The 57,671-nt window shown below is 62.7% G+C and carries 46 protein-coding genes (1 of these 46 only partly in view); 22 read left to right on the plus strand and 24 right to left on the minus strand.

The window, feature by feature from the left end; translation table 11 throughout:
- The first annotated feature begins 160 nt into the window (after nucleotides 1-160).
- Together ACX80Z_RS05920 and ACX80Z_RS05925 are read left to right on the plus strand one after the other, a co-directional pair.
- A complete protein-coding gene (locus ACX80Z_RS05920) occupies nucleotides 161-2,470 on the plus strand; it encodes an AAA family ATPase (protein ID WP_459315238.1) in 2,310 nt (769 codons plus the stop codon).
- Entirely contained in the window at nucleotides 2,460-4,346 is a 1,887-nt protein-coding gene (locus ACX80Z_RS05925) for a UvrD-helicase domain-containing protein (protein ID WP_459315239.1), read from the plus strand. The genes ACX80Z_RS05920 and ACX80Z_RS05925 overlap by 11 nt, the downstream gene beginning before the upstream one ends.
- Nucleotides 4,347-4,845: 499 nt before the next feature.
- Here ACX80Z_RS05925 and ACX80Z_RS05930 read toward each other — a convergent pair whose 3' ends face one another.
- Genes ACX80Z_RS05930 through ACX80Z_RS05955 form a run of 6 tightly spaced genes read right to left on the minus strand, consistent with a single transcriptional unit; the run spans nucleotide 4,846 to nucleotide 11,166 of the window.
- Nucleotides 4,846-5,928: an NADH:flavin oxidoreductase/NADH oxidase gene (locus tag ACX80Z_RS05930; RefSeq protein ID WP_459315240.1), complete on the minus strand. Its 1,083-nt coding sequence runs from the start codon at nucleotides 5,926-5,928 to the stop codon at nucleotides 4,846-4,848.
- Nucleotides 5,928-7,124: a M20 family metallopeptidase gene (locus ACX80Z_RS05935; protein WP_459315241.1), complete on the minus strand. Its 1,197-nt coding sequence runs from the start codon at nucleotides 7,122-7,124 to the stop codon at nucleotides 5,928-5,930. Before ACX80Z_RS05935 ends, ACX80Z_RS05930 begins: the two co-directional genes overlap by 1 nt.
- A complete protein-coding gene (locus tag ACX80Z_RS05940; protein ID WP_459315242.1) occupies nucleotides 7,121-8,146 on the minus strand; it encodes a ketopantoate reductase family protein in 1,026 nt (341 codons plus the stop codon). Before ACX80Z_RS05940 ends, ACX80Z_RS05935 begins: the two co-directional genes overlap by 4 nt.
- A complete protein-coding gene (locus ACX80Z_RS05945; RefSeq protein WP_459315243.1) occupies nucleotides 8,139-8,939 on the minus strand; it encodes an SDR family NAD(P)-dependent oxidoreductase in 801 nt (266 codons plus the stop codon). Before ACX80Z_RS05945 ends, ACX80Z_RS05940 begins: the two co-directional genes overlap by 8 nt.
- Nucleotides 8,936-10,249 (minus strand): MFS transporter, encoded by a 1,314-nt coding sequence (locus ACX80Z_RS05950; protein WP_459315244.1) that lies wholly within the window; start codon nucleotides 10,247-10,249, stop codon nucleotides 8,936-8,938. Before ACX80Z_RS05950 ends, ACX80Z_RS05945 begins: the two co-directional genes overlap by 4 nt.
- On the minus strand, nucleotides 10,246-11,166 hold the full coding sequence (locus ACX80Z_RS05955; RefSeq protein WP_459315245.1) for a polysaccharide deacetylase family protein: 921 nt from the start codon (nucleotides 11,164-11,166) through the stop codon (nucleotides 10,246-10,248). Before ACX80Z_RS05955 ends, ACX80Z_RS05950 begins: the two co-directional genes overlap by 4 nt.
- Before the next feature lie 106 nt (nucleotides 11,167-11,272).
- Between ACX80Z_RS05955 and ACX80Z_RS05960 the strand changes: the two genes are divergently transcribed.
- Nucleotides 11,273-12,448 carry an Lrp/AsnC family transcriptional regulator gene (locus tag ACX80Z_RS05960; RefSeq protein WP_459315246.1) on the plus strand — a complete coding sequence of 392 codons (1,176 nt, stop codon included), beginning with the start codon at nucleotides 11,273-11,275 and terminating at the stop codon, nucleotides 12,446-12,448.
- 2 nt (nucleotides 12,449-12,450) lie between these two features.
- Here ACX80Z_RS05960 and ACX80Z_RS05965 read toward each other — a convergent pair whose 3' ends face one another.
- Together ACX80Z_RS05965 and ACX80Z_RS05970 are read right to left on the minus strand one after the other, a co-directional pair.
- Nucleotides 12,451-12,885, minus strand: a complete 435-nt coding sequence (locus ACX80Z_RS05965) for a DoxX family protein (RefSeq protein WP_459315247.1) — start codon at nucleotides 12,883-12,885, stop codon at nucleotides 12,451-12,453.
- A 63-nt stretch (nucleotides 12,886-12,948) separates the two neighbouring features.
- Nucleotides 12,949-14,478: an S-layer homology domain-containing protein gene (locus ACX80Z_RS05970; protein WP_459315249.1), complete on the minus strand. Its 1,530-nt coding sequence runs from the start codon at nucleotides 14,476-14,478 to the stop codon at nucleotides 12,949-12,951.
- Between the two features lie 498 nt (nucleotides 14,479-14,976).
- On the opposite strand from ACX80Z_RS05970, the gene ACX80Z_RS05975 reads away from it, so the two are divergent.
- The 6 genes from ACX80Z_RS05975 to ACX80Z_RS06000 all read left to right on the plus strand — a co-directional run bounded on the left by ACX80Z_RS05975 (nucleotide 14,977) and on the right by ACX80Z_RS06000 (nucleotide 22,718).
- Nucleotides 14,977-15,531, plus strand: coding sequence for a matrixin family metalloprotease (locus ACX80Z_RS05975; RefSeq protein ID WP_459315250.1), 555 nt, complete (start codon nucleotides 14,977-14,979; stop codon nucleotides 15,529-15,531).
- Nucleotides 15,532-16,069: 538 nt separating this feature from the next.
- Entirely contained in the window at nucleotides 16,070-17,350 is a 1,281-nt protein-coding gene (locus ACX80Z_RS05980) for a nucleotide sugar dehydrogenase (protein ID WP_459315251.1), read from the plus strand.
- A gap of 26 nt (nucleotides 17,351-17,376) precedes the next feature.
- On the plus strand, nucleotides 17,377-18,384 hold the full coding sequence (locus ACX80Z_RS05985) for an NAD-dependent epimerase/dehydratase family protein (RefSeq protein WP_459315252.1): 1,008 nt from the start codon (nucleotides 17,377-17,379) through the stop codon (nucleotides 18,382-18,384).
- Nucleotides 18,381-20,456: an S-layer homology domain-containing protein gene (locus ACX80Z_RS05990; protein WP_459315253.1), complete on the plus strand. Its 2,076-nt coding sequence runs from the start codon at nucleotides 18,381-18,383 to the stop codon at nucleotides 20,454-20,456. The genes ACX80Z_RS05985 and ACX80Z_RS05990 overlap by 4 nt, the downstream gene beginning before the upstream one ends.
- Before the next feature lie 105 nt (nucleotides 20,457-20,561).
- Complete coding sequence (locus ACX80Z_RS05995; RefSeq protein ID WP_459315254.1) at nucleotides 20,562-21,323, plus strand: hypothetical protein; 762 nt, start codon at nucleotides 20,562-20,564, stop codon at nucleotides 21,321-21,323.
- A 48-nt stretch (nucleotides 21,324-21,371) separates the two neighbouring features.
- Nucleotides 21,372-22,718: a glycosyltransferase family 2 protein gene (locus tag ACX80Z_RS06000; RefSeq protein ID WP_459315255.1), complete on the plus strand. Its 1,347-nt coding sequence runs from the start codon at nucleotides 21,372-21,374 to the stop codon at nucleotides 22,716-22,718.
- Here the strand turns inward: ACX80Z_RS06000 and ACX80Z_RS06005 are convergent.
- A complete protein-coding gene (locus ACX80Z_RS06005; RefSeq protein ID WP_459315256.1) occupies nucleotides 22,696-25,380 on the minus strand; it encodes a LuxR C-terminal-related transcriptional regulator in 2,685 nt (894 codons plus the stop codon). The genes ACX80Z_RS06000 and ACX80Z_RS06005 overlap by 23 nt on opposite strands.
- Nucleotides 25,373-28,108 carry a LuxR C-terminal-related transcriptional regulator gene (locus tag ACX80Z_RS06010; protein ID WP_459315257.1) on the minus strand — a complete coding sequence of 912 codons (2,736 nt, stop codon included), beginning with the start codon at nucleotides 28,106-28,108 and terminating at the stop codon, nucleotides 25,373-25,375. Before ACX80Z_RS06010 ends, ACX80Z_RS06005 begins: the two co-directional genes overlap by 8 nt.
- 267 nt (nucleotides 28,109-28,375) lie before the next feature.
- Between ACX80Z_RS06010 and ACX80Z_RS06015 the strand changes: the two genes are divergently transcribed.
- Entirely contained in the window at nucleotides 28,376-29,740 is a 1,365-nt protein-coding gene (locus ACX80Z_RS06015; protein ID WP_019481866.1) for an FAD-binding oxidoreductase, read from the plus strand.
- Between the two features lie 297 nt (nucleotides 29,741-30,037).
- On the opposite strand, the gene ACX80Z_RS06020 is transcribed toward ACX80Z_RS06015, so the two are convergent.
- Entirely contained in the window at nucleotides 30,038-31,969 is a 1,932-nt protein-coding gene (locus ACX80Z_RS06020) for an L-lactate permease (protein ID WP_459315258.1), read from the minus strand.
- A 153-nt stretch (nucleotides 31,970-32,122) separates the two neighbouring features.
- Here ACX80Z_RS06020 and ACX80Z_RS06025 point away from each other — a divergent pair, with 153 nt between their 5' ends.
- The 4 genes from ACX80Z_RS06025 to ACX80Z_RS06040 all read left to right on the plus strand — a co-directional run bounded on the left by ACX80Z_RS06025 (nucleotide 32,123) and on the right by ACX80Z_RS06040 (nucleotide 34,578).
- The gene (locus tag ACX80Z_RS06025) at nucleotides 32,123-32,344 is read left to right on the plus strand and encodes a hypothetical protein (RefSeq protein ID WP_459315259.1); all 222 of its coding nucleotides are present in this window, start codon (nucleotides 32,123-32,125) and stop codon (nucleotides 32,342-32,344) included.
- Nucleotides 32,341-32,997 (plus strand): class I SAM-dependent methyltransferase, encoded by a 657-nt coding sequence (locus ACX80Z_RS06030; RefSeq protein ID WP_459315260.1) that lies wholly within the window; start codon nucleotides 32,341-32,343, stop codon nucleotides 32,995-32,997. Before ACX80Z_RS06025 ends, ACX80Z_RS06030 begins: the two co-directional genes overlap by 4 nt.
- A 92-nt stretch (nucleotides 32,998-33,089) precedes the next feature.
- Nucleotides 33,090-33,668, plus strand: a complete 579-nt coding sequence (locus tag ACX80Z_RS06035; RefSeq protein WP_019481870.1) for a DoxX family protein — start codon at nucleotides 33,090-33,092, stop codon at nucleotides 33,666-33,668.
- A gap of 82 nt (nucleotides 33,669-33,750) precedes the next feature.
- Complete coding sequence (locus ACX80Z_RS06040; protein WP_459315261.1) at nucleotides 33,751-34,578, plus strand: HNH endonuclease; 828 nt, start codon at nucleotides 33,751-33,753, stop codon at nucleotides 34,576-34,578.
- 223 nt (nucleotides 34,579-34,801) lie between these two features.
- Here ACX80Z_RS06040 and ACX80Z_RS06045 read toward each other — a convergent pair whose 3' ends face one another.
- Nucleotides 34,802-35,707 (minus strand): nuclease-related domain-containing protein, encoded by a 906-nt coding sequence (locus ACX80Z_RS06045; protein WP_459315262.1) that lies wholly within the window; start codon nucleotides 35,705-35,707, stop codon nucleotides 34,802-34,804.
- Nucleotides 35,708-35,805: 98 nt separating this feature from the next.
- Nucleotides 35,806-36,861: a phosphatase PAP2 family protein gene (locus ACX80Z_RS06050; protein ID WP_459315263.1), complete on the minus strand. Its 1,056-nt coding sequence runs from the start codon at nucleotides 36,859-36,861 to the stop codon at nucleotides 35,806-35,808.
- 147 nt (nucleotides 36,862-37,008) lie between these two features.
- On the opposite strand from ACX80Z_RS06050, the gene ACX80Z_RS06055 reads away from it, so the two are divergent.
- Nucleotides 37,009-37,563: a GNAT family N-acetyltransferase gene (locus tag ACX80Z_RS06055; RefSeq protein ID WP_459315264.1), complete on the plus strand. Its 555-nt coding sequence runs from the start codon at nucleotides 37,009-37,011 to the stop codon at nucleotides 37,561-37,563.
- On the opposite strand, the gene ACX80Z_RS06060 is transcribed toward ACX80Z_RS06055, so the two are convergent.
- The 5 genes from ACX80Z_RS06060 to ACX80Z_RS06080 form a co-directional block, all read right to left on the minus strand.
- Nucleotides 37,560-37,886 (minus strand): CDGSH iron-sulfur domain-containing protein, encoded by a 327-nt coding sequence (locus ACX80Z_RS06060; protein WP_459315265.1) that lies wholly within the window; start codon nucleotides 37,884-37,886, stop codon nucleotides 37,560-37,562. The genes ACX80Z_RS06055 and ACX80Z_RS06060 overlap by 4 nt on opposite strands.
- On the minus strand, nucleotides 37,835-38,878 hold the full coding sequence (locus ACX80Z_RS06065; RefSeq protein WP_459315266.1) for an iron-containing redox enzyme family protein: 1,044 nt from the start codon (nucleotides 38,876-38,878) through the stop codon (nucleotides 37,835-37,837). Before ACX80Z_RS06065 ends, ACX80Z_RS06060 begins: the two co-directional genes overlap by 52 nt.
- Before the next feature lie 91 nt (nucleotides 38,879-38,969).
- Nucleotides 38,970-39,965, minus strand: a complete 996-nt coding sequence (locus ACX80Z_RS06070; RefSeq protein WP_459315267.1) for an acetamidase/formamidase family protein — start codon at nucleotides 39,963-39,965, stop codon at nucleotides 38,970-38,972.
- A 121-nt stretch (nucleotides 39,966-40,086) separates the two neighbouring features.
- Nucleotides 40,087-41,157 carry an asparaginase gene (locus ACX80Z_RS06075; RefSeq protein ID WP_459315268.1) on the minus strand — a complete coding sequence of 357 codons (1,071 nt, stop codon included), beginning with the start codon at nucleotides 41,155-41,157 and terminating at the stop codon, nucleotides 40,087-40,089.
- A 754-nt stretch (nucleotides 41,158-41,911) separates the two neighbouring features.
- A complete protein-coding gene (locus ACX80Z_RS06080; RefSeq protein ID WP_459315269.1) occupies nucleotides 41,912-42,646 on the minus strand; it encodes a glutamine amidotransferase in 735 nt (244 codons plus the stop codon).
- Between the two features lie 127 nt (nucleotides 42,647-42,773).
- On the opposite strand from ACX80Z_RS06080, the gene ACX80Z_RS06085 reads away from it, so the two are divergent.
- Entirely contained in the window at nucleotides 42,774-45,113 is a 2,340-nt protein-coding gene (locus tag ACX80Z_RS06085; protein ID WP_459315270.1) for an FdhF/YdeP family oxidoreductase, read from the plus strand.
- 189 nt (nucleotides 45,114-45,302) lie between these two features.
- Here ACX80Z_RS06085 and ACX80Z_RS06090 read toward each other — a convergent pair whose 3' ends face one another.
- Complete coding sequence (locus ACX80Z_RS06090; protein WP_024476788.1) at nucleotides 45,303-45,617, minus strand: DUF6457 domain-containing protein; 315 nt, start codon at nucleotides 45,615-45,617, stop codon at nucleotides 45,303-45,305.
- Nucleotides 45,618-45,724: 107 nt separating this feature from the next.
- On the opposite strand from ACX80Z_RS06090, the gene ACX80Z_RS06095 reads away from it, so the two are divergent.
- Nucleotides 45,725-47,230 carry a flavin-containing monooxygenase gene (locus ACX80Z_RS06095; RefSeq protein ID WP_459315271.1) on the plus strand — a complete coding sequence of 502 codons (1,506 nt, stop codon included), beginning with the start codon at nucleotides 45,725-45,727 and terminating at the stop codon, nucleotides 47,228-47,230.
- A 141-nt stretch (nucleotides 47,231-47,371) separates the two neighbouring features.
- Here the strand turns inward: ACX80Z_RS06095 and ACX80Z_RS06100 are convergent, their stop codons facing one another.
- Nucleotides 47,372-48,040, minus strand: a complete 669-nt coding sequence (locus ACX80Z_RS06100) for a GntR family transcriptional regulator (RefSeq protein WP_019482010.1) — start codon at nucleotides 48,038-48,040, stop codon at nucleotides 47,372-47,374.
- Between the two features lie 135 nt (nucleotides 48,041-48,175).
- Nucleotides 48,176-51,007, minus strand: a complete 2,832-nt coding sequence (locus ACX80Z_RS06105; protein ID WP_459315272.1) for an aconitate hydratase — start codon at nucleotides 51,005-51,007, stop codon at nucleotides 48,176-48,178.
- Between the two features lie 344 nt (nucleotides 51,008-51,351).
- On the opposite strand from ACX80Z_RS06105, the gene ACX80Z_RS06110 reads away from it, so the two are divergent.
- Genes ACX80Z_RS06110 through ACX80Z_RS06120 form a run of 3 tightly spaced genes read left to right on the plus strand, consistent with a single transcriptional unit; the run spans nucleotide 51,352 to nucleotide 54,592 of the window.
- Nucleotides 51,352-52,392, plus strand: coding sequence for an NAD(P)-dependent alcohol dehydrogenase (locus ACX80Z_RS06110; RefSeq protein WP_459315273.1), 1,041 nt, complete (start codon nucleotides 51,352-51,354; stop codon nucleotides 52,390-52,392).
- 2 nt (nucleotides 52,393-52,394) lie between these two features.
- Complete coding sequence (locus ACX80Z_RS06115; protein WP_459315274.1) at nucleotides 52,395-52,997, plus strand: gluconate 2-dehydrogenase subunit 3 family protein; 603 nt, start codon at nucleotides 52,395-52,397, stop codon at nucleotides 52,995-52,997.
- A complete protein-coding gene (locus ACX80Z_RS06120; protein ID WP_459315275.1) occupies nucleotides 52,994-54,592 on the plus strand; it encodes a GMC family oxidoreductase in 1,599 nt (532 codons plus the stop codon). Before ACX80Z_RS06115 ends, ACX80Z_RS06120 begins: the two co-directional genes overlap by 4 nt.
- 68 nt (nucleotides 54,593-54,660) lie before the next feature.
- Here the strand turns inward: ACX80Z_RS06120 and ACX80Z_RS06125 are convergent, their stop codons facing one another.
- The 3 genes from ACX80Z_RS06125 to ACX80Z_RS06135 are packed head-to-tail and all read right to left on the minus strand — an operon-like array spanning nucleotide 54,661 to nucleotide 56,232.
- Entirely contained in the window at nucleotides 54,661-55,059 is a 399-nt protein-coding gene (locus ACX80Z_RS06125) for a hypothetical protein (RefSeq protein ID WP_459304646.1), read from the minus strand.
- 20 nt (nucleotides 55,060-55,079) lie between these two features.
- Entirely contained in the window at nucleotides 55,080-55,874 is a 795-nt protein-coding gene (locus ACX80Z_RS06130) for an IclR family transcriptional regulator (protein ID WP_019483894.1), read from the minus strand.
- Nucleotides 55,875-55,911: 37 nt separating this feature from the next.
- Nucleotides 55,912-56,232, minus strand: coding sequence for a putative quinol monooxygenase (locus ACX80Z_RS06135; RefSeq protein WP_019483893.1), 321 nt, complete (start codon nucleotides 56,230-56,232; stop codon nucleotides 55,912-55,914).
- A gap of 167 nt (nucleotides 56,233-56,399) precedes the next feature.
- Between ACX80Z_RS06135 and ACX80Z_RS06140 the strand changes: the two genes are divergently transcribed.
- Together ACX80Z_RS06140 and ACX80Z_RS06145 are read left to right on the plus strand one after the other, a co-directional pair.
- Nucleotides 56,400-57,551, plus strand: a complete 1,152-nt coding sequence (locus ACX80Z_RS06140; protein WP_026041211.1) for a glycerol dehydrogenase — start codon at nucleotides 56,400-56,402, stop codon at nucleotides 57,549-57,551.
- Between the two features lie 20 nt (nucleotides 57,552-57,571).
- Nucleotides 57,572-57,671: the 5' end (the start) of an FAD-binding and (Fe-S)-binding domain-containing protein gene (locus tag ACX80Z_RS06145; RefSeq protein WP_459315276.1), read on the plus strand. It continues 2,723 nt past the right edge of the window; the window shows 100 of its 2,823 coding nt (coding positions 1-100); the start codon lies at nucleotides 57,572-57,574; its stop codon lies beyond the right edge, outside the window.

The following is a 57,671-nucleotide window of genomic DNA, read 5'->3' on the forward strand; positions in this document are numbered from 1 at the left end:
CGAAAACGGCGCCGCTTAGCGGTGCGACTTACAGATGAAGTGTCCGACCGTGGGTCTCGCGGTAGCGCTAGAGCTAGGGTTATGACAGTTGTCGCGCTCCTCGACAAAATGAATGGTGAGTTCCACCCATCAATTAGAGCTTTGCATGACAAGATGAGGCGTGCGCATTGAATCTGTCGAAATCCGGAACTTCCGCAAGCTATATTCAGTCCGACTGGATTTTTCGGGAGAAACTACTCTCCTCGTAGGGGCTAATAACAGCGGGAAGACGTCAGCACTCATTGCGCTTCGTTCCTTCCTCAAGGATGGAATTAGGGCATTTGGGAAAAACGACCTTACGCTCTCTCGCTGGCGCGATATTAACGACATCGGCACGGCATGGTTACTCGATGATTGTTCGCCCTGTGCCAAACCTGGCATCTGGGATGAGTATCTCCCCAGCCTCGATGTATGGCTCCGTGTCAGCGACGTGGAAGTTCATCGGGTCAGCGCCCTCATCCCGACCTTGGACTGGGCTGGCGGCCTGGTCGGTGTTCGCTTCGCAGTAGAACCCGTTGATGAAGACGAACTCGCTCGTTCCTTTCGGGAAGTTTCGCTAAAGAGCCGGACGCTAAGAAACCAGTGGCGTGACACTAAAGCCACTAGCTTTGACGACGCGTCCAGGTCCGAAGACGCAGGCGCAGCAGCGTCATCAGAGGCGGAGGGGCTGTCGATATGGCCCGAAAACTTGATCGACTTCCTCTCCCGGGACTTCCAGAAACACTTGAAGATTCGTTACTACGTGCTCGACCCGGCAAAGCTCCGTGGGCCCAGCGAGGACGCCGCGGTGGTCCAGGCTTTGCCGGAAATGGCGGAACCCCTGGCATCGAATCCGCTGGAGCATATCGTACGAATCGACGAGATCAACGCGCAACGCGGACTCGGCGACGTTACCGACCAGGCGCGCGACGGCGCCAGTGGGCGAGTCTCGGATACCGCGCGTCTATCCCGCCAACTCGGCGACTACTACACACACCACCTCGACCCCTCCGAAAGTCCGGGGCTCGAGGACCTTGAGGCTCTCCTGACTATCTCCATCGCGCAAAAGCAGTTCGACGCGCGCCTGGAGGAAGCATTCAAAGTTTCCTTTGACGAAATGGCGACGCTGAGCTACCCGGGGATCACAGACCCTAAAATTCGGGTCGCGTCCAAACTCAGTGCTTCCGAAAGTCTGAACCACGAGTCCGCGGTGTCCTTCGCTCTCGACATCGCTGGGAGGCCCGCCACTCAGGACATGCACCTGCCAGAAGGGCAAAATGGGCTCGGTTACCAGAACCTGATCTCCATGGTCTTCCGTCTTATGAGGTTTCGGGACCGGTGGATGCGAGTCGGAAAGGCGCTCACAGCCAATCCGGATCAACGTATCGAACCAATCCACTTGGTGCTCGTGGAGGAGCCTGAGGCCCACCTGCACGTGCAAGTCCAGCAGGTGTTCGCAAAAAAGGCATTCGAGGTACTCCGACAACACCCCAACTTGGGCGGTAAAACTGACCTCACCACGCAGCTTGTCATCAGCACCCACTCCAGCCATATCGCCCACGAGTTGCCCTTCGAGAGTCTTCGCTACTTCCGTCGACTTCAGGCCGGTGCTCAGACTGCTGTTCCAACGTCGACAGTCATCAACGTAGGAAACGCATTCGGGTGCACGGCTGTGACGCAGCAGTTTGTGACCCGCTACCTTCGCGTACAGCATGCGGATGTTTTCTTCGCTGATGCTTTGATTCTGGTTGAAGGCGCTGCGGAAAGGATGCTGATTCCGCACTTCATCAAAAATGGGCACCCGGCTGTGCACCACGCGTATGTCACCATGCTGGAAATCGGCGGAAGCCATGCACACCGCCTCCGCCCTCTAATTGACGCGTTGAAAATTCCCACCCTCGTCGTTACGGACCTGGATCCTCAACTGGATAGCCACAGCACACCAACGGCCCGCGACGCCAAGCAGAAAACCGGCAACCCGACACTTAAGAAATGGTTGGCCTACGGAGACGACATCGATGTGCTGCTGGACGCTCCGGCAGACAGCAAGGAGCTCCCCGGGGATACGCAATTCGCGGTTCGGTTCGCGTATCAAATACCTGTTACGGCACCTCTGCCCAACGGCGCCTCTGGCGAGGCACTCCCGACGACGTTCGAGGACGCCCTTGCATTTGAGAACGCCACCTTCTTCAGGGCACTCACGGGTATCGGGTTGACGAAAAAATTCGCTGAGACCATGGCCACGGCGTCGGGTGTTACTTCGGCTGCCTTAGATCTTCACAAACACTTAAGATCAGGAAGCAAAGCGGAACTAGCCCTTGATGTGCTTGCACATCCCAACTTTGACGCGATGCGCCCGCCGCGATATATCCAGGAGGGCCTCGACTGGCTTGAAGCGAGACTAACTAAGCCCATAGCACTCGACCTTGAGAGTGCCGAACATGCCGAGTGACCCGTCAGTCGACGACCACGTCGAGGTTGAGATCGCGGAGTGCCTTAACCTGCGGTCGACCCGATCTTTTTTCCTCTACGCCGGCGCCGGGTCTGGGAAGACACGTTCTCTTGTCAACGCAGTGCGACACGGCAAGGCCGAATGGGGACGCGAGCTGGCGATCCGCGGACAGCAGGTAGCGGTCATCACATACACAAACGCCGCCGCCGCCGAAATCTCTAGCCGGCTTGACTTCGATCCGCTTGTCCGGGTTTCCACCATCCATGCCTTCTCTTGGGACCTCATACGCGAGTTCCAAGAGGATATCCGCAATTGGATGAAGGCCGACCTGACCGCGAAGATCACCGAGTTGGGATCGACGTCAAGCAAAGCGGGCTCTAAAAAGGAAACGGATCGCGTCCGAAGGCTGCAACAAGCACAAGACCGGTTGGGGAAAATCGACGAGATTCGCCGCTTCACCTACAGTTCCGCCAGCGAAATCCGGGGCCGGGAGACGCTCAGCCATTCACAAGTAATTACGCTTACTGCGCACCTGCTGACCAGCAAGCCGATGCTCGGGCGGATTCTGACCGCCAGACACCCGATTCTGTTCATCGATGAAAGTCAAGACACCAACAGTGTGCTGCTTGAAGCGTTCATGCAAGTGGCGGTGGAGCGAGAGGGCGAGATCGTTCTAGGGCTCTTCGGCGACACTATGCAGCGTATCTACAACGACGGCAAAACCGACATAGCCGAGTCGATCCCTTCGAGCTGGGCGACCCCCGCGAAGGTCATGAACCACCGCAGCCCCGAGCGGATCGTGCGCCTGAGCAACCGCATCAGATCCGATGTTGACGGCCATCCACAAGAATCCCGCGCCGACCGTGGCGATGGATTCGTTCGCTTGTTCATCGCAAGAACCGGCTCCGATACGAACGCCGTCGAAAGCTATGTCGCTGAACAAATGGCATCAACGACGCAAGACAGGGGCTGGGTAGATCCTTTCACCCCGGATGCTGAGCCAAATGAAGGCCCTGCCGTCAAACGGCTCATCCTTGAGCACAGCATGGCCGCTCAACGCCTCGGCTTCGCACACTTGTTCAAGGCGTTGTCGAAGCTCCAGACTGAGCGAACCAGTCTTCTGGATGGATCAATCGCTGGCCTTCAAGTGTTCTTGAATCAGGTTGATCCCCTCGTGGACGCGCATAGGAGCCAAGACATGTTCCGCCTGGCTCGCATTGTTCGAGAGAACTCGCCCCTCTTAGCCAAGAATGCTCTGGCCGACGCTTCGAAGCACGAGGGCGCATTGAGACAGATTCTCGATCAGAGCCAGGCCGCCGTCGACCGACTCACTGGGCTTTGGGATGCGAATGTCCCTCCGACGCTGGGTGAGGTCGCAGCTGTTTTGGAGGAAACGGGCCTTTTTCCTTTGCCCGAGGCGGTGAAGACGGCCGTGATCACAGGTGGCCCCTCCGGCAGCGATGATCCCGTCAATGACGAGATAGGCGCGTGGCAAGAATGCCTCAATGCCCCGTTCAGCGAGGCGATCCAGTACGGATCATACGTCAACGGACGGTCGCCGTTTGCGACCCACCAAGGTGTTAAGGGGCTGGAATTCCCGCGGGTTATGGTCGTTATCAGTGATGACGAAGCTGGCGGTTTCCTGTTCAGCTATGAGAAGCTCCTCGGTGTTAAGCGTCCCACAAAGGCTGATGCCGACAACGCCCTTGCCGGTAAGGACACGTCCATAGACCGCACCAGGCGACTTATGTATGTCACGTGTAGTCGAGCTACGAAAAGCCTCGCCATCGTGGCATACACAGCCGAGCCGAATGCGCTCCAAACTTTTGCTGCCGATAACGACTGGTTCGCCGCGGAAGAGATTGTCCTGCTCTAGAAGAAGACCGCTGCCAACAGCGGCTCGAATTTTGCGAAGAGTTTTTCCGGATGAAGCCGGTACCAACCATCGGGGTGAAGACCAAGTGCCACATGTTTACCTTCCGCTGTGCCACTCATGCAAAGCGATCCACCGGGTATATCCGCCCCAAGCCCAGGAATGGTTGGGACTGCTGAAGGCTCGATTGACGACTTCATTGATTCAACAGAAGGTCTGTAGCACCCTGTTACGGATGTTTCGCGATGAAATCCCAAACAAGGTGCTGCAACCTGACTTTTGGTGAAGGTGGCGCCCTAAGAGAGCCAGTTCGATGTCGTCTACGCGAACTTCAGACAACTAAAATCGATCGACCTTTTGCCGGGCCCACCAAGGCTCGAGCAGGACGCAGCAGTGCCCGTAGGTTTTGGTCACAGCCAGCAGCTGAAGCTCATCGCCTAATCAGGAGCAAGTTGCCGGTATGTATCGACAGCCAAAGGATTAAGCGGCAACGTGGAGCAGATTAGATCAGAGCCCGATGGTGCTGACTTGGCCACCGATCTTTCGGGTCACCATCATCAATCCTCAGCTTGAAATACGGATCCCTGAGTAAAGCCCGTCCCACTAGAACCGCCTCCACGCCGGCATCCAACGCTTCCTTCACAGCCACTGCATCAGCGATCTGACCGACCGGCGCCACTGACAACCCAGAAGATGCAGCCAGCTGAACGGCGTAGTCGACATTGAGTCCCGTGCGCTGGGGTGGTGGCGCGGTCGGAACCAGGGCGCCCGAGGAGACGTCCAGAAGGTCGATACCCAGACCGGCCAACTCGGATGCAAGGACTGCTGCTTCCTCGAAGGTGATCCCGCCGTCTGCCCAGTCAGTTGCGGTCATCCGCACAAACACCGGCTTGTCCTCGGGAAAAGCATCGCGCACAGCCTTCGACACCCGCAGCGCCAGCCGCATCCGGTTCTCCAGCGAACCGCCGTAATCGTCGGACCGCTGGTTCGATAGTGGTGAAAGGAACTGGTGCAGCAGATACCCGTGGGCCGCATGGATTTCGACGACGTCGTATTTGGCACGGTCGGCCAGGCGCGCAGACTCCGCGAAAGCCTCCACCACCACGTCGATATCCGCCACGGTCATCTCCCGCGGAACGGTCAGTCCACCAAAGGGGACAGCCGAAGGAGCCCCCGGGGTCCATCCGCCGTCGTCAAGTGACACGGGACTGTTCTGCCCGCCGCCCTGCCACGGCACCTGATGCGAGCTCTTTCGGCCCGCACACTGCAGCTGTACAGCGGGAATCGCCCCATTGCTGCGAATGATCCCTGCCAGACGGGTATGCGCTGCCACCTGGTCCTCGCTCCAGAGACCCAGATCCGCAGCGGTCGTCCGATGGTCGGGACCAATGCCGGTGGACTCCACCATCACCAGCCCACATCCGCCGACGGCACGGGACCCGTAGTGCACCAGATGCCAGTCGGTCGGCACACCATCGGTCTTGGCCGAGTACTGACACATCGGTGACATCCACACCCGGTTGGGAATGGTGACGCCGCGCAGCGTGAGCGGAGTGTTCACCGTGGTTCGGCTGGTGGTTTCCATCAGTTTCGACCTCCCTGAGCCGACGCGACCGGTTCTTTTGCTGCGGCGGACAGGCCGGCCAGCAGCCCTGCTGTGAGGCAGGTGCGTTCCAGCATCCCGTCGATACTGATCCACTCGGTCCGGGCGTGCGCGCCGTCGCCGACCGCTCCCAGACCATCCAGCACCGGCAGGTCGAGTGCTGCCGCAAAGTTGCCGTCACTGGCACCGCCGACCGAGGTCTCCTCCAGCGGGAACCCGAGTTGTTCGGCGACGGCGAGCGCCTCACCGAACAGGCTTGCGGTGTCTTCGGACCGGACCATGACCGGACGGTTCCATCCGCCGGTGACTTCGACTGAGGCTTTGGCGTTATGTGGCGTCAAGCTGGCCAACACTCCATCGATGCGCTGGGCTTCCTCGTCGGAGGACACCCGGACGTCGATGTTGGCGGTCGCCAGGCCAGCCTTCACGTTGGTGCGGGTACCACCCTTGAGCAGACCGACGTTGAGCGTGGTGCCGGCCTCCAGGTCGGCTGCGCCGTGAAGTTCAAGGACCAGGCGGGCGATTTCATCGACAGCGCTGACCCCAGCATCGGGATCAAGACCGGCGTGGGCTTCTTCCCCGCGGACCTGGACCTGGAAGATGCCCACCCCTTTGCGGGCCGTCTTCAGGGCCCCGTTGGCACTGGCTTCAAACACCAGCACGGAGTCGCCTCGCACCACTTCTTCCTCGATGACGGGGCGGGATACGGGGCTGCCGATCTCCTCGTCACCGTTGAGGACCAGCCGCAGATTCGGCCGGGGCAACCCGAGAGATGCTGCAGCCTTCATGGCCCAGACCAACTGGATCAGCCCGCCCTTCATATCAAAAGCGCCGGGTCCGGTGAACCTGTCGCCGTCGACAGTGGCTGGCCAGTCGGCAAGGGTACCGGCGGACCAGACCGTGTCGTAGTGACACAACGCCGTGACCCATGGACCGCCGTCGTCGTCGGCTGGGTAATCCAGGATCGCCACGTCACCCAGCTCGCCGCCGTCGACCATGCGACGGGACGCGGGATCGCCAATCCGGCGGCGCAGCCATCCTTCGATCCATTGCAGGCCCTGATTCAGCAGGTTTTTGTCATCCGAGGGGGTTTCGGCGCTGACGTAGTCGGTGAGGTCCTGGACCATGGCGTCGCGGTGCTGGGCAACCCAGCCGGGCAGGGAATTGAGAGTGCTCATGCGTGGGCTGCCGCCTTTGTGTCGAGAGCTGTCAGGTGCTCTTCGGTCATCTGGATGGACTGGGTTTCCAGTTGCTGGATCAGGGTCACCAGTTCGGTCAACAGGGGCGTGTTGACGCCGTGGTCGGCCCCCAGTTGAATGACCGGAAGGTATTGGGTTGGCACCTCGGTGGGGCGCTTCCGCACCGCAATGTCGCGCCAGATCCCGGAGCGGGTTTTCGTCTGGGTAGCGAGCCACGCAACGAGTGCATCCGTCGCCGCAGCATTGCGGGCCGGATCCACGCCTCGCCGGTAACACTCCGGATCGAACGCGTCGAAGCCCTCCAGCTCTATCCCTTCCTTCGCCGCGACATCGAAGACCTCGGCCGCGAGGCCGTTCATGGCGGGCCGGTGCGCGTCAATCAGCTCGCTCATGTCGCGGTCGGCGAGGGCCGTAGCCACGAGCATGGCACCGAAGCCGAGCTTGGACCACAGGAAACCCGCCACATTGTCCGTCACCACGGGTGTCCCCCAGTGCTGCAGGTCCTCGGCGAGCTGCCGGGTGCGGTCGCTGGGTCCGCCGGCGTACTCGCCGAGCGCCATACCTCCGCTGCCGCCATCCTTGATCACTCCGGGTTCCAGCACGTCGGCGAATAGGTCAACGAACGCGGCCACGGTGCGTTCTTTACCGATATGCTCCGCGATGGTTGCCTCGTTCAGCCCATTTTGCAGCGAGGCAACAAATCCGTCGGCGGAAAGTCGTGGAGCGATCCACACGACTGCCTTGTCGGTGGCCTGCGCCTTGACGGCAAGGAGGACGCGGTCCAGCTGCGCCGGTGCGTCGTCGAGACCGTACACCGGCACCTCGGCGGTCAGCGTGCTCTCCGGGCCGCGGATCTGGAGGCCATTGGCCCTGATCGCGGCGACATGCTCGGGGTCGGCGTCGACCAGCTGCACGGGCACGCCGTGGGCGTGCAGGTGAGCGGCAAGGGTGCCACCGATCGCTCCCGCACCGACAACTGTGTAGGGAGAGGTGTTAGTCATGCTGTCCTTTCGGGGAATCCGAGCCCTGGGCTGGCCAGTGCAACGGAAGGTTCATGGTGCCAGCGGAAGATCCGCCGTCCACGCGCAGTACTTCGCCGGTGATCCACTCGGCCTCGTCGCTGACCAACCACAGGACGGCCCGGGCAATGTCGTCCGGCTCGCCCCGCCGTCCCAGAGGATTGCCGGAGACCGCTGCCGCATAGTCTTCGGTGACGGGGTTGGCTGCGCTGTCCACGGTGACGAACCCGGGCGCCACGGCGTTCACGCGGATGCCGAGCGGACCCAGTTCCAGGGCTGACGCCCGGGTGGCCATCTCCAGCGCCGCCTTCGAGGTGGAGTACGGTGCGGCGCCGGGACGAGCCCGCAGCGCCGCGCCCGAGGAGATGTTGACGACGTTGGCCCTCCGGCCGGCGTCGATCACCCGGTTGGCCAGGGCCACGGTCGCGAGGACCGGCGCCCGGGTGTTCAGGGTGGCGACGGCGTCCCAGGTGTCAGCGTTCAGGTCCAGGAACGGCGTCGCCGGGTACACCCCGGCCGAGTTGACCAAGACATCCACGGGAGCGGAACCCCAGGCCTGCTCGATCATGGCCTGCGGGCCATCCCCGAGCCGGAGATCGGCAGTGATGGTGCCGACGTCGTCGGACCCTGCCTGGGTGCAGGCGGCCGCCACGCCGGCGAGCGCCTCGGCGCTGATATCAACGAGGGTGAGGCGCTCCCCCAGGCCGGCAAACCGCAGAGCGATCTGCCGGCCAATTCCACTGGCCGCGCCAGTGACGACGATGTGGCGTCTCAATCGAGCTTCTTCCCCTTGGTTTCGGGCATCGTCAGGTAGACCACGACGCCGATGGCCGCAGCGATGGCGCAGTAGAGCCAGACCAGACCGCCGTACCCGTTGGTGTTCATCCAGGTGGTGATGTACGGGGCGGTGCCACCGAAAATGGCGACGGCCATGGCATAGGGCAGACCGATGCCGGTGGCGCGGACCTCGGGCGGGAACTGTTCGGCCATGATGACCGCACAGTTAGCCGAGTAGCCCAGCAGGAGGATCACGCCGATCAACTCGATGAGCAGCAGCATCCAGAAGTTGCCGTTCAACATGGCAAAAGCTGGCCAGGAGAAGAGCAGGAACCCGGCGGCGAAGGCGGTCATCGTGGGTTTGCGGCCGATCTTGTCGGACAGGATGCCCGCGAACGGCAGCAGGACCAGGAAGACGCCAACGGCGATGAAGTTCGCGGTGAGAGCCTGGCTCAGCGGGATCCCCGTGGCGACGGCAGCGTAGGTCGGCATGTAGGAGACCCACATGTAGTAGAGCAGGGTGCCGGCGATCGTGATGCCGAAGACCCGAGCGGTCTCCTTGGGGTGCTTGGTGAACATGGTGAAGACCGAGTTGCGTCGCTGTTCGGTGGAAGCGTCCGCTGCAGCCTTGGCATTGGTGAAGGAGTCAGTTTCCTCAACGGAGGACCGCAGCCACAGGCCAACCAGGCCCAGCAGAGCCGCGAGAATGAAGGCAAGCCGCCAGCCCCACGAATCCAGCGCCTCGGGCGAGAGAGTGGAGGTGATGATGGCACCCATACCGGAGGCGATGAGCACACCGGCGCCTACCGAGACCTGCTGCCAGGAACCGGCGAATGCACGACGGCGAGGTGCTGCCGACTCGACGAGGAACGCCGAGGAGGAGCCGAACTCACCACCGGCAGAGAAACCCTGGATCATGCGGGCCGCGACCAGGATCATCGGAGCCAGGATGCCCACCTGCTCGTAGGTGGGAGCGAAACCGATGACGGCCGTTGCGCCTGCCATCATGCCGATGGTGAGGACGAGGCCCTTCTTCCGCCCGTTGCGGTCGGCGTAGATGCCCATCACCGCTGCGCCTACTGGCCGCATGATGAAGCCGACGGCGAAGATTGCCAGGGTGGCAAGCAGTGCGGCTACCGGGTCGCCGGGTGGGAAGAAGTGGTGGGCGAAGATCGAGGAGAACGTGGTGTAGACGGCCCAGTCCACCCATTCGACCGCGTTGCCGATGCCTCCGGCAATAATGGCCTTCTTTCCGCGGGCGGAAAGCTTGGTTTCGTGGACCTCTTCATGCGTCAGTTGAGAGCTCATGGGGTGTTTTTCCTGGTATCGAGTTGGGATGCGACATGGTGTGCCAGATCGGCGTGGGTGGTGACCCAGACGTCGTCGAACGAGCGGATGTGCTTCATCAGTTCGTCGAGGACGATCAGTCGTGAACGGTGGCCAATGATGTGCGGGTGCATGGTGAGCTGGAAAGTGCCCCCAACCGCGTAGGCGGCGTCGAACTCGTCCTTCCAGATCTGGATCAGCTCGCGGGGCGGCATATAGGGGCGCAACGAGGCGAAACGATCCATCATCAGGTACGGGGCGTCGTCCCGGATCCATTCGACGGGGATTTCGACGACGCCGGTCGGCTGGCCGTCGGCGAGGAGTTCGTAGGGTTCGTCGTCGGCCATCAGGGAGGAGTCGTAGGCGAAGCCCAGTTCCTGGATGACCCGGAGGGTGGAATCGGAGAAATCCCATGAGGGGGTGCGGATGCCCGTCGGCCGGCTACCCGACTGGGTCTGCAGGACGTCGACCGCCCGGCCCAGCAAATCCAGTTCCTGCTCGTAGGTCAGGAGCGTGTTGCGTTCGTGGATCCAGCCGTGGACTGCCACCTCGTGACCTGCAGCGACGTAACCGGGCACCTCATCCGGCCTTAGCAGCGCACAGACGGCGGGGATGTAGAACGACGCCGACGCCTCGTGCCGCTTCAACAGGTCGAGGATCCGCGGGACGGCAACCCGCGCCCCGTATTCTCCCTGGGCCATCTTGCCGGGGGACGTCTCTCCGTCGCGCAGGGCCGGCGTCTCGTGGTCCGAGTCGAAGGACAGCAGGACAGCTGCTGTCGCACCACCCGGCCATCGCTGGGCCGGGTCTGTGTGGGCTAGAGGTTTCCCTGCGCGGACGCTGTTGACGTGTCCGCGCCACTGGGATTCGGGCCAGCTCCACGGCTGGGAGTCATTCATGAGTGCTCGTTTCCTCGGTGGAATCGTTGTGGACCGAGCCGTATCCGTGTGGTGCAGCTCTCACCTAGAACAAGTTAGATGAGATCTGTCACTCACGCAAGGCTTAATGACTAATTCGGTCATTAAGGACATCTTTCGTGATTATTTCCTCTTCAAAGAGAGCCCTTACGAGCCGGCTGCCCTGTATTGTCGAGCTATGGCTCCTGTAAAAGCGGCAGTGACGGCGTCGACACCTGACCGCAACACCTCCTCGGTTCCTCCGCGTGAGCCGCCACCCATGGATCAAACGGATCTGGATATCGTGGCCGCACTGCAGATTGCACCGCGCGTTCCCGCTAACGCTCTGGCCGAGATTTTAGGGGAACCAGCCAGCACCATTACGCGCCGCCTGAAACGCCTGCAGCAGGACCGCCTAATGAAGGTTATTGGCCGCTTCGCCTGGCCGCTGGTGACTTCAGGGAACCCTCGTCAGCTTTGGTTCAAGTGCCAGCCTGGGCGGGCGCTCGAGGTTGCTGAGAAGCTGCGAGATTTTCGGGAGATCCAGTTTTTGTTGGTCACCTCAGGTAGCGCTGATATCTACGCCGACCTCTATCCCCTCCACGGGTCCGACATCAATGAGCTGCTGAGCCGCAGCATTCCATCCATTCCCGGCATCGCGTCCATTGAGAGCCAACTGGTACTCGAGTCAAAGCGAGTGGGACACTCCTGGCGCCTGGACAGACTCGACCAGGATCAGGTCGCCGCACTCGAGGTGCACAGAGTCCCGGTCAACAAGACGCCGATGACCTCGATCGATGACCTCAGCGATATCGAGTTCGGCACCTTGCTTCAGCTTGGACAGAATGCCCGGGTGAGCGCCGCCGAAGTGGCCCGGTCTCTGAGCATCAGTAGTTCATCGGCCTACCGCACTATTCAGCTGCTGCTCAACAACGGTTCCATCTCGCCCCGTGTTGAGATGGAACCTGCGGCGGCTGGGTTCTCGTTGCACGCCATCATCTCGCTCCAGATAAAGCCGAAGTTTATTGCGGCGGCTCTGGAGAACCTCAGCGTGAAGAAGTCTGCTCGTATGGTGTCAATGGTGACAGGGAAGGCGTCGATTATTTACCACGGCACGTTCAGAGGTCCAGATGAATTGGCCCACTTCATCACCGATGAGATCGGCGCCCTTTCGGGCATCCAATCAATCGACACTTGCGTTGGTCTAAATGTCCTCCGTCGATACTGGATGGACCGGGATGGCGAACTGATGGGTGACCAGGTGGAGGGACTGCTGATCCGGTAGGCCTACTGCCGGGTGGATCCGCGAAGAGTCCTGCGGTCCCGCCAGGCACCAGTGGACCACAGTGCCCATGCGATCAGGGCCGGTTGAAAGAAGAGCCTCGTGAGGCGGGCGGAGTCAGTATCCAGTCCGAAGGCGTCAACGCCGTCGACGTACTGCGCGATGTTGCCGGGAAAGATAGCCACGAAGAATATGGCGACAATCCATCCAATATGCACTCGCCAGCGAGGCAGGAAGACCAGTGCGGCGCCCAGAACCACCTCGACGATCCCGGACGCCACGACCACAAAATCGGTATCAAGGGGCATCCATGAGGGAACCTGGGCCGCGAACTCGGCGCGGGCAAAGAATAGGTGCGCGGTCCCGGCGAATAGCAGGAAGGCCCCCAGCACGGTGCGGGCAATGGTTCGGACCGGGGACAGCGCGGGAATGTCACTCACGTGGGAAGCCTAGCAGCGACGCCTGAGGACCTGGATCTCCAGGCGCCGCACTGCCGATGCTGGTTACGGTGCTCCGGGAAGGGACTCGCAAACAATGCCGTCCTTGTCCCGGTCAAGCTTCGCGACGTCGCCGTAGTACGGGAAGTACTTCTCGTACCAGTTCTGCGCTTCCCGCCAGGTCTTGAAGTCGGAGCAGTTCTTTGAGTCGCCCGGGTTTGCGGGCTGGGGCGACGGCTTCGGGCTTGGCTTCGGCGACGGCTTCGGCGACGGCTTCGGGCTTGGCTTCGGGCTTGGCTTCGGCGACGGCTTCGGTGCGGGCGCCGGAGCCGGAGCGGGTTTCGGTGCCGGGGTCATGACCACGGGAGCTGGCTGGGTGACTGCGGCGGGCTGCCCGGCACAGTTGGTCAGCACACGAGCCATCGCGTCGCGCTCCGCCTGAGTCACCCACAAGCCGTGGATTGCCTTGGCCGAGATCTGACGTGAAACGTACGTGCAGCGGTAGGAGGTGTTCGGCGGCAGCCAGGTGGCGGCGTCGCCGTCGCCCTTTTGCCCGTTCGTCGGACCATCGGTGGCCTGCAGGTTGAGTGGATCGTTGGCGAAAATCAGCCGCTGGTCGGCACTGAGCTGCTGCGCACCCTTCTGCCACGCATCGGAGAGCGCGACAACGTGGTCAATCTGCACCTCGGTACTGGTGGTGGTTCCGCGAACAAAGTTGATCAGCGTTCCAGTGTAGGGATCGTTGAGAACACCGGTGGCAACCTGGCAGTTACCCGAGGTGAAGGTGATGTTGGTGAGTTGGACCTTCAACATGTCGTTGCGGGTGTCGCACCCGTTGTTGTCGGTATCAAACCAGGACGGCCCAAAGTTGTCGCGGTCGTACCCGGTTTTCGGTGCCCGACCCTTGACTGGAATGGTCTGCAGCTCCTGAAGGGCAGTGGACCCGTATTCGGCTGGACGGTTCAACGGGAGCTCGGTTTTGGTGCGGTACATGAATGCCGCCATGGCGTCCCGCTTGACCGGCTGTAGTGGGAGGAATCGACCGTCTGGCCAGCCGGTGGTGATGCCGGTGTTCGCTAGCCAGCCGATCTCCTTGTAGAACATGTTCTTGGTGGGGACGTCGCGGAACGCGGTAGTCCTGGAGGCAGTGAACGTTGGCTCAACAGAGAAACGGTAGAGGAAAGCCGCCATCGCGTCCCGGTTGACCGAGCTGAGAGGCTTAAAGGTGCGGTCCGGGTAGTCCGTGGTGATGCCCTCCGACGCAAGCCAATGGATCTCTTTGTAGAACTTTGTTCCCACCGGCACATCGGTAAACCACGACTGCTTGGGTGCCGTGTAAGCCGGTTCGCCGGCCAACCGGTAAAGAAAGGCAGCCATCGCGTCACGGGCTACCGACTGCAATGGCCGGAACGTGCCGTCCGGCCATCCCATCGAAATTTCCTGAGTAGCCAGCCAGGTGATCTCGGTGTGGAACTGGCTGGTGGACGGTACATCCCGGAACGTTGTCGCGGCGGTCGCCTGGGTCGGTGCGACGAGGGTGCCGGCGCCGATAACCAGCACCACCAGCATCATGACGGCAGCTCTGATTGTTTTCACTTGTTCTCCATGGAGTGCTAACGCGGACGAATAGGTACAACGCGACACACAGGTAGAAGAACTTGAACGCCTGGACCCCAGCGCATGATGTCCCCCGGCTCATGCTCGTCAATGAAGCCTACGGTGGGCCCTGCGGTCTACTTCGAAACTTGGCTCAGCGTTCCATCAGGATTGCCGAAGGAAACACCGTCCACCCGATGCCATCGGTAATGCTGAACCAGGAACAGCAGAATCTCGGGGGAGGCAGTGCCATGGGGCGATGGATCGTGAGTGGTTTTAAAAGGACAACGACGCCAAGCCCAAGCGCATCCGCGGACAACGACGTCGGCGTTCCGGCCGCGGACTGAGACTCGGCACGTTTGGAGTTATTGCCCTGGTGGTCGGCCTTTACCTGACTCCGACCGTCTTCGACCGGTACATCCTCTGGGTCTTCCGCCGGCGACCAACGGATCCACGTCATTTGCGCTGCACGAATCACCCGACAGCTCTCAAGACTTTGTGGCCTACGACCCGTGCCGACCGGTCCATTATGTGGTCCGGCCCGACTTCGCTCCCACCGGATCCGACGGACTGATTGAGGAAGCCGTCGCCGAAATATCCGCTGCCACCGGACTAACGTTCGTTTACCGAGGTACCACCACCGAAGCGCCCAGCGAGGACCGGGAGACCTACCAGCCTGATCGCTACGGCAAACGATGGGCACCCATCCTGATCACGTGGACCAGCCCGGCGGAGATCCCTGGCCTGGAAGGGGACGTCGCCGGTCTCGGCGGCAGCCCCTACGCTCATACTCCTGGCAAGCCCTTTGTCTATGTCGCTGGCCAAGTCCAGCTCGACGCGCCTGACCTTACCAACATCATTCAATACCCGGATGGTCGCGATCAAGTGAGGGCCATCATCGTGCATGAGCTGGCTCACGTCGTCGGGCTCGATCACGTCGATGACCCAACCCAGCTCATGTACGAAGGAAACAACGGACCAATCGGTCTGGGTGACGGCGACAGAGCGGGCCTCGCCCTGCTCGGCACCGGCTCCTGCGTCCCGCAACTCTAGGGTAAGAGCAAAAGTCTTGAGAAACGCCATCTGCGACATCAACGGTGGCCCGCAGATTTCCTAACCCCTAGGGGCGGGCAGGCCCGTCACGGGACCAGAAAGGTGCCTCGGTTGCAGACACGTGGTTGCCCAACCACGAACCTGCAGGTGGGGCACTTATTTGCGCCGTGGGGTGCACCTTCCCCGCGTAGCGAGCATCAAAATCGCCAGTGCCTCTCACACGTAGTGATTCGGATCATGCGAGTGGTCCGGGCTCGACCTTCCCTGCACAGTCCAGTGGAATCTACGCGGGCGCCCCAGTTCGGCCGTTCATAGGCTGATTCAGGCGGGCAACTGGACCCGCTGTAGGCCAATAACCGTCACGGCCTTCGGGGAAGACATCGCCCTGGCTCACCTGGAAAAGAACCAGGCGGATCAGGGTGGCGTCATCAATAAGGGAATTGCTGTTATGACAGAAGAGCTGGTTAGAGATCGAAAGTCACAAAGCAGGCGCAAGGCAACAAAACACGTAGATGCTCCGCTCACCACCCTGGAGCCAATGCCGGAAACGCCGGCTAAAACCTTTGACTTTGATGTGGCGATTGTTGGTATGGGCTACGTGGGTCTCCCGACGTCGCTGGCGTTCTGTGCCGCGGGCGTCAAAGTACTGGGCGTTGATGTCAGCCAGGCGAGACTGGAAGTAATCCGGAGCGGACGCGCGGACCTGGTCGACTCGGACCGGGATCGCCTCGCCGAAGCCCTGAAAAACCCCAGCTATGAATTGACCTCCGATCCAACGCAGCTCTCCCGAGCTGCCGCAGTCATTGTGTGCGTACCGACCCCGGTCGACGAGTATCTGGTGCCGGACCTGCGGATGCTTAGTGCCGCCTGCCGCGCAGTCGTGGAACAAGCTGTTCCCGGACAGCTGCTGCTCCTTACTTCGACCACCTATGTGGGGACCACCCGCGACATGTTGGCCGCTCCACTAGCCAACCGTGGGCTGATCCCAGGCAGCGACATTCACGTGGCGTTCAGTCCGGAACGGATCAACCCCGGCGCGGACGCTTTCGCCCACGAGGATGTCCCGCGCGTCGTCGGCGGAGTCACCAAGAGCTGCACAGCTGCCGCCGAAAGGCTGATCGGCGCCTACACCAAACGTATTCATGTGGTGAGCTCAGCCGACGCAGCTGAACTGACCAAGCTGGTCGAGAATACCTTCCGTGCGGTCAACATTGGTCTGGCCAACGAGTTTGCCGATATCTCCCAGGCGTTGAAGCTCGACGTCATCGAGGTAATAAACGCTGCGGCCACCAAACCATACGGCTTCATGGCCTTCACCCCCGGCCCCGGCGTCGGTGGGCACTGCATCCCCTGCGATCCGCATTACTTGCTGTGGCAGATGAAGAAGAACCGCCTGGCTACTCCTGTCATCGAACAGTCAATGAACGCGATCTCCGCTCGCCCCGGGCGGGTCGTGGATCGAATTCGCAGGATCCTCTCCGACCGGGATAAGAGTCTCCACTCGGCCCGCATCCTTGTGGTGGGCGTAGCGTACAAGCCCGACGTCGAAGACCTCAGGGAATCACCTGCCCTCGAAATCATCGACAGCCTTCTCGAGGAAGGCGCGATCGTTGGATACCACGATCACCTGATTCCGAGCCTAAGCCTGCCGGACGGGTCAATTCTTGCCCATGAGGAGGACCCGGCCGGCTACGAGCCAGATCTGGTACTCCTTCATACAGCGCATAGCGCTGCCGACAACGGTTGGATCAACCCAGACACCCTGGTCCTTGATTCAACCTTCCGCCTGCCCCAGGCGTCCAACATCCTTCACCTCTAAACGAACTTCGGCCGGGAGAACCCCTCATGAAAACTGTCATTACCGGCGGCGCCGGATTCATCGGTAGCCACCTCACTGAATATCTATTGAACGCTGGGGATAGTGTCACCGTGCTCGACAATTTGTCTACCGGTGACCTAAAGAACCTGAAGAACAGCCAGAACCACCCGGACTTCACCTTCCTGGAAGGAAACATCCTGGATCGGGGCGCTGTTCGAGATGTGGTGAGCGGGGCGGACCGGGTGTTCCACCTGGCCGCTGCAGTCGGAGTACATCTGATCGTCGATCACCCGCTGGAGAGCCTGCGCACCAACATCCACGGCACCGAAGTGGTGCTGGACGCTTGCCTCGACGAGGGAGCCGAACTGCTGCTGGCCTCCACCAGCGAGGTCTACGGAAAGAACACCGCCGACAGGTTGTCCGAGGACGCAGACCGCATTCTCGGTTCTGCGCTGAAGTCCCGTTGGACCTACGCTGCAGCCAAGGGCATCGACGAGGCTTTTGCCCACGCCTACTGGCGGGAGTATGGCCTGAAGGTGTCGATTGTGCGGCTTTTCAACACAGTCGGTCCTCGCCAGACCGGTCGCTACGGAATGGTGGTACCGAACCTGGTGGGCCAGGCGCTGCGCGGCGAACCCCTCACCGTCTTCGGGGACGGCAAGCAGACCCGCTGCTTCTCCTACGTGGGCGACGTCGTCCCAGCACTGGTCCGCCTCGCTGAGGAACCCGCCGCCCGCGGGAAGGCAGTCAACCTGGGCGGTCTGCAAGAAATCTCGATCCTCGAGCTTGCCGAGCAGACCATCAAGTTGTTGGGTAGCACCAGCGGCATCAAGCTAATCCCCTACGACGAAGCGTATGGCTCCGGCTACGAGGATATGCGACGACGGGTACCCGATAACTCGCTCGCTGGCCGCCTTGTGGGATTCAAACCCACCACCACGGTCGACACCATCATCCTTAAAGTGGCACGTGCCATGTTGGCAACCGCTCCCTCGATACCTTCTGAGCCAACCCTCGCTGGCGCCGCATCATGACGGAGGGCCCCCCGGAGAAGGGCAAGGAACCGCGTCATCGCCAGGCGGTGAATGAGCCCTTCGTCCAGACGCTGAAGCGCTCATCTGTGCCCTTCCGGTTCCTTGCCCTGCTGGTCGTTGTTTTGCTCATCGCCGGATCCGTCAGTGTGTACTCTGCTGTGCGCGCTGACGGGGTGGAACTCCCCACGGATGGGGTGCCAGCCGGCGTAACCACTGTCAGCCTGACCTTCGACGATGGTTACGCAGATCAGGTGGAGGCTTCGCGGATCATGGATCGTCACAACTTCAAGGGGACCTTCTATGTGTCCACGGGCCTGATCGCGCCGGAGGAGCCGGTAGGGGATGAGCCAGCACGTTTCATGACCCTTTCCGAGATCCGAGAACTGCGGGATAATGGTCATGAAATTGGAGGGCACACGGTGACTCACGTTGAGTTGCCAACGCCGGACCTCGCCGAGATGACACGAGAGGTCTGCGACGACCGAACAATCCTGACCAACTACGGATTCAAGGTGACTAGCTTCGCTTTTCCCTATGCGTCGACAAGCACAGAAGCTCAGCAGGTGGCTGAAGACTGTGGATACAACAGTGCGCGCGGTCTGGGTGGTCTCCAAAGCCCTGATGTGCCCGGCGCGATCGGCTCCTGTGAGAACTGCGAATTCTCCGAGACCACTCCCCCGGATAACCCGTACCTCATCAAGGCGCCGCGACAGGTTGAAAACACCTGGACCCTCGAAGACCTGAAGGGTACGGTCACAAACGCGGAGGCGGACGGCGGCTGGGTCCCGCTTTCCTTCCACCACGTCAACAAGAGCGACTCGTTGATCGCCATCGACCCGGAAATCTTCGAAACCTTCATTGATTGGCTCGCGGATCGTGCCGAATCAGGTGCCCTGGTAGTCCGCACAGTAGACCAGGTTATCGGCGGTGCGGAACAACCCGCGGTCCGCGGACCCCTGCCAGAAGCCCGCACCGGCAACATGATCCTCAACGCTGGCTTTGAAACCATGGGGCCGAACGACGAGACTCCCGACTGCTGGCAGACCGGCGGATGGGGAGATAACAGTCCCTCTTTCTCCGTCGTGGGCGACGCGAGAACCGGTGAGCAAGCTCAACGGCTGATCATGAGGTCACATGTCGACGGCGACGCCAAGCTCCTCCCGAAACTGGACCTGGGAGCGTGTGCACCGACGGTGCGGACCGGCCTAACCTATGATCTCAGCGCCTGGTACAAATCGACCGGAAACACTCAATTCGAAATCTATACCCGGAGTGCTTTAGGTCCGTGGAATCACTGGACCTCCAGCCCATACTCACCCCCGGCAGAAGACTGGGAGCAGGCACGGTTCACTACTCCTCCAATCCCACACGGGGTGGTGGAACTAAGTTTCGGCATGAATTTGTTGGATGACGGTCGGCTTGTGACCGATGACTATGGCATGCAACCCACTCCGGGGGCCAGCAATGGACAGCGGGCACCCCAGGCGCAGGCCTTCACTGACTATCCGGCGAGTGGCCTGTTCTACACCGAGGTTCAATGGCTTGCCCGGGAAGGCATCACCATTGGCTATGCTGACGGCACCTTCCGCCCTCTTGAGCCGATGGACCGAAAGACTGTCGCAGCCTTCCTATATCGGATGGCGGGCGAGCCCACCTGGGAGGCGCCGACAATCTCGCCCTTCACCGATGTGTCGCCGGAGGATGAGCACTACCTCGAGATTACCTGGCTGGCGAGCCGCGGAATCGCGTCGGGCTGGACCGACGGCACTTTCCGTCCGCAGGACCCGATCACCAGGAACGCCGTAGCGGCTTTCCTCCACCGGTTCGGGGGGAGCCCCGAAGTGACCCCGATTGAACCACCGTTCACCGACGTCACCGAAGAAAGCCCCCACTATGAGGCGATCGTCTGGCTCGCGAGCCAGGGCATCGCCGCGAGCGGGGAGGAACAAACGTATCGACCGTCTGATCGCGTCAATCGGGACGCCATGGCAGGTTTCCTGCACCGTTACGACCGCAAATTTGGTACGACGACTCCAACCGTCGCCACCTGCTGGACACCCTGCTTAATGTAGGGCAATAGACGGGCCGGCGGCGGAGCAGCCCCCCTTGAGACCTGGGGCTGACCCCAGCCCGCCGTCGGCCCCTTACTCATCACCACTCTCAGAAAGGAGGACGAGGTGTCCGATTACCCCAAACTGCCCGTTGGCAGAATGCTGCTGATTGCGGCGGCCGCCATACTAATCGTCGGCACCACGGCGATCGTCTCCTCCAGGCACAACCACCAGGAGTACCCGTGGCACACAGACATCGTGTCCACCACTTTCTGGGTTGGCGAGATCCACGATCCCGATGCCCCCGACGGGAGCCAAGAAATTTCCACCTACGACTCTCGCTGGATGGAAAGCTACGGCGGCTGCGACGGCGTGGTAACCGCCGACGGTTGCATGACCGAGCCGCGGGTGGCAGAAAACAACTTCTTTCCCAGCAGCATGACACCTCGGGAGAACCCGTTCTATCTCGATCTGCCGTTCGATGACCTCAATGACGCGGACGCGTTCGCATCCCGCGGCGAGGTCATCCCGTGGGCGGCAGAGGATGCCGCAAGCAACCCCGTCTGGCTGACCAGCAAGCAGTACAGCTTCATGAAGAACCGTTGGGTACGGCTCAAGAAGGGGGACCGGGTTTGCTACGGACAAATCCAGGATGCAGGGCCTGCCTTATATAACGATGTCGATTACGTATTCGGGCACGACGACGAGCGCCCCGCCAGCACTGAGTACAACGGTGCCGGAATGGATGTTTCGCCTGCCCTCAACAGTTGTCTGGGGTTCACCCAGCTCGACGGAATGAACGACGTCGTCGACTGGCAATTTGTCGATGAAGAAGATGTGCCAGATGGTCCGTGGCGGATCATCGTTACCACCAGCCAAGTTCAGTAAGCAGTCGGAGGGGTCTCCCCACTGCCTCGCGATATCGTATGGAGAGTTATGGATTTTCTGGGGTATTTCATCATCGTTCTACTTGTGATCGGCGTGAGTACAGCCTTCTGGGGTGTCGTCGGTCTGGGCCGCCGGATCACCGAGGTGTATCGGCGGCGCGTCGCCGTCCCGGAGGGTGAAGCACCTCCGCTGACGGCAGTGCCCGACGTCGACGACGTCGCAGTCCTGATTGCCGCTCACAACGAGGCCGGATCCATCCAGGAGTCAATCGCCGCTGCGGCCAAGCTGGTCCCCCTCACCAACATCCACGTGGTGTCGGATAAATCCACCGACGCGACCGCTCGGATCTGTCGTGAGCTGGGAGTCAATGTCCTGGACCTGGAGATCAATCGTGGCAAGGCCGGAGCCTTGGCCGAAGCCATCGAGCACTTCGCCCTCTGCGACAGTTACGACGTGGTGTTGATTCTGGACGCCGATACCCGCCCCACTCCCAACTATCTCGAGACTGGTCTACCCCTATTCGCGGAGCCCGATGTAGTGGCGGTTGCCGGCCGGGCACGGTCGATCGTCGGCTCCGGCCCGCACAGTTTCATTGGCCAATTCCTCGTGGCCTACCGCGACCGGCTATACCTGGTCGTCCAACTCCTTCTCAAATACGGTCAGGCCGCCAAATCAGCGAACGTGGTCAACATCGTTCCTGGTTTCGCCAGCATGTATCGCACGTCGGTCCTGCGGCAGATCGACGTCGCTGGCAAGGGTCTGGTGATCGAGGACTTCAATATGACCTTTGACGTCCACGCCCGAAAACTGGGCAGGATCGAATTTCATCCATCGGCGGCCGTTGCCTACACCGAAGATCCGGATAATCTGGCCGACTACATCCGGCAAATACGGCGCTGGAATTTGGGCTTCTGGCAAACCGTCAGGAAGCACCAGTTTCAGTTCACCAAGTTCTGGATTAACCTTTGCGTCCACATTGTCGAGCTGGTGGTGAGTGGGATTCTGCTCCTGCTGGTGCTCCCTCTGCTGGCCCTGTCCCTGATCTTCGATCTTTTCCTCTTCGGTACCCAGGATCTGCACCCCACCGTCGAATTTTTCGGAAACGTCATACCGGTGGAAGCGGTTCTCCTGGGGGTGCTCCTCCCCGATTTCCTGCTGACAGTGTTCGCCGCGATTGCACTCAAGCGGCCGGTGTATCTGCTGATCGGGCTGCTGTTCCCTTTGGTTCGCATGCTAGACGCTGCGGTTTGCCTAAGCCAGATTCCCAAAGCCTGGCTCGCAGGCGGGTCCAGCGGTATCTGGGTTAGCCCAAAGCGCCGCCAACCTGACCAGGTACAGGGGCGACGTCGAGCGGCGCACGCAACAGAACCGGCTATTGCCGATCCTTCTCAATAATTGCCACAAGAGCGGGCGTCAATTCATCCCGTCGACTGATCCCGATCTTCTTGAATACCCGGTACAGATGCCCCTCAACCGTTCGCAGCGACACGTGCAGTTGACCGGCAACGGCACGGTTGCCCGAACCCTGCGCTACCAACTGGGCCACCCTAAGCTCGCGTTCGGAAAGCACGGGCAGGTCATCCTGCTGGTGGGCCTCAAACAGTTCGACATTGGCGGTGTGGGGGTGATAGGTCTTAAAAACCTGGTACGCCCGGGCCAGGCCAGCGTTGGACCCTGACGCTTTCAGTATCGCTATTGCGCGTGCTGCCGCGTCAACGGCCAGCAAGGAATATCCGGCACGGCCGGCTTCCTCCGCGGCAGCAATCAATTCCTTCTCCTGTCCCGAAAGCAATGCGTCTGCATAGAGGTGAAGGATCAGCGCTTCGGTGCCTTCGGCATTGGTCGACAAATCAGCGAGCCGGCGGGCGACGGAATCGTCACCAAGCCTGATTGACAACTCCAGGGCGTGCATCTCGACGCTGACTAAGTTGGCCTTGGCAGCAGCGGAACGTACCCGGCGAAGCTCAGCATCAGCACCCGACGTCGGCACCAGCCAGGCTCGCGCCGCAGCAGCGTACCCCTCACCGAGGAGCAAAAGCTGCCGACCGCCGTCGTACGTGCGTTGATCAAATCGCCCCAGATAGCCGGCCGTCCGGTCTCGGTCCCCCGCCAGACTGGCTACGTACGCAGCGAGTCCGAGCGCCAGTGGGCGCATCTGATAATTGTCGAAAACCTGCAGGCCCTCGACAGCTGATGCGAGGTACTCCTCAGCGCGCGCCAAAGACCCCCTCCGCAGTTCCTTGAATCCTTCGACCAGCTCCAGAACCGCTCCGAAGTAAACCAGTGAGGCAGAAGACCGGTCGAGATAATCGTCTATGGCACCTTCGAGCTCTGACCATTCGGCTGAGAAGATTGAGCACACGGCTCCGTGTAGGAGCGCGAACTCCTGGTGCCGGTCCGGCAACTCGGCGGCCGACACCACCTGACGCAAGGCCTCAGCTAGCACAGCTGCACCCGCTCTAGGCTGTCCTTGAGCACCGAGGGCTTCCCCAAGGTGCACCCGAGTGAAGTGCCGATCCTCCAGTGTTCCTAAATACCCGTGAGCCAGTTCACGTAACTCAGGCTCGGACTCGGCGTACCGGCCCGCGATGTTCAACCCATACAGTTCGAGAGACCTGATGGATACCTCATCGTCAGCGGATAGACCCGCCCGTCCGGTTTGCTCCTTGGTGATCCTGCGGGCTGTCAATGCCCAGCGCCGGGCGATGCTCTGCACCTGGCTAGGGTCCTGACCCAGTCGCTGTGAGAACCTAGCTTCCCAGACTGCTGCCTCGGTTGCCGTCACCATGTCCGGGGCCAGTTCCAACGAACGCCCCAGCTCTGCCGCATCAGGGATTCCGAGCAAGTAATTAGCCTGGGCAATCTGGATGCGAGCCTGGATCAGATACTTCGACGCCGTAACTGCGGCGGCGATTCTGAGTGCAGCATGCGGCTGATAGCCGTGGTTAGCTTTCCGCGCACCCGCTACCAGCTCTTCTTGGGGAACAGCTGCCCCGCAGTCGAGGGCCCACTCTAGAAAACTTATTGTGTGCTCGGGTGTTTCCTTGCCCTGAGCAGTCTCCCTCAACTGCCGGGTGCGGTTGAACAGGGCGGCGCTGCGGCCCGCCGGCACCAATTGGCGAATCAGGCCGGCATAGAGCGGATTGGCAACACTGACCATCCCCTCCTGACCGGTCCCGACAGCAACGAGTCCCTCTTCTTCTAGTAAATCCAGCTGGCTCGCGTCACCCACTTCAAGCACGCTCAAGAAAGTCATAGGGCCAGCCAGTGAAAGCAACTCCAGAAGTTCTATCGCGGCGGGACCAACTCGTCGTGACCTATCACGTACCAGGTCGATGAGCCCTGGGTCGGTCAACGACGGCTGGTCCACTAAACGCCAGATTCCACCGCGGAGGGCAAGAGTTCCCAGGGATCGGTTGTGATCCACTAGCGCTGAAAGTGCCAACGGCAGACCGCCAGAGCTTTTCCAGAGCAGGAGGCTGCTCGTCGGTGCAATAGGCCCGCCGAGAACACCCTCGCAAAGCATCTTCGCCGCTCCGGACGTCAGCGGTTGAAGATCGATACGCTCCAAGACGCCTTCCATCCACAGGGTGCGCAGAGCCCGGGGTAGCGCGGGTCCGGGATTGGTCAATGCAAATAGTGTCACCGAGTTGGTCGCCACCAACTGACCAAGCAGTTCGGCGCTGGCAGTATCCAAGTAGTGCGCGTCGTCTACCACCACTACCGGCCTGGACTCATCCGAGCTGGCAGCTCGAAGATTCGCCTGGACTGAACGCAGCAGCGTGCCGTCGGATTCCAGGGGGCCCTCCCCCAACGACCCTAGATAGGGAGCAAGCGCGCCATATCGAATAGCACCTAAAGCCGAACTGGTGGTTATTCGCGTCCACGTCACGTCCTCAGGCAACTCCACCAGGACCTGCCGCATTAGGGTAGTTTTTCCCATCCCACGCTCGGCGGCAACCAGGACTCCGTTGGCCGCGGGGCCACTGAGGATCCGAACAATCCGGGCTACGAGTTCGTTCCAACTTCCTGATTCAGACCCACGGTCGTCACGCATGGGTCTTCGAACCGAGGGCAGCGAGTGCCTGGAGGTCCTCCCGTGAGGTCAGGTGGAGCTTGGAGTAGACCTGATACAGATGCCCCTCAACGGTACGGACTGAAATGTTGAGTTTGCGTGAAATGTCGATATTGGTTGCCCCGGGGACAGCCGCCAACGCCACCTCGCGTTCCCGCTTGGTCAAGTGTGCCAGGGCAGCGGCCCCCAACGCGGGCAATTGCTTACCTACCCTGCCGTCAATCGAATGGATTAGCCGGCGAGCTTCCCGAGTGGTGGCCTGGTCCCCTGCCTCATCGGCACATGCCATCGCGGCCCGGGCAATATCCCGAGCCAGGGAATGACCCTCGGCTTTCAGAGCGCGCTTAGCGACGCAGAGAAGTCTCTTATCGTCTCTTCTAGTCATTGCCAGCCCGAAATCACCGCAAAGACCAGCGAACTCACCCTGTATCCGCGCGGCGGAGCCGACCAGCAGCGGTGCAGCCACTTGGCTGCCTAAGCGCACCGCTCCGGTGAGAAAGACTAGCTGCATTGAAGGCTGTCCATTCTGTCGGCATTCCTCCGCCCGATCAATCATGGCCTGTGCCGAACTGTCCGGCGAACCAAGAAGCGCGTTCGCGGCCAACACGAGATAGGTGGTGATCTGCTCGCCGATCCAGCACTGTTCGTAGGATTCCCTGCTCAGCTCGGCTAACACCCTCCTGGCTTCTTCGGGTTCATCGTTGACTGCATAGCAATAGGCACATTCGGCCAATGCCATTCCTAGTATTGCGGGAGCGAATCCCTCTCGGAGTTGGCTGATAGCCGGGAGCAGCGTCGCCAGAGCACTGTCGAACCGTCCGTGGCTGATATGGAGGAGCCCCTCAGCAACGCCGCGTTCTTCAACCGCGTGTATTCCCACCCCTAGCTCAGGTATCGGCCGGGAGGATAGAATCGCCCCGCACTTTTCTGGTTGGGCTGTCATCAAAAAGACAATCAATAGCCGGGCTCTGACATACTCTTTGGTCAGTTCAAGAATTCCCGGTTGAAGGAGGCGCAACTCTAGGTCAGCTGCGAAGCGCAGGGCGTCATCATGCCGACCAGCCATAGCCCAGGCTTCACACAGCAAGCTCCCTGCTTGTAGACGGAAATTTTCTTCATCACCATCGTCATGTTCGTAGGGATAGGTGAGAAGTTGAACCACCTCGGCATGCTGGCCCTGGTCTGCCAGGAGCGTTCCTTCGGCCAAGAGGAGCTGTGAACGGAGCACCCGCAATTCGGCCGGTGAGAGAGTATCCGATTCCTTGGCCAGCCTCTTCCAAACCCCCTGCAAGGTGGCAATCGATTCACCGGCAGCACCAGACTTTTTGACAGGCAGGGTAGCTCTCAACAACATAAGCTCCGCCCACTCAATGAACGTTGGTTGCCAGTCCGCATCACTCAACCGGGCCTCAAGAATGGACCGTGCCTCATGATGGATGCCCAGTGTCATCAGAGCTTTTAGCTCTTCAATCAGTAGACCGGCGTGAAGCCGGTGTCCTTCGATCGACCTCACAAACCGTCGGGCCTGATCAGGATTTCCGTTGCCATTGGCTGCTCGCGCTGCGCCAAGCGCGATCTCCGGATCTAGTGGCTCACCGCAGTTGAGCGTCCATGCAGCGAAACTCGGCGTCGCCAGTTTATTACCCTCGGAGGAGAGCTTCGCGGCAAGCCTGGCGCGAAGTCGACGGCTTCGCGCGGCGGGCACAGACCCCCTGGTCACGTCTGCCATCACGCTGTCTCTTAGGTCCGCCATCCGGTGAGGTCCCGGACTGATCTGGAGATGACGATTTTCTTGCAGCCAATCCAGGTCGTCGGGATCGCAGACCGGCGTGAGCGTATCTATCTGGACGGCACCGGCGAGCGCCAGAATTTCCACCACGTCCCGCTGACCGTCGGTGAGACCGTCCAGCCATGAGGTGAGAAACTCGCCACCCAACCCCTGCCGTTGGGGGGCGGCCCCGGTGGCGACCCAGATGCCATCGCGCTGAACCAAGATGTGGCTGGCAATCTGTTCACTGACCAGGGTGAGCAGAATTCGCGGGTTGCCTTTACTGAGGTTCCACGCCTGGCGCACGGCGGTACGTGAGAACTTGCCAAACTCGTCTTCCAATACCAGTTCGGCTTCGCCGAAGGTGAGCGGACTAAGATCGAATCTGACGAGCACCCCGTCGCCCCATAGATTCTCGATCGTCGCGCTCCCTGTCCCTTCGTCAGTGCAGACAACTAACAGGCAAGCATGCCCAGCCGCGGCGACCTGCATCAAAACCATCGCTGACATCACGTCAAGCCGATCAGCATTCTCCACAACGATCACCACCGGACGGCTACCACCCCGAGAGCTAAGCAACCGGGCAATACCGCCAATCAGGAACCGGTGGTGATCCAGAGCAGCCACATCCAGCTCGCTGAGCAACGGTCCCAGCGCACCATACTCAACCCTCGAGAGGGTCGAACTACCCCGCAAGTGCACCACTTCCGCTGAATCCGGGAGATTGTCGATGACCTGTTTAGCGAGATAGCTTTTGCCGACACCACGGCGTCCGACAAGTAGTGCCCCGCACCCTCGGGAGCTCAGCAGCACACGGGTCATGTCGCTGACTAATGCACTTCGCCCGGGGCCCTGCAAATGAGCCGCGGTGGGACGTGCCACCGCGGTCATCGAAGATTCAGCCCGCCAGTGAATAAATCCGGATGAGTAGTTCTGCAGCATTGCCCGAGACCCCCAATAGCCAATCGATACCGTGTTGCCCACTGTAAGCAGGTACGCCGGTTGGTGGCATGAGTAGTAACTACCTGTCTTGATCTGGTACTTACTCAGTTTTTGGTAGACCTGACAACCGCCGCTGGGCGCTCCATTGACCCAGCTGGTTCTGCACTCTAGGATTTTATCCAATCAGCAGAAGTGTTCTTCCACAATGCGAATAAACGCATCGTCATTGATCACCGCTGATCCGTACAACAAAGGGGTTTTACGCCAATGTCACTGCACACCAGCTCCACATCAGCCGTCCTGGCCGGGGCACGGTCAGCTTCCCTGTCCGAAGCAGACCGGCGCGATGCGAGTACCGACCGCTCCGGCTACGTTTCGCAGTCCTTGCCGGACGGGGTTGTCTTCGCCGAGACCACCGACGACGTCGTTTCCACCCTCCGGCTGGCCGCCGCCCACCGTACCCCGATCGTCACCCGTGGTGCTGGCACCGGGCTGGCCGCCGGTGCCTCCGCACGGTCCGGCGAAGTGGTCCTCGACGTGTCCCGGATGAACAAGATCCTGCGCATAGACCCGGTAGAGCAGCTCGCCGTCGTCGAACCCGGAGTCCTGAACGCCGATCTGAACGCCGCCGTCGGAGAATACGGGCTGTTCTACGCGCCGGATCCGGCCAGCACATCCATCTGCTCGATCGGCGGCAACGTCGCCACCAACGCAGGTGGCATGCGGTGCGCGAAATACGGAGTCACCCGGGACGCGGTGCTGTCACTGAACGTGGTCCTCGCCGATGGCCGTCAGCTCCGGACCGGCCGCGAAACCATGAAGGGCGTCTCGGGGTATGACCTTAACGCCTTGATCGTCGGCTCCGAGGGGACGCTCGGCGTCGTCACCGAGGCGACGCTGCGGCTCCGCCCGCTTCCGGTCGCGACGGCGACGGTCGCTGCCTTTTTCCCGGACTTCGCCACCGCGGCGCAGGCGGCATCGGCGGTCATCGCGTCCCGGATTCAGCCGTCCATGCTGGAGCTGATCGACGGTCAGACGCTCGAGGCGATCGATATGGCAATGGGCACCACCTACCGGTCGCAGGGCGGAGCGTTCCTGCTGGCTCAAACCGACGGGTACGGCGCCCATCTGGAACAGGATGTGCTGATCGAGGCCATCAGGCCGTTCGCCACCTCGATCGAGAAAGCGAAGGACGACGAACACGCCGCGGAACTCATCACCGCCCGCCGGGAGGCCATTCCCTGCCTGGAGAAACTGGGCCGGGTGTCGATTGGCGATATCGGCGTCCCGCGGGGCCGGCTGGCCGAGGTGGCGGTCGGGTTGAAGGACATCTCAGAGCGCACCGGGGTGCGGATCTACTCGGTGGTCCACGCGTCGGACGGCAACCTGCACCCCATGCTGGTCCTGAATCCCGAGGACTCAGTCACCGAGGGGCCGGCGAAGGTCGCTCTCGGCGAGATGTTCTACCTGGCGAAGAGCCTCGGGGGCACCCTCACCGGGGAGCACGGCATCGGGCTGCTCAAGCGTGACTGGCTGCTGCCCGAGCTGGGCGAGGTATCCCTCGACGTGATGCGGTCCATCAAGGACGCCATCGACCCGCATGGACTCCTCAACCCCGGCAAGGCCATCTAGGTCTCTCGTGAGGGGCGGCCCGGTTATCCGGGCCGCCCTTCTTTTTTGTGCGCTTTCCCTGGTGCGGACCAGCCCAGGTGTCGAAGACGAACAGGGTGGCGCGCAGAGAAGTGCCGTAGCCGCACAAGAGTGGTCGCCCAACAGCAATCCTGCGGGTTGACCACTTTTCCGTGGACGCCGTGCGGTTCGTGCACTTCTTTGTAACGAGCGAAGGGACGGCATCCGGGTTCTGTGGATGCCGCCCCTTCGCTGGTCGTGCCTAGGCCCTGCGGAGTGACCTAGATACCCCGGTGTGGCTTAGAGCCGATCCCGGTTGTCGACGTCGTCATCCCCCGATGTCGAATCGCGCCCGGTCGAACCGCGTCCGGTCGACCGGCGGGTGGTCGAACCGCTACCGGTCGCCGCACCAGCACTATTGACAGAACCATCACCATGCACGGATCCACCGCCGACCAGCGAGAGCGCATCCTTGCCCTGGAAGCGCATCATCCATCGGGCCAGGAAGACCAGCCCGATCAGCAGGGCCGCCAGCACAAAGGTGCCGAGGTTCAGGCCCAAACCGAAGATGAACAGCGACGCCACAGCTCCTGCCGCCACACAGTAGTACAGGGTCACGAGGATGGTCTTGCGCAGCAGGTCACCCTCCCGGCCCAGCAGGCCAACGGTCGCGGAGGCCGCAACGATGTTGTGGATCGCAATCGGGTTACCACCGGCACCGCCCACCGCCTGTGCGGCGACAACCTGCTCAGGCGGAACACCGATGGCCACACCGGTGGAGAACTGGAACTGGGCGAAGGTCAGGTTCGACACGGTGTTCGACCCGGCAACAAACGCCCCCAGCGCGCCGATGAACGGCGCGATGACCGGCCAGGAGACACCGGAAATGGCTGCGGCGCCCTCGGCCAGGGTGACCGGCATGCTTGAGAGGCCCGAGTCGTTGAGGTCCGGACCCGACTGGATCAGCACCCGCACCAGCGGGACGGCGAACAGCAGGGCGACGGCGGTGCCAGCCAACTGCTTTCCTGACACCTTCAGCGTCTGGGCAATCTGCTTTCCGCTCATCCGGTGAATCAGGTAACCGAAGATGGCGGCGAGGATCATCAGGAACGCCGGCGAGTAGAACGGCTGCACATTGGTGGTGATGCTCGTGCCGAGGATGTTCTCAAAGGGAATCTGGATTCCGGTCAGGAACTCCTTCAGCGGAGCGATCACCCGGGTGCCTACCAGCAGGACCGCCATCAGCACGTAGGGCGACCAGGCGCTGATGATGCTCATGTGGGTCCGGACGTCGGTTGCCTCGGACGGTTCGATGGTGCCCATCCAGCGGTCGGACCAGGAGGCGCGCGGTCCGAAGTCGAAGGTGTCCTTCGGCATCAGGAAGCCCTTGCTGGAGGTGAACATGACCAGCATCAGCCCGATCAGTCCGCCGAACAGGGACGGGAACTCCGGTCCGAGGAAACGCGCAACGGTCACATACGGGATGGTCATCGCGAGCGACGCGTAAATGGCGAACGGCCAAACGGCCAGGCCGTCACGGAAACGCCGCTCCGGGCCAAAGAAACCGGTGAGCATGCAGACCAGGATCAGCGGGATCAGGATGCCGACAATCGCGTGGATGGCCGCCACCTGGAAACCGATGTTCGAGACGTACTCCGGCATGGTCAGCCCGAGGACGGCGATACGCTCGCCCACTGCCGGGTCTCCGCCCAGCCCATTGGTCACACCCACCAGGATGGGCGTACCGACGGCGCCGAAGCTCACCGGCGTGCTCTGGATGATCAGACCCACCATGACGGCTGCCATCGCCGGGAAGCCCATGGCCAGCAACAACGGGGCGACGACGGCAGCCGGCGTGCCGAAGCCCGACGCACCCTCGATGAAGCTGCCGAACAGCCAGCCGATGATGATCGCCTGCACCCGGCGGTCGGCCGAGATGTTGTTGAAGCCCGCCCTGATGGTCGCCATGGCGCCACCGATGGTGAGCGTCGAGAGCAACAGCAGCGCACCGAAGACGATATAGAGCAGGGTCGCGGCGACGATCAACCCTTCGAGCGACGCCGCGAGAATGCCCGTGAAATCCATCTCCCAAACCAGCAGCGCCACGAGCACCACTAAAACGTAGCCGACCGGCATGGCGTATTTCGCTGGCCAGCGGAACCCCGCCAGCAATACCCCCACTACCAGGATCGGCGCCAACGCCAACAAACTAAGCACCGCAAGATTGTCCATAAACCAGTCCCCTTTGACTGAGGCTACCGAATGACTCCACGACTATGAACGCCACCGACCGCGCGTTTCACACGACGAAGCACTTCCACATTGTGGAATAAGATTTCTACCAACGAATAAGACCTTAGGTCTGACCACAGGAACAGTCAATGGGTGGCTGACAGATTGGGCCCATCTGCGGGTGTGGTGCGACGAGCGGTCGTCCGGCTAGTCGCCGTCGGATATCTGCCGCAGGTGCTCGCGTCAGCGGCCGATGGCTCGTGGACCGGCGCGGTGATTAACATGGTCCTTATGGAAGAGGAACTGCAGCGCGACCTCGCAGCGCACCGCGGCCTCGACCAAACCGACTCAACCTCAAAGGTGACCGCATCATGACCTCCCACGACCACCACAGCCACGAGCCGACGCTCACCGAATACGACCAGACGTACTGGGACGCTTTCTACAACGATCGGCCATCTGTCTGGAGCGGACAGCCCAACGCACAACTCGTCACAGAGGTGGCCGACCTGACGCCTGGAACTGCGCTCGACGTCGGCTGCGGAGAAGGTGCAGACGCCATCTGGCTCGCCCGCCAGGGGTGGACGGTGACCGCCGTCGACATCTCCCAGGTGGCCCTCACCCGCGGTGCCGAGAATGCTGCAACCGATCAAGCGTCGGCCGCCCGAATTACCTGGACCCGCCAGAACCTGCTGGAGTGGGCTCCCCCGGTGTCCGCCTTCGACCTCATCTCGGCCCAGTTCATGCACCTGCCCAAGGAAGAGCGTGAACCGTTATTTACCCGGCTGGCGGCCGCCGTCGCGCCCGGCGGCACCCTGCTGATCGTGGGCCACCACCCGACCGACATGGAATCCGGCGCGCACCGGCCTCCCCGCTCCGACCTCTTCTACACCGCCGAGGAGATTGGTTTGCTCCTGGTTCCGGGGCAGTGGGACATCGTGACCGAGTCGCGGGAACGGGTGCAGACTCACGACGGCGAGGCCCTGACCATCCACGATGCGGTGCTGCGCGCCCGCCGGAAGTCCTGACCGGTTTCGGCTTCCGGGGAAGAAACTGGCTCCGGGATGCCTTATAGAAGGAGAGCTGTCCGCAGCACCACACCCCCCACCGAAGGAATTCCATGACGTATCAAACAAACACGCCGGTTGCAGCAACCGCCGCGCAGACCATCTTCCGGGTAGCCCTTGGCGGCGTCCTCGTCGCCCACGGTTCACAGAAACTGTTCGGCTGGTTCGGCGGCGGAGGCATCGACGGAACCAGCAAGGGTATGGACGCCATGGGTTTCCGCCCGGCAAAGACCAGCGCCGTCCTTGCCGGATTGGGTGAGGCTGGCGCGGGTCTGGCACTCGCCGTCGGGCTCGGCACCCCGGCCGCCGGTGCTGCTGCCGCGACGACCATGGGTGTCGCGGCAAGCGTCCACACGCCAAACGGTTTCTTCGCGACAGAGGGAGGCTTCGAATACCCGGCCGTGCTGGGACTCGCTGCCACCTCATTCGCTATCGCGGGCGCCGGCGCTGTGTCCCTGGACTCGGTTACCGGCCACGTCCTCGACCGGCCCTGGATGCGTGCCACCGCGCTGGCCGCGATCCCCGTTGCGATCGGTGTTCAGCTCTACCGCCGCCGGAAGACCCTGGCAGCCGACGCCGCGTCAGCGTCGGACGCCACCCCGGCAGCCGAAGGCTCGACCGACCCAGCCTAAACAGCCGCACCATCGCGTTGGCCGTGCACCGGACGTTCGGTGCACGGCCAACGCCGTTAAGGCTGGTGGCACAATGAGTGCCATGACGGCAATCATGCTCGGCTGGAATCCCGATCTACGGGAGGGGTGGCAGTTCGCCTACGCTTCGGTGCAGGATGCCGTGCACGACGCCGGATTCGCTTCCGTTCGGTGGCCGGCCGTCGTTCCGTCCGTTGCCCCTGGCTCTGATGTCTGGCTGGTTCTACAGGGCGCGAACGAACGAGGCCTGTTCGGTCACGGGACTGTCGTCATGATGCCCGACGACGGCGGACTCCTCACCCTCGACGTCGACCTCCTGCTCCCCCGCGGCGAACATATCCCCGAGGCAGTGCTGTTCGGTCGCGTGCCGGGCCTCCCTCTCGACGATGGCGCGGCCGTTCTCTCCGTCGACCATGAGCAGCTTCTGCGGGCCGTGTGGGCCGACTATGCGCCGTCGTCGGAGGCTCATCCCGTCGACCCGACCGCTGGCACACTTCCCGCCAGCGCCCTGCTGCGAAGCCGCGTCAACCGCTACGAGCACGACCCCGAAGCTCACCGTCAATGCATCGCCCACCATGGCAGTAGCTGTGCCGTCTGCCGCTTCAACTTCGAGGAGACCTATGGCACCCTTGGTGCTGGCTTCATCCAGGTCCACCACATCGTGCCCGGCCCGCAACTGACCGCCGACTATGTCCTGGACCCACTGACCGATCTGGTTCCGATGTGCGCCAACTGCCATGCAATGGCGCATCGCCGGGCGCCGAATCCCTATTCGCCAGCCGAGCTTCGCCGGCTGCTCCGCGGCTCGACATCCCTGCGGGGCGCGGTCGTCAGTCCTGAGGAGTTGCTGTCTCAAGCCGACGCGCAGCGGATCCTGGGACCAGCAGACTAGTTGAGTCCGATTTAAATGGTGCATGCACTGCATGCAATGGATGCACTGCTTGCACTGCATCCATTGCATGCACGTTTTAAATCGGGACCCCGAGGGTCTCGGTGCTTAGTTAATCTTTGCTACCCAGCACCAGGGCTCACCGTCTGGTTGGTGATTGTCGGATCGGGTTGCGGTTGGATTACCTGCGATTGGACCAGTCCACTCAGAAGGTTAGCGGTGATGGCTAACGCCAGGGCATTCCTGCCAACCGTACGGATACTCCCAGACAGCCATACCCCTTCGTCCCTTTCGTGGATTTACCCGATCGGCGATACGGACCCGCGGCCCGTGAGCGTCCGGAGTTGCCGGAGTTGCCGGAGTTGCCGGAGTTGCCAGAGCCATTTGTCCGCGCAGACTGCTCAACCGGGATAGGGCCGGAGCGGCCTCGACCTGTCCGACGTCGGCGCAAGGTGGAGACGGCCGCATCATCGGCTCCGGCCCCTGCGGTTGTCAGCAGCATAGGGCTCGTGTCTCCGGCCAGCAGTCGTGAGAGATAGTGGTGAATGGCGCTGACAAACTCCGGTTCCAAAACTCTCGGGAGCGCCTCAACAGACGGTGCGATTGTGTTCAGCCCCTCAATCCGCACACCCGAAGCGGTCACTCCTTTCAGATCCGGCTGACCGACCAGACAAATCCACGTTTGAACAAACTGTCTGTGCTGGGGTTCGAGCAGGGCTGCGATAGCGCTCGCTTGCTCCAGGGCAGCCGCCGACTCTTTGACCCTGAGGTGCCCGTTCTGGGCCAGTTCTCCGCGCCGCAGATGAACGTCACCGGCCCAATTCTTTGCATCGATCACCAGCACCCCGCCGGGCCCAACAATTACGTGGTCAAGGTTGGCTTTTGGTCTACCCGGCCAGTGCAGATCGTGGAGCACAAGCCAGCCCTGGCTTTCAAGCAGGTCAAGGCGGTCTGCCACCAGCAATTCCCCAGCAGCCCCGGCGTTCCAGGCCCGGTGCGTCCGTTCGGCGTGCTGAAGCTGACTCTGCAACCGAGCCACGGTTTCAGTAGCCTGCGCCAGCTCATTCTGAAGGCGCACCACCCGCTGCGACGCCCGCCGCGCCTGTTCAGCAGCACCCGCACCAGCAGTCATATCTCTCCCCCGTAAGACTCTCGACCTAGCCTAGATTGGCGACCTACCTCGGAGGTGCAATATTCGCTCAGGAGTACGTCAGGAATTCAGTAACTTGACTAGGCCATCGGACGAAGCATCGCGATGTCCCGGCGCCGACCCGGGAAACGGATGATGCCGGTCGCCAAAGCCGCCAACCAGACGGACAAACCCCCGATTGCAAGGCCCGCCGGAACGTCGAGGATGTAGTGCCAGCCGAAATACACGGTCGCGAGGGCCGTCAGCACAACGTAGGCCCACAACAACCATCGAACCGGCCTCGGCAACCGGACGAGCTGCGCCACCAGAGCCGCCGTGAACACGATCGACACATGCAAGGACGCGAACGCTGCGATGCCATGCACCGTTTCAGTCGCATGGGGATCAACGAGAACCTCCAGCCGGTTGTCGTAGAGCGAATCCTGCAAATCCGACGTCGCGGTGACCGGCAGGTCGGTGAAGGACGACTCCTCAACGTAGATCGGGCCCAAGGACGGAAGCAGATAGTAGGCCGCGGTACCGAGAATCCAGTTGAAACAGAGAGCGCTCACATACCAGGCTCCGCGGGAAAGGTCATCGGACCAGACCATCGCAACGGCAAGCGACACGGGGACAAAAATCAGGAACGACACGTACACGACCGACAGGAATTCGGCCGCGAAACCCGTTCCCAACAAACCATGAAGGACGTCGCCCGGGTTATTGCCCCCAGCGAACCATCGATCGGTGGTTACCAGCATGGAGTCCGTCAGACGATCCCGAAGAAATGGCAAAAAGCTTTTCAAATTCCGATACGCCACATACGCGAGGTAAAAACTCGCCATCCCGGCAGTAATCGCAGCAATTCGATGTAGCGTCCAGCGTGATTTGATCACCGCACCGGCGGTGCCCAGCATGCCCTTGACCGAAGAACGCTGCGCGAACACTCGTGGCACAACATCAGCGATCATCACCAGGAGAACGATCAGCGGCAGCCGCACATAGCTCGGGCCCAGGAAGCCGTCAGGATCACGCACGGGCAGCCCATTAATGACAGCCGTGATCAACATCAGTCCCATAAAGGTCACCGTGGTGATCAACGGGATGCCGAAAAGACCACGCCACGGAGAGATCTCCCGCGCGGATTTAGTATTCACTGTCATCTTTCATCGCTATCAGTTTATTCGATTTGCCAAAACAAGTTGTTGTGACAATTAATCAGTTCCTGTTCAGGATTAGGCAAAAGAATCTTCAAGGTCCGGGCGGACCAGCGAAAGCCGGAACCCACGACCCCGCATGAGAATATGGATCCCGTGAAGCTACTCATCGACCGGGCCACCGCCGACGACGCCGACCGGCTCACCGAGCTCGCCGCCGTCACCTTCCCACTGGCGTGCCCCGCGTCGTCGCGACCCGAAGACATCCAGCACCACATTGCAACCGAACTCTCATCGGCCCGGTTCCTCGAACATTTAGCGGACCCGGGCAAGACCCTGCTGTGCCTGCGCGAAAAGGACCGCCTCGACGCCTACAGCATGCTCATCGCCGGCGACCCCACCGATGCCGGCGTACGGTCGTCCCTGTCGACGTTCCCCACCATTGAGCTGAGCAAGTTCTACGTCCACCCCGATCACCACGGCCGCGGACAAGCCTCCGCCCTGATGCAGGCAACCCTTGAGACTGCCGCGCAGGCTGGCGCCCGAGCCGTCTGGTTGGGCACCAATGACGAAAACCATCGGGCGGTGCGGTTCTACGAGAAGCACGGCTTCACCAAAGTGGGAGTGAAGACGTTCCGGCTCGGCGCCGGCGTCGAAAACGACTTCATCCTCGAACTGGTCCTGCCGACGCCGCCAGCCTAGCTTTCGGGTTCAGTCCTGAAGTTGATCATCTTGTGGCTGCCGTCGCAATACGGTTTGAGCGTCGACGCGCCACACCGGCACAGGGCAACGGTCTTGCGGCTGCGACGCAGCTGATTGCCGTCCGGATCGACGATGTCGAAGTCCCCGCGAACCAGCAGCGGGCCGTTCGGGAATGCGACGATCGTCTGCCGCGGACCGGTCGAGTCGCGGGTGCCCCCAGCAGGTCCGTCAACCGAAGCGTCGTCGTCGCACCCCTCCTGCGCACACCCACTCATGCGGAGACCGCGGCGGCCGAGTACAGCGACGACGCGTCGGCGTTCCACGCGTCGAGGATGTGAGCGGTCATCCAGGTGTCGACGACGACAGCCGCCGCAGCACCGAAGAATACGTCCGCGAGCAGCTCCGGCTCGGCCTCCACCAGCCCGCCGGCGAGATCCCTACCGGCGATCTGCTCGTGCACGGCGTCGGCCTCCACATGCTCGTCGAAGTAGGCGGCAACCGCGTCGTTGTACCCCAAGCGCCGGAAACCCCTCGCATACATCCGGTTCGCCAACGATGAAGTCATCTCGTAGGACGCGAGGTGCCCCACGATTGCGCCGCGCAGCCGCCGGTTGAGCCCAAACATCGACATCAGGTTCGACGACGCGAGGGTGATGGCGGGGACGTCGTCGACGTAGTGGCCGTAGGCGTCGTCGAGTCCGGCGCCGCGCATTGACTGGGCGAAAAGGGCCGAGTGCATCCGGTCGGGGACTCCGCCACCGTATTCGTCCGCCTGGATCTCCACCATGGCGGCCTTGGCCCGGCCGGTGAGGCGGGGAATCGCCCAGGTGTGCGGGTCGGCTTCCTTCAGCGTGTAAATCGACTTCTGAATCAGGAACTCACGAATTTGCTCATCGGTGGCTTGCTTCGCCACATACTTCGACATGCTCGGGCCGCCGTCGGCGCCGGTCAGCTCAAAGAGGCCAGCAGCGACACCGGCACTGGTGGGTGCTGGCAACTCCGGCAAGGTCACTGCGGAGTGCAGTTGCGCCTCATAGGCGTGCTCCAGGAGGCGGCGGGCAGCGATCAGGTCAGGATTCCATTCCCAGTCGCCGCTGGCACCGTCGATGCCGCTGTAGTGCAGTTCGAACAGGCAAAACAGGGTGAGCTGGAGGTCTTCGTCGAAGGCGAAGTCGCTGGTTGCTGCAAGCGCATCCCGCACCGCGCCGGCGAGCGCGGCGGCCGGCGCCGGGACGTCGGAGCCGCTCTGCTCCGGACCGGTCAGGATGTCCAGGAGCAGGGAGCTCACCGGACCGCGTGGCTGAGGTTGTTTCACGACGGGACCCCTATCGTTGGGCAGTCAAATATTAGGTATACCAAGTCCTAAGCATACTTGCTATCCGGTGGGGTGGGCGCCGATAGGCCCATCACGCAGCCGGCGACTCCCGCACCGCGTCGCGGCCGAGCACTGCATGCACGCCCCAGGTTTCATTGGCGATCTGCGTAATCCGCAGATCCACGACCGTACTCGCCAGGGCTAGCGCATACGTGCGTTCCATGCCGTAAAGGTCCTGCATCCAGGTCAACATCGCCTTGAGTGCTTCAGCGGTCGCGAGATTGAGGTCGGCGTTGAATCCAAAGGTGATCCGCGCCGTCGGCGTGATCGCATGGATGGTCTGCAGGGGTGCATCGACGACGACGTCGAGCACCAGATCCGTGGTCATTCCGCACTCGATCGCGGTGCCACCGACCTCGCCGTCGCCCTGCGCGGCATGCCCGTCGCCGACACTGAGCAGCGCACCTGGCACGGTCACCGGGAGGAACAGGGTGGACCCGGCGGTCAGTTCCTTACAGTCGATGTTGCCACCACCGTCGGCGCGCGGCGGAGTAGTGGTGAAGTCGCCGGGGCTGTTTGGCGGCACCCCCACGACGCCGAGGAACGGGTTCAGCGTCACCGTCTGGCCCACCTGGTTGGAGGCTGTCCCCTGCTGCACATCGACATCCCACAGGAGCCACTGCGGGACCCCGCCGTCGACGTCGAGCAGCCGGGTGAAGCTGTCGTCTTTCCGCCCGGCGTTCGTGAAGCCCCATGGGTCGGGCGTGAGCGAGACGAAGGTGACGGCCAGCATATCGCCGGGCTTGGCGCCTGCGACGGCGATGGGCCCGGTGAGGCAGTGACCCTTCCGCTCGGCGAAGAGCTGCGGTTTATCCTCCCCGGGAACGGTCTGCCGCTCCAGATGCCCCCAGGCGTCAAGGGACCTGACCCGCACCGAGTCGCCCGGGCGCACCGTGAGCACCGGTGGGGTATCGCGGGAGAAAATCTGCGTGGCGGTGGTCAGCGTCGGCTCAAGCAGGTGGGTCTCGGTGGCAGTCGTCGGGTCAGTCTCGGTGGCAGTCCTGGGATCAGTCATCGGGTCAGTCATGGGTTCAGCCTACGATGCACCCTCCCCGTGACCGGCACTCCGATCAAGCCCATCATTCGGCCGCAGCCAGAGATCGGGCGAGATCTCAGGCTGCGGCCCGTCAACGAGAACTGCGTTGTCGCTAGGGAGCAACGCCAAATTCAGGCGTCCCCAATGTGAGGAACCATTCGCGAATCTGCTCGGAGTCTTCGCTGAAAGTCAGCGCCAGCTGAAGAAGGGTACGTGCCTTTTGCGGGAGCAGGTCCGCCCCGCCGATAACGCCTTCAGCGCCGCTGTCGTAAACGCTGCCCGAGCCTGTCCTGGTCGTGCTGACGAAGAGAACTCCCTTTTCAATAGCCTCAGCGCGTGCTTCGATCTGTTGTACGGAGATTCCACCTGCCCCATGGCCTGCAGTGACGATTCCTTTGACACCTGCAGCCACAAGAGCATCGATGGGCGTGCGGTCGGCCTCGATGTAGCTGTAGGCAATCTCGGCGTCGGCGAGCTGCTCCGGATCGATGGTCGTGAGGTCAAAGGGGGTTTTCCATTCCGGAGTCCCGCATTTACTGATCCTTGCCGGAGCGTAGACGGACCTCACCCGCTCCTCGTCGATGGTTCCGAGCGCACCATAGCGGCCTCCACCGAAGGTGTCGACCCGGACCGCATCAGTCTTCGTGACTTCCCGCGCGGCGAAGAATTCATCGTTCATCATCAGGACCGTGCCGTAACATCTGGTCTCCTGGCTGGCGGCGAGCCGGAGAGCGTTAAATAGGTTTGCTTCTCCATCGAACGACAAGGTGTTTGATTGGCGCATGGAGCCTGTGAAAACCACAGGTTTATCGCTTTGCACCGTCAGGTCCGACCAGTAGGCAATCTCTTCCATAATGTTGGTGCCGGTGTTGATTACAACTGCATCAACGTCGTCGCGGGCAAGGACTTCATCCGTTAGTTTGGTCAGGCCCACCAGGTCGGTGTGGGTGGTCCTGGCTGATGAACCCGCGATGCCGGTGGCCTGGATGGAGACGTTGACTTCCTGTGAAATCTCCGGCTCGAGCCGATCATAGATGTTGCGGATGTCCACGTCGTCCTGGGCTGCGTATGACTGCCACTGGGCCCGGCCTTCAGCCTCGGAGGTGATGGTGCCTCCGGCATCAAGCAGAACTACGTTGGGCAGGTCCGGATTTTGATCGGTCCTGTCGATGGTGTCGTACATAAGGTCCGGTGTCGCATTAGCGGGGGGTGCGCCGGTCCCGGGTCCAGTTGAAGGCGTAGCAGTGGCAGTTGCCGGCGACGTTTCCGAGGCTGGGCCTGTTTGATCAGCCTGCGGTGATTGTGACCCGCATCCGGTCAGCATCAGGACTGCGCCGATTGACCCGATCAGGAGGCTCTTGGTAAAAGGTGCTGACACCTTGAAGTTCTTCATCCAGGCAAAATCTTTCTCGAGGATTGCGTTGGGGCAACAGTCAAGGCCCGCTGGAAGTAGCGGGCCGGCGGAACTCGGTCGTGAGCCCGCGTGAGATCGAATGTATTCTGCGTTTGTTTCGCGTTTGGGCTGGAGCTGTTTCAGCAGGGTTAAGCGACCGGGCAGGCCGAATAATGCATCTACAAGCGGGGCACCTTGGGCTGAGGGAACCGAAGTTCGTCCGGAAGGGGCGATATCAGTTTTCGACCGTGGGGACAGGTATCCGTTTTGAACGGAGGGGACAGATATCCGATTTAAATGGTGCAGGCAACGCATGCACTGCATGCACTTCCGGTTTCGGTGATTGCAGGCAACGCATGCATTGCATGCACGTTTCTGGACGACACCCCGGTCAAGGCCTTCCAACTGGCGCGATAAGTAGCGAAACAGGAGGCGAAACGCCTTAGCTCCTTGTTCGCAGGGTCGCGGGGTCCGAAGGCCCAACGATTCGCCGCGATTGTTCACCAACGAACCGAAGGCGCGGAGCGTGAGTGCTCGCGCTTAGCTACGCGGTCGCGTACCGGCTGACAAAGTTCCGCAGGATCGTCGCCGGCCAGTCGACCCGCGCCGAGCGGGCGCGACCCATATAGTCTTCAGCTTCAGCCGGAGGGAAGTACCCGGCGTCGCGGTAGATGTCGATGCGCTGGATCAGCCCGTCGACGTCGAGCTCTGGATGGAACTGGGTGGCATAAAGGTTGGTACGGATCCGGAACATCTGGACCGGGCAGGTTGCCGACGACGCAAGCAGCACCGCGCCGTCGGGCAGGGTGGTGCAGGCTTCTTTGTGCCCCACAAAGGCGTCGAACGACGACGGCAGCCCGGCCAGCAGCGGATCCGCAGCGCCCTCTGCGGCCAGCGTGATGGGCACCGCCCCGATTGGTTCGGAAAAGGTGCGGTCAATCACCGCACCCTGATGACGCCCCAGGGTGCCCACCCCGTAGCAGGCGCCGAGGAAGGGGAAGTCGGCGGCGACAACCCGATCCAGCAACCCGCCGATATCGCGTTCCACCCGCCGCTGGACCTCGGACTTCTGGTGTTCCGGGTCGGATGAGTTGAACGGGCTGCCACCCACCATGATGCCCGAGTAGTGCTCCAGGTCGACATGCGGCAGAGGGCCGGATTCGGCACGCACACGGTGTAGCTGGTGCGGCTCAAGCCCGCCGAAACGCTGGAACGCCTGGTACTCGCCGTCGGCGGCGGCGTCCTCGGCACGGGTGGCAATCAGCAGAAACGGTTTCACCTGTCGAGACTACTGCCCTGATGGGTCAGATATGCACGAGACTCGGCCCGCGACATCGACCGGGCCTTGCGGTACGCGGCGCTGCCTGCTAAGTCTGGGGTATCGAAGTAAGAAAGAGAAGTGGAAAATGGTCCGCACAAATCCGCACGTAGAAGAAGCCGACGAGAGTGACATCGAGGTTGGCAAACCCAAGGAATGGGCCGCTGGTGTCCCGGGTGTCATTCACTCGATGCAGCCGGCGATCAAGCATATGGGCCCTAACCGGACACGGAAGACCCTGCTCGCACTGAACCAGAAAGATGGCTTCGACTGTATGAGTTGCGCCTGGCCCGATCCGGGGAAGCGTAGCAACTTCGAGTTTTGCGAGAACGGTGCCAAAGCTGTCACCTGGGAAGCAACTCCAGTGCTGGTGGCCTCCGAGTTCTGGGCTGAGCATTCGATCACTGACCTGCTCAGCAGAAGCGAATACTGGCTGGGCATGCAGGGGCGTCTCACGGAGCCCGTCTACAAGCCTGCCGACAGCGATCACTACCAGCCGGTCAGCTGGGACAAGGCGTTCTCGCTGGTCGCTGACAAGCTCAACGGTCTGGAGAGCCCGCATCAGTCGGCGTTCTACACCAGTGGCCGCGCCTCGAACGAGGCTGCGTTCGCGTACCAGCTGTTCGTCAGGGCCTTCGGCACCAACAACCTTCCCGACTGCTCCAACATGTGCCACGAGTCCTCGGGCTGGGCCATGGGCCAGACCATCGGAATCGGCAAAGCCACAGTCGCCTACGATGACTTCGCCAAAGCCGACCTGATCATCATCATGGGACAGAACCCGGGCACCAACCACCCCCGGATGCTCACAGCGCTGGAGCACGCCAAGGAGAACGGCGCCGAAATCGTCGCCATCAATCCCCTGCCCGAAGCTGGCCTGAAACGGTACAAGAACCCGCAGGAGGTCAAGGGAGTCCTGGGCCGCGGCACCGAGATCGCCGACCAGTTCATGCAGATCCGCATCGGCGGCGACATGGCCCTCATGCAGGCGATCTGCCGGCGGGTCCTCGACGCCGAAGCGGCGAACCCGGGAACGGTCCTGGACCACGACTTCCTGGAAAAGCACACCCAGGGTCTTGACGAGCTCAAAGTCAGTCTGACCCAGCTGGATGAGGGCGCAGTACTTCAGGCAACAGGACTGACCGTCGAGGAAATCGACGAGTTGGCGGACCGCTACATCAAGGCCGACAAGGTCATCATCACCTGGGCCATGGGCATCACGCAGCAGAAAAAGGGCGTGGCCACCATCAAGGAGATCATCAACCTGCTCCTGCTGCGCGGCAACATCGGCAAGCCTGGCGCCGGTGCCTCCCCGATTCGCGGGCACAGCAACGTCCAGGGGGACCGGACCATGGGCATCTGGGAGCAGATGCCGCCGTCGTTCCTTGACGCCCTGGAAGAGGAGTTTGGCTTCGACCCACCCCGTGACCACGGCATTGACGCTGTGGAGACCATCCGCCAGATGCGCGACGGCGGCGTCAAGGTTTTCGTTGCACTGGGCGGAAACTTCGTGGCAGCGATCTCTGACACCCACGCCGCCGAGGAGGCCATGCAGGCCACCGATATGACGGTGCAGATCTCGACCAAGCTGAACCGGTCGCACGCGGTGATCGGCAAGGAAGCGCTGATCTTCCCGACCATCGGCCGGTCCGAGATCGACATGCAGGCCAACGGCCCGCAGTTCGTCACGGTGGAGGACACGGTTTGCGCCGTGCACCCATCGCACGGCACCGTTGATCCCGTCGCCCCGAACCTGCTCTCCGAGGTGGCCATTGTCAGCCGCCTCGCGCGCGCCGTCCTCGGCGACAAGGTGAACGTGGACTGGGATGGGTTCGAAGCCAACTACGACGTGATCCGCGAGCACATTTCGCACGTCGTCGACGGCTGTGAGGATTACAACCAGAAGGTTCGCCGGGAAGGCGGATTTGTGCTGCCGAACGGACCACGCGATTCACGGACCTTCAGCACCCCCACCGGCAAGGCGATCATCACGGTGAACGATCTGCAGCCGGTCGAGCGTCCAGCAGGCACCCTGATCCTGCAGACCCTCCGCTCTCACGACCAGTTCAACACCACCATCTACGGTCACAATGACCGCTACCGTGGCATCAAGAAGGGCCGCCACGTGGTGTTCGTGAACCCGGAGGACCTGGCCGAGCTGGGCTTCTCTGACGGTCAGTACGTGGACATCCGCGGCGAATACCAGGACGGCCGGGAACGCGTGCTGCGGAACTGGCGCGTGGTCTCCTACCCGAGCGCCCGTGGCTGTGCCGCCGCGTATTACCCGGAGGCCAACGTGCTGGTGCCCCTGGAGGAGCTGGCCGAGGGCAGCAACACGCCCATGTCGAAGGCAGTGATCGTGCGACTGGAGCCGACCAAGGGCGACGCGACGTCATCCGCCGCAGCCGCGAAGGCTTCCATCTCGTAGCCCCTCTCGTAGCCCAGCGTCCACCACAGGGCGCAAAAAAGTGGCTCCCCCGCAGGATCGTGGTCTAGCAACCACTTTCCTGCGGGTGAGCCACTTTTTTGGTGACTAACCGGGCAGCTACCGTGACCGACCGGGCAGCTACCGTGACTGACCGGGCAGCTACCGTGACTGGCCGGGCAAAGATCCCTGCTACTGGGCGGTCTTCGTCCAGCCGTTGGCGTCCGGGCCGTCTTCGAGGCCTTTCGCACGGACCTGCATGACGACGTCGGCCGCTGACTGCACGGCGTCGTCGGCACCTTTACGGCCGCTGGTGTCAGCTGTGCCCGCCGCATAGCCGATCAGGAAGGCGCTGATTGCCCCGGCGTTGGGGGACACCGTCTCGGACGTCTGGGCGGCGACCTCCACGATCCGCTCGTGGTCCACCTCCAGGTCGAGGATCTGCAGTGCCTGGGTGAGCTGGCGGCTCCATTCGCTGAGAGTGCGCAGTTCGTCGTTGCCTGTCATATGGGACTCCGTAAATTGTGGGAAGTTTGGTGCCCTCAAGAATTAGCACCTGCGGGCACTTTCCACAACGTTGGCCAGTCGAGCGGACGGTACCCAATAATGGACTCATGGCCTCCCCCATAGAGCACCTCGACGTCGCGATCATCGGGGCGGGGCTCTCGGGCATCGGCGCCGCCCACCGGCTGCGCACCGAATGTCCCGGCAAGTCGTTCGCCATCTTTGAGGCGCGCGACGCGGTCGGCGGCACTTGGGACCTCTTCCGCTACCCGGGCGCCAGGTCCGATTCCGACATGTTCACCCTGTCCTACCCCTGGCGGCCCTGGACCGTACCGGAATCCATCGGCGACCAGCCAGCCATCCTGAACTACCTGCAGGACACTGCCGAGGAATCGGGCGTGACGCCACACATCCGCTTCGCCACCCGCATGGTGAGTGCCGACTTTTCCTCGGAAACCTCTCGCTGGACGCTGCACCTGGACACCGACGACGACGACGGCGCCACCCACCGCCGCACCGTCACCTGCTCGTTCCTGTACGCCTGCACCGGGTATTACAACTACACCCAGCCGTACCAGCCTGACCTCCCGGGCCTTGAGGACTTCACCGGCGAGGTGATCCACCCCCAGTTCTGGCCGGCCGGCTTCGATTACACGGGCAAGCGGGTGGTCGTGGTGGGGAGCGGCGCCACCACCATCACCCTGGTCCCGGCAATGGCCGACGACGCCGCCCATGTCACCATGCTGCAGCGATCGCCGTCCTACGTGGTGACGGTGCCGCGCCGGGACCGGTTCTCCGACGCCGCCCGGAAGATCCTGCCGGCGGGTCCGGCCCACCGGGTGGCCCGGGCCCGCAATGTTCTCTACCCGCTGGGGTTCTACCAGCTGTGCATGAGGCTGCCGCGGGTGGCGAAGGCGTACCTGCGGTACCAGGCGCGCGGCATCCTCAAGGACGAACAGCAGATCCGTGACCATTTCACCCCTACCTACAACCCGTGGGAGCAACGGGTGTGTGCTGCGCCGGACGGTGACTTCTATCGGTCGCTGGCGTCGGGGAAGGCGTCGGTGGTGACGGATCGGATCGACCGGTTCACTGCCGGCGGGGTCCGGCTTGCGTCGGGGCGGGAGCTGGCGGCCGACGTCGTCGTCACCGCTACCGGGCTGGCCCTGCAATCCCTCGGCGGCGCGAATCTGAGTGTTGACGGCGTCCCCGTGGAGCTGGGTGAGTCGTTGATCTACCGTGGCGTCCTGGTCAGCGGGGTGCCGAACTTTGGCTACTCCCTGGGGTACACGAATGCGTCCTGGACGTTACGCTCGGACCTCAGCGCCCGGTACGTGTGCCGGCTGCTCAAGCATATGGACCGCAACGGGCACACGGTGGCAGTCCCGGTGCCAGCCTCAGGTATGGCGCGGCGGCCACTACTGGCCCTGTCGTCGAACTTCATGCTGCGGGCCGTGAACGTGTTTCCGCGACAGGGTTCGGGCACCCCCTGGACGCTGGGCGCCAACTACCTCCTGGATCTGCCGCTGGTGATGCTGGGCAAAGTCAGCAAGCAGATGGCGTTCGACGTCGTTCCCGGTCGAGGCTCCGCCCGGCGGCGCAAAAAAGTGGCGTAACTGCACGTCTGGCCGCAGAAAAGTGGCCTGGCCGCACGCAAGTGGTTGCCCCACCACTGATCTGGGGCTGGAGCACTTTTCTGCCGGGAGGGGCCGCCCCGCAGGCTCCGGAACCGGCGCCGACGGCGAGGTGGGGCGCCGCTATTCGGTCTTCGCGGCCGACTTCAACAAATCCAGCCGCAGTGCGCGGGCGGTTTCCATGTGCTGCCGGGCGATCTGCCGGGCGTCGTCGGCGCGCTGATCGATGATGGCCCGCACCAGCGCCTCATGCTCGTCCAGCGCATCTTCCCATCGGTTGCCGACGGACAGGGTCGACCGAGGCGTGTTGATGAGGTGGGTGGAGAGCCGTTCCAGCAGGTCCTGCAACACCCGGTTGTGCGCGGCCGTACTGACGGCCGCATGGAATTCGACGTTGCAGCGGATCCGGGTCTGGTCATCCGGGGAATCGAGTTCCCGGTCCCGCTCAACCAGTGCCTCAAGGCGCATGATGTCCGAGGCCGTTCTGCTGCTGGACGCCTGTCCGGCCGCTTCCTGTTCGAGCATCACCCGCAGGTCGTAAATCTGGATGACTTCCTGGGGGTCAATCTGCGGCACCTGAAGGCCCCGCGCGGCGCGCTCCAGCAGACGCTCGTGCTGGAGCCGGCTGAGCGCCTCGCGGATGGGAGTCCGCGAGACGCCAAAGCGCTCCGAAAGGCCCACCTCGCGCAGCGGGGTCCCGGGAGGATGGACACCTGCCAGAATCTCGCTGCGCAGCACGCGGAAGACCACTGAGCCGTCGACGCGTCCCGTCGAATCTGCCGGATCAGACACTTTCAACCGGTTCAGACACTTGGTGCTCCTCTAAGTAGGACCTGAATTTTAGGCACCCTATCCACGGGTGTGGGCTAGGACATTACTCATGGAACAGCCATTCGGACGCGTCGACGAGCGACTCGGGTGGAACTGCTAGACGGCGATCTGGCGCAGCACGTACTGCAGGATGCCACCGTTGCGGTAGTACTCGGCTTCACCCGGAGTGTCGATCCGCAGGACAGCCTCGAAGGTGATGGGCTCGCCGCCACCCTCGGGGGTCGCCGTGACGGTGACGGTCTTCGGGGTGGTGCCGTTGTTCAGCTCGGTCACGCCGGCCACCGCGAAGGTCTCGGTGCCGGTGAGGCCCAGCGTCTCGGCGTTCTGGCCCTGAGGGAACTGCAGGGGAAGCACGCCCATGCCGATGAGGTTGGAGCGGTGGATCCGCTCGTAGCTCTCGGTGATGACCGCACGGACGCCCAGGAGCGCGGTGCCCTTGGCAGCCCAGTCACGGGATGAACCCGAACCATATTCCTTGCCGGCTAGGATCACGAGCGGCGTGCCAGCGGCCTGGTAGTTCATCGCCGCATCGTAGACGGCAGCCTGTGGCGCGTCGGCCTGGCTGAAGTCGCGGGTGAAGCCGCCCTCGACGTCCTCGAGGAGCTGGTTGCGGATCCGGATGTTCGCGAACGTGCCACGGATCATCACTTCGTGGTTGCCACGGCGTGAGCCGAAGGAGTTGAAGTCCTTGCGCTCCACACCGTGCTCGAGCAGGTAGCGACCCGCTGGAGTATCGGACTTGAAGGAACCGGCCGGTGAGATGTGGTCGGTGGTGACCGAATCCCCCAGCTTCAGCAGAACGCGTGCACCCTCGATGTCGGTGACGGGTTCCGGTTCGGCCTTCATGCCCTCGAAGTATGGAGGCTTCCGGACGTAGGTGGATTCCGGATCCCACTCGAAGGTGTCGCCGGCCGGGGTGGGCAGGGACTGCCAGCGCTCGTCGCCATCGAAGATGGTTGAGTAGCTGGCCTTGAACATTTCCTTGTCGATCGACTCGTCGATGATCTGCTGCACCTCAATCGGGTTGGGCCAGATGTCCTTCAGGAAGACGTCGTTGCCGTCGTCGTCCTGGCCCAGTGGATCGGCAGCGAAATCGAAGTCCATGGTGCCGGCGAGGGCGTAAGCGACCACCAGCGGCGGGGAGGCCAGGTAGTTCATCTTCACGTCCGGGTTGATCCGGCCCTCGAAGTTGCGGTTACCGGAGAGGACCGCGGTGACCGCGAGATCGGCGTCGTGGATGGCCTGGGTGATCTCCTCATCGAGGGGACCCGAGTTGCCGATGCAGGTGGCGCAACCGTAGCCAACCACGTAGAAGCCGAGCTTCTCCAGGTACGGGATCAGTCCTGACTTCTCGTAGTAGTCGGTGACCACCTTCGAGCCGGGGGCGACCGAGGTCTTGACCCAGGCCTTGGAGGTCAGGCCCTTCTCGACGGCGTTGCGGGCCAGCACTGCTGCTGCCATCATCACTGACGGGTTGGACGTGTTGGTGCACGAGGTGATCGACGCGATGGTGACCGCCCCGTGGTCCAGGGTGAAGCTGCGGCCGTCGGCGGTAACGACGTCGATCGGGCTGGAGTCGCGGTCTGGTTCGGTCTTGGTGACCGTCTCGTGCGGGTGATCGTCGATCTTGGTGGCCGCACCGGTGGATGAGGGTGGGTCGGAGGCGGGGAAGGATTCCTCGAGGGCCTCGTCGACGGTCGCGCCCTCTTCCTCGACCGAGCGGTGCACGTAGTTTTCCAGGTCGCTGCGGAACTGCGGCTTGGCGTTGGTCAGCTCGACCCGGTCCTGGGGGCGCTTCGGGCCGGCGATCGAGGAGACCACCGTCGAAAGGTCCAGTTCCAGGTACTCGGAGAAGGCAATCTCCTTGCTGGGGTCGTGCCACATGCCCTGAGCCTTGGCGTAGGCCTCGACCAGTGCCAGGTTCTCATCCGAGCGGCCGGTCAGCCGCAGGTAGTCCATGGTGACTTCGTCGATCGGGAACATGGCAGCGGTGGAGCCGAACTCCGGGCTCATGTTGCCGATGGTGGCGCGGTTGGCCAGGGGCACAGCGCTGACGCCTTCGCCGTAGAACTCGACGAACTTGCCGACGACGCCGTGCTTGCGCAGCTTCTCGGTGATGGTGAGCACGACGTCGGTCGCGGTGGCGCCGGCGGGGATCTCACCGGTGAGCTTGAAGCCCACCACCCGAGGGATCAGCATGGAGACGGGCTGGCCCAGCATGGCAGCCTCGGCTTCGATGCCGCCGACGCCCCAGCCGAGGACGCCGAGCCCGTTGACCATGGTGGTGTGCGAGTCGGTGCCGACGCAGGTGTCGGGGTAGGCCTGCAGGGCGGTGGTGCCGTCGGTGGTGACCTCACGGGTCATCACCGTGCGGGCCAGGTACTCGAGGTTGACCTGGTGGACGATGCCCATGCCGGGCGGGACCACCAGGAAGTCATCGAACGCGGTCTGACCCCAGCGCAGGAACTGGTACCGCTCGCCATTGCGCTGGTACTCGATCTCGATGTTGCGCTCGAGTGCGTTGGCGTTGCCGGCGAAGTCGATCTGCACCGAGTGGTCAATGACCAGTTCGGCGGGCGCCAGCGGGTTGACGCGCTTGGGGTCTCCACCGAGTTCGACGACTGCCTCGCGCATGGTGGCGAGGTCGACGACGCAGGGCACACCGGTGAAGTCCTGCATGATCACGCGGGCCGGGGTGAACTGGATTTCGGTGTCGGGCTCAGCTTCGGGGTCCCAGTTGGCCAGGGCACGCACGTGGTCGGCGGTGATGTTGGCGCCGTCCTCGGTGCGGAGCAGGTTCTCCAGGAGCACCTTGAGACTGTAGGGAAGCTTCTCTGATCCCTCTACAGCGTCGAGGCGGAAGATCTGATACTCAGCTCCCGCTACCTCGAGTACGTCTTTGGAACCGAATGTGTCGACAGCAGTCATTGCTAGTATCCCTTCCAGGATTGGTTACGCCTTTGAACCCATCATATCCCGAAACGCAAGAATGCTGTATACAGTCGTACACACTCGCGTGGCGCCCCGGAAAAGTGGCGGCCCCGCAGGCTAGTGGTGGCCCCACCGCTGCGCTGCGGGTCGGCCACTTTTCTGGGCCGTCGGCCCGCCCAACCGGAACGTTCGCAGCGCGGCAGCGGGATTCTCACCCCGCGATAAGCCCCCTTCCGTATCGATGTGACGCCGGGCACACTTGCATGAGCACTCGTTCACCGCTGGGAGAGCGCCGGAAGTCCGTCGGAACCTGCCCGCGGACGTCATCGCCGAGGAGGACCATGAGAGCCGTTCGGGTACACCGCTACCAGGAAGACCCGCTGATCGACGACGTGCCGGAACCCACGGCAACCGGTCCGTGGGACGTCGTCGTCGAGATCGGCGCCGCGGGCCTGTGCCGCACCGACCTGCACGTCATCGAGGGGCAGTGGGACGCCATCCAGCACCCCAAGCTCCCCTACATTCTCGGGCACGAAAACGCGGGGTGGGTCCGCGAGGTGGGCTCCGCCGTCACCAACGTCCAGCCCGGCGACACCGTGATCATGCACCCCATCGTCACCTGCGGCCTGTGCCTTGCCTGCCGCGAGGGCCAGGACTCCCACTGCGAAAACTCCACCTTCCCCGGCCTGAACGTCGACGGCGGGATGGCCGAGATGATGAAGACCAACGCCCGCTCGGTCGTGAAACTCGACCCGTCGCTCAGGCCCGCCGACATCGCCGCCCTCGCCGACGCCGGCCTCACCGCCTATCACGCGGTCCGCAAAGCCGCGCCGCTGCTGCACCCCGGAACCCACGCCGTCGTGATCGGAAGCGGCGGGCTGGGCCACATCGGCATCCAGTCCCTGAAGGCGCTCACCTCGGCGCAGATCACCGTCGTCGACACGTCCGAGGAGGCGCTCGAGCTGGCGACGGCGCTCGGCGCCGACCACACCCTGTCCCAGGCGGGCGACGGCGGGAAGCTCCTCGAGATCACCGGCGGCGGCGCGCACGTGGTTTTCGACTTCGTCGGCGAGCACGGCACCGAAGCGCTCGGCCTGAACGTGCTGCGCAACCGGGGCAGCTACTACACGATCGGCTACGGCGGGGCAGTGAATATCGACACCATCGAGATCATTTCCCGGGAGATCAACATCGTGGGAAACCTCGTGGGCACCTACCTCGACCTCGTGGAACTCATGACCCTCACCGCACAGGGCCAGGTCACCCTGCACACCCAGACGTACGACCTCGAAGACGCTGTCCAGGCGATGCATGACCTGGACAGCGGCAAGCTGGTCGGCCGTGGCATCCTCGTCCCCAACCTCACCACCCAAGGGAGATAACAATGGCGTATCCCGCTAAGTATTCGACGCTCAATGAGCTTCAACTCACGCAGGAGGCCCGGCGGATCCTGGTCCGGATTATCCGGGTGGCGTTCCCGCACCCGAAGATCCCGGACGGGCCGTACGAGCGGATGGCCGACAAGATCATCACCGAGTCCAACGAATCCACCTGGTTCAGGGTGGCCCTGACCCAGGGGCTGCTGACCCTGAACCAGCAGGGCGGCGAGAACTTCCTCGACCTCTCCGACGACCGCGCCCTCGCCGTGCTGCAGCGCATCGCCGACCTCGACTTCTTCGGCTTCATTCGGCGGACCACCGTCCTGAACTTCTATGACGACCCCGAGGTCTGGGACGTCTTCGGCTACGAGGGCGAGTCATTCTCCAAGGGCGGCTACCTGCACCGCGGATTCGATGACCTGGACTGGCTTCCCAGCCCCCGGGTCGAGGAGGCGGACGAACCGCTCACCGAGATCGGGCCGCTCGGCTACGACATCGCGCAGCAGGCACCGCAGCGGGTCAGGGACGCCGCAGACAGCACCGGCGAGGAGCCCGTCGAGGACCTCTTCAAGGGCCAGGACAAAGTTGAAGAAGGACGGACCATATGAGCAACGAGACAGCTGAGCACTCTGACAGCGCACACTTCGGCCTGGACGACGACTCGGTGGTCGTCATCATCGGATCCGGCGCGGGCGGTGGCACCCTTGCCCACGAACTCACCGCGAAGGGCATCAAGGTGGTGGTCCTCGAAGCGGGCGGCCACATCAAACACGACGAGTACATTAACCACGAGTGGGAATCGTTCAACCAGATGGCCTGGCTGGACCCGCGGACGACGTCGGGCACCTGGCGGATTGCGCGCGACTTCCCCAACCTGCCCGCCTGGCTGGTGAAGGCGGTGGGCGGCACCACCACCCACTGGTCCGGCGCCACCCCGCGGTTCAAGGCCCACGAGTTCAAGACCCGCAGCGCCTACGGGCGGATCGACGGCGCCAACCTGCTGGACTGGCCCATCACCCTCGACGAGCTGGCACCGTATTACGACAAGGCCGAGCAGAAGATCGGCAGCACCCACCGCCACGGCCGGCCGGCGTTGCCCGCCAACAACAACTACAAGGTGCTCGCGGCCGGCGCCGAGCGGATCGGTTACCGGCATTACGCCACCGGCCCGTACGGTACCAACGCCGAACCCTACGACGGCCGGCCCGCCTCCATCCAGGACGGCTTCAACTTCCAGGGCGACAAGAACAAGTCCAAATGGTCCACTCTGGTGTCCGAAATCCCGAAGGCGCTGCGCACCGGGAAACTGGACCTCCGCCCCAACTGCCACGCCGTGCAAATCACCCACACCCCCGAAGGCACCGTGGACAGCGTCATGTACATCGACGACGCCGGGAACCTCCAACGCCAGCAGGCCCGCCTCGTGGCGGTGGCTGGAAACTCGATCGAGACGCCGCGCCTGCTGCTGCTCTCCGGGTCTCCCCTGTTCCCTGATGGGCTGGCCAATTCATCCGGCCAGCTGGGCCGCAACTACATGCGCCACACCACCGGCTCGGTGTACGCCAAGTTCGACAAACCGGTCCACATGTACCGCGGGGAAACGATGGCCGGTCTCGTGGCTGACGAGTCCCGGCACGACGTGGACCGCGGGTTCTCGGGTGGTTACTATCTGGAAACCATCGCGTTGGGCCCGGCGTTCCTGGCCAGCTTCGCGGACCCCGGAGCCTGGGGACCGAACTTCGCGTCACTGCTCGACGACTACGAGAACACGGCCGGGTTGTGGATTGTCGGCGAGGACATGCCGCAGGAAACCAACCGGGTCACGTTGAACACCAGTGTGACGGACCGGCTGGGACTGCCCGTGCCGAATGTGCATTTCGATGACCACCCCAACGACACAGCGATGCGCAATCACGGCTACCAGCAGGCGTCGCTGCTCTACGAGGCGGTGGGCGCGTTGTCCTCGCACCACACCCCGCCGTACCCGGCGACCCACAACATGGGGACCGCACGGATGAGCGAGCGTCCGGAAGACGGCGTCGTCAATCAGTGGGGTCAGACCCACGACGTGAAGAACCTGTTCGTGTCGGACGGTTCGCAGTTCACCACCGGCGCGGCAGCCAACCCGACCCTCACAATCGTGGCGCTGGCGATCCGGCAGGCGGAGTACATCGCGGAGCAGTTGGCGACGTCGGCCCTGTAAGGCTGCCGGCCCTGTAAAGCTGGCGGGTGGGGTCCCGGACCCCGGCACGGGACCCCACCCTCGGCACATCACACGAAGATCAGCACAAACCCCACCACCGCGGCCGCCGCGCCAATCCCGGTCAGGACCCAGCCCAGGATCCTTAGCGAGTCCGCCGGCGGGACCGGTTCGCTCAGGGAGTACTCGTCAGGGTCCCGCCGGTTGTAGTAGAGGATAAATTCGGTGCCCGGCACCAGCTCCTTGCCCTCCCTGAAAGAGAACAGGGTCTCCCGGATCTCGTAATCCTGGTCATGCCAGCGATAGCCGATGCCCTCCCCGGAGACGAAAACCACTGCGTCAGTGGCGGTCCAGCCGAGCTGGGAGGTACGGATAATCCAGGCGACCAGGATCAACAGAATCCCCGGCACCAGCCCCACCCACGTCAGCACCTCAGTGATGACACCCCACAACTGAGACTGGTTCTCCATAGCTTGATGCTATCGAGAATCTATTGACGCTGCGGTAACACTGAGGTGGCCCGGAGCGCACGGCCCACCTTGTCAGCCGTGTCACGCAGCAGCACGGCGATCTGCCCGGACCGCCGATCAAAGTCCGCGGCGTCGAGGGAAACCGCAACGGATCCCACGATCTGCCCGGCCGCGTTCCGCACCGGCGCACCCAGGCAGGATGACCCGATCATGAACTCTTCGCGCTCGACGGCGATGCCACCCGCGCTGACCTTCTCCAGTTCCCGCTCCAGGTCGTCGCGGGTCCTGATGGTATTGGACGTCATGGCGGGCAGCCCCTGCCTGGTCAGGAACGCCCGCCGCCGCGTGGGGTCCATCCCGGCGAGGAGGATCTTTCCGAAGGCGGTGGCGTGCGCGGCGTCGTTGAAGCCGAAGCCCATGGGGGTGATGCGTCGCCGGGTCGGGGAATCCACCACGTGGGCCACCACAATGTGATCACCGCGGTGCACCGCATAGTAGGCGGCGGCGTCGCCCCTCGAATGCAGTTCGAGTACCAGCCTGGCAACGGCCGACGGCGTTCCGATCTGGCGGTGCAGCGACGCATCCAGGGCATGCAGTTTATAGCCGAGGGCGTAGCGGCTCTCATCCTTCAAATGGACCAGATGCCGTGATTCCACCAGGGTTTTCAGGAGCCGGTACACACTGGGGAGCGGCATGTCCAAAGCTGCCGCAATTTCCTTGGCGGACAGTCCACGCTCGTCGGCGGCAACGACGTCGAGCAGCGCAAAGGCCTTCTGCACCGAAGCCATACCGGTAAGAGCATCGTTGCGTCCCATGCCCCCATCTTCGCCGGTCCGTCAAGCCAGGGGCAACCTACTCGACGGTCAGCTCACCCATGCGACCCCAACCGTCGGCGGCGATCTTCTCGCTGATGATCTGCGGCGTCTCCACGAGTGCCTGCGGCATGTCCTTCATCGCCTGCTGGAAGTGGGCGCTGTTGACGTGGTCCCCGGCGGCGTCGTCCTGGAACGCTTCGACCAGGACGAACTCGTTGGGGTTCTCGACGCTGCGCGACCAGTCGAACCACAGGTTCCCCGGCTCGTTGCGGGTGGATTCGGTGAACTGGCGGGTGAGGTCGAGCCACCGGTCGGTCCAGTCCGGTTTGACGTTGAATTTGACGACGATGAAGATCATTGCGGGCCTGCCTTTGGGTCGTGGGATGGGGCTCGTGTTTCCAGCAGTCTGCCGTTAATCACCGCAGCCTCCAACTTCGGTTCTCGCCTTGTGAGAATGCGTGGTGCCCGTCAGGCGTTGCACGCCTACGCTGGCAGTGGAACAACCCTCTATCGAAGGAGATTGAGATGAGTAGTCCGATGCAGGTCCGCACCATGATCAGCCCGGCCCGGTACGTCCAGGGCAAAGGCGCCATCCACCGGGTGGGCGAATTCCTCACGCCGCTGGGCAGCAAGCCGTTGATCGTAGCGGACGATCTGGTCTGGGGTTTCGTAGCGCACGACGTCGAAGCCTCCATGACTGCCGCCAACCTACCGACCACCCGGGTGGGGTTCGGCGGGGTCCCCAGCGCCAACGAGGTCAACCGGCTGACCGCCCTGATCTCCGAGCACCAGGCCGACGTGATCGTGGCAGTGGGCGGCGGCAGCACCATCGACGCGGTCAAAGCGTCGGGCTTCGCGGCGGGGATCCGCTGGGTCACCGTCCCCACCGTCGCCTCCACCGACGCACCCACCTCTGCCCTGTCGGTGATCTACACGGACGACGGCGTCTTCGAGGAGTACCGTTTCTTCCCCCGCAACCCGGACCTGGTGCTGGTGGACACGCAGCTAGTCGCCAACGCGCCGGCGTCGTTCCTCGCCGCAGGGGTGGGCGACGCCCTCGCCACCTGGTTGGAGGCCCGGGCCACCAGCCAGTCCTTCGCCAACACCATGGCCGGTGGCCTGCCCACCGTGACCGGCACCGCCCTGGCCCGGCTGTCCTGGGACGTGCTGTGGGAAAACGCGCTCCCGGCGCTCGACGCCGTCCGCGACAACGTGGTCACCCCCGCCCTGGAAAAGGTGGTGGAGGCCAACACGCTGCTGTCCGGGCTCGGATTCGAGTCCGGCGGGTTGGCCGCCGCCCACGCCATCCACAACGGGCTGACCGCCGCCAACCAGACCCACGGCCTGGCGCACGGGCAGAAAGTCAACATCGGGTCCCTCACCCAGTTGGTCCTCGAGGGTGCTCCCAGCGCCGACATCCGGGACTTCGTCGAATTCACCACCCGGGTGGGGTTGCCGAACACGCTGACCGAGATAGGCCTGTCCACCGACGATGACGAGGACCTGCGGCGGGTAGCCGAAGCGGCAACCGTGCCCGGTGAGACCATCCACAACATGCCCTTCCCCGTGGGGGTCGACGACCTCACCAGCGCCCTGAAATCGATTGAACGGCTGTCGGCTGGCATCCGTCGCCAGGCGGGACTGCCCGAACCGGTGCAGTACAAGGCGAAACACTGAGCACCCGGCCGGCGCCGCGGATGCTCGACGCCCTGCGCGCGGCAGTCGCCGACCCGGGGCAGGTCAAGACCCGTGCCATCGACCTGCACGCCAACGCCCACGACGCCTCGCACTTCCTGC

It is taken from the genome of Arthrobacter sp. TMT4-20, from assembly GCF_054510775.1.

Coding starts and splice junctions, on each gene's coding strand:
- ACX80Z_RS06105 (WP_459315272.1), bottom strand. CDS start 51,007: ATGACTGCTGTCGACACATTCGGTTCCAAAGACGTACTCGAGGTAGCG.
- ACX80Z_RS05980 (WP_459315251.1), top strand. CDS start 16,070: ATGCCGGAAACGCCGGCTAAAACCTTTGACTTTGATGTGGCGATTGTT.
- ACX80Z_RS05990 (WP_459315253.1), top strand. CDS start 18,381: ATGACGGAGGGCCCCCCGGAGAAGGGCAAGGAACCGCGTCATCGCCAG.
- ACX80Z_RS06140 (WP_026041211.1), top strand. CDS start 56,400: ATGAGTAGTCCGATGCAGGTCCGCACCATGATCAGCCCGGCCCGGTAC.
- ACX80Z_RS06115 (WP_459315274.1), top strand. CDS start 52,395: ATGGCGTATCCCGCTAAGTATTCGACGCTCAATGAGCTTCAACTCACG.
- ACX80Z_RS06030 (WP_459315260.1), top strand. CDS start 32,341: ATGACCTCCCACGACCACCACAGCCACGAGCCGACGCTCACCGAATAC.
- ACX80Z_RS06000 (WP_459315255.1), top strand. CDS start 21,372: ATGGATTTTCTGGGGTATTTCATCATCGTTCTACTTGTGATCGGCGTG.
- ACX80Z_RS06110 (WP_459315273.1), top strand. CDS start 51,352: ATGAGAGCCGTTCGGGTACACCGCTACCAGGAAGACCCGCTGATCGAC.
- ACX80Z_RS06040 (WP_459315261.1), top strand. CDS start 33,751: ATGACGGCAATCATGCTCGGCTGGAATCCCGATCTACGGGAGGGGTGG.
- ACX80Z_RS05930 (WP_459315240.1), bottom strand. CDS start 5,928: ATGGAAACCACCAGCCGAACCACGGTGAACACTCCGCTCACGCTGCGC.
- ACX80Z_RS05955 (WP_459315245.1), bottom strand. CDS start 11,166: ATGAATGACTCCCAGCCGTGGAGCTGGCCCGAATCCCAGTGGCGCGGA.
- ACX80Z_RS06055 (WP_459315264.1), top strand. CDS start 37,009: ATGGATCCCGTGAAGCTACTCATCGACCGGGCCACCGCCGACGACGCC.
- ACX80Z_RS06045 (WP_459315262.1), bottom strand. CDS start 35,707: ATGACTGCTGGTGCGGGTGCTGCTGAACAGGCGCGGCGGGCGTCGCAG.
- ACX80Z_RS06085 (WP_459315270.1), top strand. CDS start 42,774: ATGGTCCGCACAAATCCGCACGTAGAAGAAGCCGACGAGAGTGACATC.
- ACX80Z_RS06075 (WP_459315268.1), bottom strand. CDS start 41,157: ATGTACGACACCATCGACAGGACCGATCAAAATCCGGACCTGCCCAAC.
- ACX80Z_RS06130 (WP_019483894.1), bottom strand. CDS start 55,874: ATGGGACGCAACGATGCTCTTACCGGTATGGCTTCGGTGCAGAAGGCC.
- ACX80Z_RS05960 (WP_459315246.1), top strand. CDS start 11,273: ATGACTAATTCGGTCATTAAGGACATCTTTCGTGATTATTTCCTCTTC.
- ACX80Z_RS06125 (WP_459304646.1), bottom strand. CDS start 55,059: ATGGAGAACCAGTCTCAGTTGTGGGGTGTCATCACTGAGGTGCTGACG.
- ACX80Z_RS06035 (WP_019481870.1), top strand. CDS start 33,090: ATGACGTATCAAACAAACACGCCGGTTGCAGCAACCGCCGCGCAGACC.
- ACX80Z_RS06015 (WP_019481866.1), top strand. CDS start 28,376: ATGTCACTGCACACCAGCTCCACATCAGCCGTCCTGGCCGGGGCACGG.
- ACX80Z_RS06135 (WP_019483893.1), bottom strand. CDS start 56,232: ATGATCTTCATCGTCGTCAAATTCAACGTCAAACCGGACTGGACCGAC.
- ACX80Z_RS06020 (WP_459315258.1), bottom strand. CDS start 31,969: ATGGACAATCTTGCGGTGCTTAGTTTGTTGGCGTTGGCGCCGATCCTG.
- ACX80Z_RS05925 (WP_459315239.1), top strand. CDS start 2,460: ATGCCGAGTGACCCGTCAGTCGACGACCACGTCGAGGTTGAGATCGCG.
- ACX80Z_RS06120 (WP_459315275.1), top strand. CDS start 52,994: ATGAGCAACGAGACAGCTGAGCACTCTGACAGCGCACACTTCGGCCTG.
- ACX80Z_RS05935 (WP_459315241.1), bottom strand. CDS start 7,124: ATGAGCACTCTCAATTCCCTGCCCGGCTGGGTTGCCCAGCACCGCGAC.
- ACX80Z_RS06010 (WP_459315257.1), bottom strand. CDS start 28,108: ATGCTGCAGAACTACTCATCCGGATTTATTCACTGGCGGGCTGAATCT.
- ACX80Z_RS06005 (WP_459315256.1), bottom strand. CDS start 25,380: ATGCGTGACGACCGTGGGTCTGAATCAGGAAGTTGGAACGAACTCGTA.
- ACX80Z_RS05985 (WP_459315252.1), top strand. CDS start 17,377: ATGAAAACTGTCATTACCGGCGGCGCCGGATTCATCGGTAGCCACCTC.
- ACX80Z_RS05950 (WP_459315244.1), bottom strand. CDS start 10,249: ATGAGCTCTCAACTGACGCATGAAGAGGTCCACGAAACCAAGCTTTCC.
- ACX80Z_RS06090 (WP_024476788.1), bottom strand. CDS start 45,617: ATGACAGGCAACGACGAACTGCGCACTCTCAGCGAATGGAGCCGCCAG.
- ACX80Z_RS06095 (WP_459315271.1), top strand. CDS start 45,725: ATGGCCTCCCCCATAGAGCACCTCGACGTCGCGATCATCGGGGCGGGG.
- ACX80Z_RS06070 (WP_459315267.1), bottom strand. CDS start 39,965: ATGACTGACCCGATGACTGATCCCAGGACTGCCACCGAGACTGACCCG.
- ACX80Z_RS05940 (WP_459315242.1), bottom strand. CDS start 8,146: ATGACTAACACCTCTCCCTACACAGTTGTCGGTGCGGGAGCGATCGGT.